We start from the raw sequence: 57,671 nt of genomic DNA, 5'->3' as shown, positions 1-57,671 counted from the left end.
CACGACATGTTCGACCCCGCCATCGCTGACCTGCTGGTCGCCTTCTTCACCACGGCCCTTGCTCGGAGCGCGAAGGCGCGCCACCAGACGGCCGAGGAGATGCGGCAGGCGTGGCGGGCGATCTTCACGACCGACGCGACGACTGCCCCCGACGAGACCGCTGACGCCCAGGCTGCCGCGGCGACCCTCGACACCCCGCTGCCCGAGTCCGGCCTCACCGCCCGCGCCCTCTCGGCGCTCGAGCCTGAGCGCATTGCGACCGTCGGCGAGCTCCTCGCGATCGACCCGGTGCGCATCTCGCGCCTCCGCGGCGTGGCCAACTCCACGCGGCTGCAGATCACGCGCCGGATGAAGGAGTGGCGCAAGCGACTCGGCGACGTCGCCGCGCCAAAGTCGCCAGCCGACCGTGCCGCCGCCGACGACACGATCGAGGCAGCCGCAGAGCGCCTCCTCCAAGCAGCCACCGGGACCGGTGTCACCTCGCACGCGCAGATGACCCGTGTGCTGCTCGGCTACGGCACGACCGTCGACGCGCTCGCGACCCAAGCGGCCCTCGCCGCACACCTGCCCGACCCGGTCAGCCCGGCCCGCGCCGGCCAGATCCTCGCCGAGCTGCAGAGCACCTGGGCCTCCGACCAGACGACCCGCGCGATCCTCGAGCGCCTCGTCACCATCTTCATGGGGGCTCTCGCCGACCATGGCAACGTCCTGACCGCTGCCGAGGCATCGACCGCCATCGAGCGCTCCTTCCGTGGCGACGCCGACGACCCGCGCCCCGACCACCGGCTCGCCTCCGGGCTGCTTCGGATCGCCATGGAGCGGGTGCGGGAGCTGCGCCGCATCGACGAGGACGCCCTGCCCGCGACCTTCATCCGTCGCCGCGACCGCTACATCCTCATCGCCCACGACCAGTCGCTGCTCGACCTGGCCGAGGACGCCGGCCGAGCAGCAGACGACCTCATCGCGCGCGCGGCCGAACCTGTGCAGGCCTTCGTCCCAGCCGCGCGGGTGAACGAGCGGCTCCGTCCCATCCTCGACTCCGCGACGCTCACCGAGATCCCCGACGCACTCAACGGTGCAACGCCTCTGGCCCATCTCGCGGCCGCCGTGAGTGAGAACGCTGCCGCCACCGCCGCCGGCGACCTCCACCACCGCGACCTCAGCCCAACCGTTGCCCTGCGGCTGTCCTTCGGCGAGGTCACCAAGGACCAGGCGCTCTCCCCCGACGAGATCCGCCGCCGCGTGCAGGTGCGCTTCCCCGGGCTCGCTCCGCTCCCGCAGCGGCCGCGCCTCGACGCGCTGATCCGCGAAGCCGGGCTCGACCTGCTGTATGACGATGCCCGCCGCGTCTTCCGCTCGCCGACCCACACGGGTGACACGACGGGCCTCGAGTCGCGTCACTCGACGATCGACGTGCGCTCCCTGCCGATCACGAGCCAGAGCGACCTGGGGCGCCGCGTCGAGGAGTCTCTGCGCACGCGGTCCTTCCTCGCGCTCGGGGTCCCCGCCAGCCGTCTCGACCGCTTCCAGCAGGGGGTCGCCAGCCGGTATGCCGCTCACCTCGTCGACATCACGGGTGTCCTTCTCGACGCCCTTCGTTCGCAGGCGGCGAGGTCAGGGGTGCCATGGGACATGGTCCTGGCCGCCGATGCCGAGGTGCCGACGAGCCGCGCGGCGCAGGGTCTGGGTGCTCTGGTCAAGCAGGCGTGGCCCGGTGTCACTGCCGCCGTGGAGGATGCTCTCGCCGCGGAAGGGGACGGTCCGGTCGTGCTGGCCGACGCCGCCCCGCTGGCTCGTTACGACAACATGGCGCTGCTGGCTCGCTGGACCGACCTCGGCACGGCGCGGGCCCGCGCGGTCTGGCTCGTCGTGCCGCAGCTCGGGGCCAACCGCGGCTCGGTGCTCGATGGGCAGCCGGTTCCCCTGGCCGCGCCGACCCAGTTTGTGACTGTTGACCCAGAATGGGTCGACGGGCTGACCGCCGCTGCCGTGCAGTGACCGTGATGGAGAAGGAGTTGCCGGGGTGCCAATCTCCCCTGATCTGACGAGGGACCTCAAGAAGGTCGTCCTCTCTCTCGAGGACGACCTGCGTCAGCGGGTCGAGTCCCAGCCTGACGTTCTCCACGCATGGCAAGGGCATCACCGCGACGCCACCGCGAAGGAGCGGACGGCCCTGTCGTGGCAGGCCTGGCGCGACGACCGGATCACCCAGGTCGCTGTCGCGTGGGTGCTGACCACCGTCTTCATCCGGTTCTGTGAGGACAACGGCCTGCTGAGCAAGGTGTGGCTGGCCGGTCCGCCTGAGCGTCGCCAGGAGGCGCTCGATGCGGAGCTCGCCTACTTCCGCGCCAACCCCGAGCACACCGCCCGGGAGTGGATCCTGCAGGCGGTCGAGCACCTTCGCATGGTGAAGGCCACTCAGGCACTGGTCGACGAGCACTCGGCCCTTTGGCTGGTCAGCCCGTCGGGTCAGGCCGCCAAGGACCTCGTCGACTTCTGGCGGGCCAAGACCGACGACGGTGACCTGGTCCGAGACTTCACCGACAGTGGCCTTTCGACGGGTAGTGACCTTTCGACGGTTGGTGGCCTCTCGACGCGGTTCCTGGGGGACCTGTACCAGGACCTGTCGGACTACGCGAAGAAGACGTTCGCGCTGCTCCAGACGCCGGAGTTCGTCGAGGAGTTCATCCTCGACCAGACCATGGAGCCAGCCCTCGCCGAGCGACCCCTCGACGGCTTCACCCTGATCGACCCGACATGCGGCTCGGGGCACTTCCTGCTCGGCGCCTTCGCCCGGCTCAATGACCGGTGGGCGACACACGCGCCGGGCCTCGAGGTCCAGGCGCGCGTGCAGAAGGCGCTCGACGCGATCCACGGCGTCGACCTCAACCCGTTCGCAGTGGCCATCGCACGGTTCCGGCTCATCGTCGCGGCACTCCAGGCGTGCGGGTTGCGGTCCCTCGAGGATGCGCCCGGATTCAAGCTGAACCTCGCTGCCGGTGACTCGCTGCTCCACGGCGGACACCAGCTGTCGCTGCAGTTCGATGGCTTCGACGCTGACTCCGAGATCAGCGGATTCGCCTATGCGACAGAGGACCTCGACGCGCTGCGGCAGATCCTGACGCCGAGCAACTATGACGTCGTCGTTGGGAACCCGCCCTACATCACGGTCAAGGACAAGACGCTCAACGCCCGGTATCGCGAGCTGTACTCGACGTGCAAGGGCACGTATGCGCTGACGGTGCCGTTCATGGAGCGATTCTTCGAACTGGCCAAGCGTCGCAAGGGAGACCAGCCCGCCGGGTGGACGGGGCAGATCACGTCGAACTCGTTCATGAAGCGGGAGTTCGGCTCGAAGCTCATCGAGGAGTTCCTCGCCAAGCAGGACCTCCGGCTCGTTGTCGATACGTCGGGCGCCTACATTCCCGGCCACGGTACGCCGACGGTGATCCTCGTGGGACGGCCACAAACACCGGTCGGCGAAACCGTCAGGGCAGTGCTGGGCGTCCGCGGCGAACCTGGTCAGCCGAAGGATCCGGCCAAGGGCCTCGTCTGGACCCAAATCGTTGAGAACATCGAGCGTGCAGATTTCGATGGTGACTACGTCAGCATTGCCGACCTCGCTCGGTCCGCCCTGTCCGCTCACCCGTGGAGCCTCACGGGCGGCGGATCATCGGACCTGCTTGACCGGATCAACGCTGGTCGGCAAAGCCTAGGAGACGTCGTCCTCCTGATCGGACGCACTTGCCACACCGGCTCTGACGATGCCTACTTCGGGGCCCCAGGGTCTTGGAGCCGGGCCACGGTCCCCGCGTCGTTCATCAAGCCCCTTGTAACCGGCGACGTCGTTCGTGACTACGCGCTCAGTCCACACACGGAGACGCTCTTTCCTTACGACGCCACATACAAGGCATCCCTCGAGAACACTGCAGTTGCCCGCCTTCTCTGGCGAAATCGCGCTGGCCTCGCCGAGCGGCGGGAACCGGGTGGGACTCACGCAGAGATTGGACTCACTTGGTTCGAATTCAGCAGGTGGCACCCCGAGCGGTTCAACATCCCGCTTGGCATCGCGATGGCGTTTGTGGCGACGCACAACCACTTCGTGCTCGACCGGGGCGGGAAGGTGTTCAAACAGTCGGCGCCGGTCATCAAGCTGCCGAAGGAAGCGACGGAGGACGACCACCTCGCCCTTCTCGGCGTCCTCAACTCGTCGACGGCCTGCTTCTGGCTCAAGCAAAACAGCCACAACAAAGGCAATGGTGGAATCGGTGGCGGCATCGGCGACGAAGATTGGGAGCCCCGATACGAGTTCACTGGCACGACGCTTCAAGACTTTCCGTTGACCAGCCGCCTACCGCTCGAGAGCGGCCGGCTAATGGACTTGTTGGCCCAGGACTTGGCTGCGTCGACGCCGGCTGCCGTTGCAGAATCAGACGTGCCAACCAGCGACGCACTTGCCGCGGCACAGAAGCAGTACCAGGCCCTGCGTGGACGGATGATCGCGCAGCAGGAAGAGCTCGACTGGGAGGTCTACCGGCTCTACGGCCTCATCGACGAGGATCTGACCTACTCCGGTGACGTTCCCGAGGTGTCCCTCGGCGAGCGCGCCTTCGAGATCGCCTTGGCCCGCAAGGTCGCAGCCGGTGACGAGCAGACGGCGTGGTTCTCACGCCACGGCTCGACGTCGATCACCGAGATCCCCGCCCACTGGCCCGCTGACTACCACGAGCTCGTCCAGCGTCGGCTCGACCTCATCGAGTCCGACAAGTTCATCCGCCTCCTCGAGAAGCCCGAGCACAAGCGCCGCTGGGTGAGCGAGCCGTGGGACAAGCAGGTCGACAAGGCGCTTCGCACGTGGCTGCTCGACCGACTCGAGGACCGGACGTACTGGTTCGACCAGAGTGGCCGGCCGATGCCGAAGTCGATCGGGCAGCTCGCCGACCTCGTGGCCCGCGACGCCGACCTGGTCAGAGTTCTCGAGCTGTGGTCCGGCAAGCGCGACCAGTCCCTCACGACCTCCCTGGGGGCGCTGCTCACCGACGAAGCGGTGCCGTACCTCGCGGCATACCGGCTCAAGGACTCCGGCCTGCGCAAGCGGGAGGCGTGGGAGCACACCTGGCACCTGCAGCGCAAGGAGGACGCCGGCACCCTCACCGACGCCGAGAGGCCAATTCCCGTCCCGCCGAAGTACACCAACGCCGACTTCCGCAAGGCCTCGTGGTGGCAGGCCCGGGGCAAGCTCGACGTGCCCAAGGAACGCTTCATCCTCTATCCGGACGCGGGCCGCGAGACGGACCCGACCCTCGTTCTCGGCTGGGCCGGCTGGGACCACGCCCAGCAGTTCCTGGCTCTGGCCACCCTCATCGGCGAGCGCCAGGCCGAGGGCTGGGACGACGACCGCCTGGTCCCCCTCGTCGCGGGCCTCGCCGAGCTGCAACCCTGGGTGCGGCAGTGGCACGACGAGATCGACCCGACCTACGGCGTCAACATGGCCGACTTCTGCGAGGAGCAGCTCCGTGACCGCGCCAGCCAGGTGGGCAAGACGATCGACCAGCTGAAAGCCTGGCGCCCGGCCGCATCACCTCGAGGCAGGAAGCCGCGATCATGACACTGCTCAAAGACGTCATCCGGATCCCGGAGCACACCGGGGCGGAGGACTACGTCCTGCGGCTGACTGACTCCGTGGGCCACTCCGCGGCGGAGTCGACGATCGCGAACTACGTCGTCACGCCTGCGCTCGCAGCAGCCTTCGACCAGGCCCTGGGCCTGGTTGGGGAGGCGGTCACCTCCGGGGTCAGCCGCGGCGCGTTCCTCGCTGGCTCGTTCGGGTCCGGTAAGTCGCACTTCATGGCAGTGCTCCATGCGCTGCTGACGCACGAGCCGGCGGCCCGGGCTCAGCAGGACCTCCAGGTCGTCATCGCCAAGCACGACCCGGACCTCGAGGGGCGCAAGATCCTCCCCCTCGCCTTCCACCTGCTCGGCGCCAAGAGCCTCGAGCAGGCGCTCTTCGACGGCTACCTGCGGCAGGTCAAAGCCCTGCACCCCGACGCACCGCTGCCGGCCGTGCACAAGTCGGATGCACTCCTCGCGGACGCGGACCGGCTGCGGTCGCGCCTCGGCGACGACGAGTTCTTCGCGGGACTCAACAAGAACGCTGCCTCAGCACCCGATGACGTGTGGGGCGGCGTGCTCAACACCGGCACGTGGAACGCCGAGTCCTACGGCCTCGCCCGCTCGTTGGATCCGTCATCGGAGGAGCGCCAGCAGCTCGCGAGCGCCCTCGTCGACACGTACTTCGGGGCCTACACGCAGCAGGCGGAGTTCGTCGACATCGACACCGGGCTCGCCGCAATCGCCCGCCACGCAAAAGCCCTCGGGTATGACGCCGTCGTGCTCTTCCTCGACGAGCTCGTGCTGTGGCTCGCCTTCCAGGTCTCGAACAAGGAGTTCTTCGCGCGGGAGGCGCAGAAGCTGACCAAGCTCGTCGAGTCGTCGACGGGCGTTCGCGACATCCCCCTCATCTCCTTCGTCGCGCGCCAGATGGACCTGCGGCGTTGGTTCGCCGACTCGGGCGCAAGCGGCGCAGAGCAGGAGGCCCTCGACCGGGCCTTCAAGCACCAGGAGGGCCGCTTCGCCACGATCAAGCTCGGCGACGAGAACCTGCCCTACGTCGCGAGCAAGCGGCTGCTCCGACCCAAGGACGAGCACGCCAAGCAGGTCATCGCCGACGCCTTCGAGCGGATCGACCGCAACCCGCGGGTCTGGGACGTGCTGCTCGACGGCGTCAACACCGACGACAGCCACCGCGGCGCCGACGAGAAGGCGTTCCGTCTCACCTATCCCTTCTCGCCCGCGCTCGTGTCGACGCTCCGTGCCCTCGCCTCGGTGATGCAGCGCGAGCGCACCGCGCTCAAGGTCATGCAGCAGATGCTCGTCGACCAGCGCGAGACCCTCACGGTCGACAGCGTCATCCCGGTCGGCGACTCCTTCGACTACATCGTCCGAGGCAACCAGGTCCTCGACGCCGACGCGGCCGCCCTCTTCAAGTCGGCGAACAAGCTCTACTCGGAGAAGCTGCAGCGGCTCCTGCGCGAGCAGCACAACGTCACCGAAGCGCAACTGCGCGACGCACCCGAGACGGTGTCAGCGGCATACCGCTCCGACGACCGGCTCGCCAAGACGCTGCTGCTCTCTGCCGTCGCGCCGAACGTGCCCGCGCTCAAGTCGCTGACCGGCGCCAGACTCGCGTCGCTCAACCACGGGTCGATCCTGTCCCCGCTGCCCGGCAACGAGGCGAGCGTCGTGCTCTCCAAGGTGCGCACGTGGGCCAGGGACGTGCCCGAGATCCGCATCGACGGCGCCGGCGCCAACCCGACCGTCCGGGTGCAGCTGTCCGACGTCGACTACGAGTCGATCGTCGACCGGGCCAAGGGCGAGGACAACGAGGGTCGCCGGCGCGAGCTCGTCAAGACGCTCGTTGCGGAGAGCCTCGGCATCGACCTCGACAAGCCCGACATCCAAGGCGCCTACGAGCACGAGGTCATCTGGCGCGGGACGCGGCGCAAGGTCGACGTCATCTTCGGCAACGTCCGCGACAGCAGCTGGCTCTCCGAGGACCACTTCCGCGCCAACCCCGGCAGCTGGCGCCTCGTCATCGACCACCCCTTCGACGAGCAGGGACACTCGACGAGCGAGGACCTCGAGCGACTCGAGGGCATGATCGCCCGTGACTTCCAGTCACGCACCATCGTCTGGCTCCCCTACTTCCTCGCGCCGGAGAAGGTCACCGAGCTGAGCCGGCTCGTCATCCTCGGCTGGCTCCTCGAAGGGTCCGGCGAGCGCTGGCAGGCGCACGCCGACCACCTGAGCGAGACCGATCGTGCGCTGGCGCGCAACATCCTCGAGTCGCATCGCAGCACGCTGCGGCGCAGCCTCGAGGACGCGATCCAGCAGGCGTATGGCGCCGCGAGCCGTCGACCCAACACGCTCCTCGACGACCCGGGTCATGACCGGATCCTCGTCTCCCTCGACCGGGAGTTCGTGCCGCAGCGGCCGGTCGGCGCGACGCTCGGTGACGCGTTCCGGCACCTCGTCGAGCAGGCCTATGACGCGACCTATCCGGGGCACCCGCACTTCGAGCCGGGCGACGTCGAGATCCGGCTGCCGCAGCTGCGGGCGGTCGCCGCGCACGTGCACCGGGCCGTTGCCGACAAGGAGAAGCGGGTCGAGTATCAAGGCGACCAGGCGAGCGTTCGGCGTATCGCCGGGCCGCTCGGTGTCGGCACGGCCTCCGAGATGTACTACATCCTCGGCGACGACCGCTTCACCCCGTGGAGCCAGGAGCTCGAGCGGGCGCTCGGGCGACGCCAGCAGGAGAGCGGCGTCTCACCGGATGACCCGGTGACCGTGGCCGAGATGCGCTCGTGGATCGATGCGGTGACGCCGGCCAAGGGTCTCGTGACTCCGATGAGCGACCTCGTCATCATCACGTGGGCCGCGCTGCGGCAACGTGCGTGGTTCAACCATGGCTCTGCTCTGCCTGCTGCTCCCGAGCCGGGGCAGTTGCAGCCCAGCATGGAGCTGCGCTCGCAGCCGATGCCAACGCAGGCGGAGTGGACTGACGCGACAGCGGCGGCGGCTCAGCTCTTCGGGGTGCACGGCGCGTCCTTCCTCACCGCGCCCGGAGTCGCCGACTTCGTCGGTCAGGTCAGGACGCGCGCGACCACGCTCGCGCAGGTGCAGCCAGATCTCGTCACGGCCATCGAGGTGGCGAACGAGCGAGTCGGCATCGATGCGGGCGACGCCACCGATCGGTTGACCACAGCCCGTCGGACCGCAGAGCTGGTCCAGCAGCTGCGGAACCTTGACGGCGTGGCCCTCGTGCAGCGCATCGCCACGGCCGGATTCGGCACGGGCGCAGCCGCTGCCGGCAAGTCACTGTCGTCGGCCGAAGCGGTGACGATGGCACTTCGGAGCTTCGAGTGGGACCGGCTCGCTCCAGTGCGTCAGGCCATGCAGGGTGAGGGCGAGGAGTCCGACACCGCTGCTGGCATTGTCCAAAGACTGCAGAAGGCGATCGGCGGCGACGAGATCGTATCGGCGGCAGCGACCGCTCTTGGGCAAGCCGATCGTGAGATCTTCGAGTGGCTCGCCCGCAGAAGGCCACCCAAGCCTGACCCGACTCCACCTCCCCTCGATTCCAGCATCCGTGGGAACGCCCGACGGGCACCGGGCGCGAGCAACGATGAGCTGCTGCGCCAGGTGCGGCAGTTCCTCGAGAGCCACGGCGACCGAGAGGTGGACGTCAGCTGGCAGGTGCGCGAGTGACCGTCACGACGAGCTCGGTGCTGCCGGTCGACCGGCCGATGCTGTTGGCGATCATCGACATCGTCAAACGGAGCAAATACCCCTCGGGCATCATCGGGGTCCTTGGTCGCCCAGACTCGGCTCAGGACACCGAGCTGACCCACGAGGGCCAACGGGTCGTCATCCGCGCTGCGGGGTCGGCCCTGGCCGCGCGGGAGGTGCTGCGTGAGCACCGTGACGGCGACTGGACGGTCATCGTGACCGACCGCTCCGAGCACGATCTCGGGGCCGGCGTCCTCGCGCACTTGGTCGGCAACAACCTGCGCCGCCCCAATGCATGGGAGGCCATCCGCCAGTCGTTCTCGGCCACCGGGGTCGCGCCCTCGCTGACGAAGGTCCGGAACGGTCGTGAGGTCGCCACCGGACTGCTGGCTGCGAAGCCGGCAACTGGCTGGCCACCGGCCCCGGCCGGAGTCCTCACGCGCGCGCATGCCTTCTCGAGCGTGGCCCGCGAGCACCTGGGTCTGGTCGGCGACGTCATCGACGCCATCACCGTTCTCAACTGGTCGGTGCCTCCGCAGTCGATGGGCGCCCTTGAAAGGCTGCGTGAGGACTTCGGCGACGCGCTCGCCGACGCCATGCTCGACTGGGTCGCCGAGAGCACCGGACCCGCGGAGACACCCGTTCGGCGCATCATTCAGCACTCCTCGGTCCACGACCTCGTGCCAATCGGCTTGGCTCTCAGCGTCATCGGCTCGCCACACCTCGATGCCGGCGAGTCTCAAGTCGCGGCACTGGCCAGGGTGCGGCTCGAGCCACTGCTCGGCAAGCCGTTGCCCTCGGCTGACGCTCTGTCCGCCCTCGGCTCCGCCGCCGTGGCGGTCGTGTCAGAGCTGGCCCGCAACGACCGGAACGACGCCCATGTCGAGCGGATCCTGCAGCGCGCTGACCAGCACCTCGCCGACCTCGACGCGGCCTCGCTCACCATCCACTCGGACCTGCTCGCGAGTGGCTTCCGGAGGCGGCTCGCCCTGCTCGGCGCCACCCTGCGTCGAGGCGTCGCAGCGCTCGGCGGACCGAGTGAACCAGCGGCAACAGAGGCGATCGAGAAGGCCTGGCGTCTCTGCGAACGCCACCGCCTCGCGCAGCGACACCGCCCCTCGGGCGAGGTCGTCGCCTTCCGCTCCGCCGTCCGGCTCTGGCGGTGGCTGGTCTCTCCGGAGCTGCCGGATGACGCCGCGCTGGTCGAGCACGTGCGATCCCACCTCGACCATGGCGCTTGGGCCGATGCCGCGATCAACGATGTCGACACTGGCGTCGACGACGAGGAGCTGTCGACAGCCCTTCACCTCGTCTACGACGCGGCGGTGGCCCGCCGGCAGCGTGAGGAGCACGGCTTCGCCCGTCGGCTGGCCCAGGCGGTGAGCTCTGACCTGAACCCTGCCGCGGCATCAGAGGGACTGCCGGCCCCGGTGTGGAACCTCGAGGCGCTCATGTCCGGGCTCGTCATGCCGATGGCCAAGAAGACGCCAACGCTGCTGCTCGTCATGGACGGCATGAGCGCTGCCGCGGCCACCGAGATCATCGCGGACGCGACCGGGTCGCTCGGCTGGGTCGAAGCCGGGGCATCGCAAGGCGCGAGCCGACGGGCAGGCGCCCTGGCCGTGCTGCCCTCGCTCACCGAGGTGAGCCGGGCCTCACTGCTGTGCGGCACGCTCACGCGGGGTGGCCAGGATGTCGAGCGTGCTGGCTATGCAGAGCTGACACAGAGGGCAGGCAAGATCAGCGCCGCCCTCTTCCACAAGAAGGGCGTCGACACGACCAGACCCGGCGCCCTCGTCGCCGACGGAGTCGGTGCCGCCATCGACGACCGAGAGGGGACGAGGCTCGTCACCGTCGTGCTCAACAGCATCGACGACGCGCTCGACCGCAGCGACCCCGTCGGCAAGGTGTGGGCCACCGACGAGGTCAAGCACCTCTCGGCGCTGCTCAGCCGGGCCCGCGCCGCCGGCCGCACGGTGATCATGACCGCCGACCACGGTCACGTCGTCGAGCGGCGACGTGGCGACCAACGGCCATCGGCCGACCTCACAAGCGGCCGGTCCCGCGGCACTTCCGCCCCCGCCCAGGATGACGAGGTGCTTGTCATCGGCCGGCGCGTCCTTACTGACGACCACAGCGCGATCCTCGCGGTGCGCGAGGGCCTGCGCTACGGGCCACTCAAGGCCGGATACCACGGTGGGGCAAGCGCCCAGGAGGTCGTCGTCCCCGTCGTGGTGCTGCTGCCCGACGACAAGACTAACGACCTAGGGCTGCCGCTCCTTGCACCTCAGGAGCCGCTGTGGTGGTCGACCGCAAACGCCCTCGTGACTGCCGGGGCGCCGGCTGCGCCTGATCTGCGGAGCGAGCTGAGCGGCATACCTTCTCGTGGCGGAAAGGGACCCGTCGACCACGGTCCGACGCTCTTCGACGAGCCCGCGGACGCGCCGGCCGACGGAGCCCGCGTTAGCGAGTCGGTGGGCGCCAAGGTCTGCGCCACCGACGTCTACGCGGCACAGCGAAAGACCCTGCCGCGATTGGCGATCCGGGACGACCAGGTGCGGTCGTTGCTCGATGCGCTCAGCAGCGCCTCCGGGGCTCGCCTGTCGCGCACCGTCGTCGCGACGACCCTCGGCGTGCCGGCCTTCCGCGTCGACGGCGCACTGAGTCAGGTGCGTCAGCTGCTCAACGTCGAGGGCTACAACGTCGTCGGCGTCGACGCCGACGGGCAGACCGTCGTGCTCGACCAACGGTTGCTCCGCGAGCAGTTCGGGGTGAGCGCATGACGATGGAGGTGTCGAACCGTCGACGGACCGAGGTGATCGGCGCCCTGCGCCGCGGGACCGTGCCGGAGGCGGGTCTCGACCTGCTCGCTGTCGGGCTCGACCGCTACACGCCGGCTCTTGATGGTGAGCTCGAGACGGTCGCGGGCGGTGGCTCGGTCTTCAAGGCCATCCGCGGCGACTACGGCGCTGGCAAGACGTTCTTCACGCGGCATCTCTCCGAGCGCGCGCTCAAGCAGGGGTTCGCCGCGGCGGAGGTGCAGATCTCCGAGACAGAAACGCCGCTGCACCGGCTCGAGACGGTGTATCGCCGGATCACCGAATCGCTCCGGACCTCCTCGGTGCAGCCCAGCGCCTTCCGGCAGATCCTCGACTCGTGGCTCTTCACGCTCGAGTCGGACGCCATTGAGGCCGACCCATCATTGGGCTTCGCCGACGAGTCCTCCATGACCGCAGCAGTCGACGCCTTGCTCGAGCGCCGGCTGGCTGCGGTCAGCTCACGCACCCCGGTCTTCGCCCAGGCGCTGCGCGGGTATCGGCGCGCCGTCGTCGGCGGGGACGCCGCCGCAGCCGACGGCCTCGCCGCATGGATGGGTGGCCAACCGCAAGTGGCCGCCTCTGCGAAGCGCTCCGCCGGCATCCGAGGCGAGCTCGACCACTTCGGCGCGATGGGGTTCTTGCAGGGGCTGCTCACCGTGCTGCGCGACGCCGGCCATCCCGGGCTCGTGCTCGTCCTCGACGAGGTCGAGACGCTGCAGCGCGTGCGCGGCGATGTGCGGGACAAGGCGTTCAACGCGCTGCGACAGCTCATCGACGAGGTCGACGCCGGACGCTTCCCGGGGCTCTACCTGCTCATCACGGGGACACCGGCCTTCTTCGAGGGTCCGTCCGGTGTGCCGCGGCTGCCCCCGCTCGCACAGCGGCTCGCGACCGACTTCACCACCGACCCACGCTTCGACAACCCCCGGGCCGTGCAGATCCGCCTGCCGGGCTTCGACCACTCCTCGCTCGTCTCGCTCGGGGTGAAGGTGAGAGACCTGTATGCCGGCGGCTCGCCCCACGAGTCGAGGGTGCGGACTCACGTCGATGACGGGTATGTCGCTGAGCTCGCAGGCGCGGTCGCTGGCCGGCTGGGTGGCCGGGTCGGCGTCGCACCCCGGGTGTTCCTCAAGAAGCTCGTCGCGGACGTGCTCGACCGGGTTGATGTGTATGACGACTTCGACCCGCGGCAGCACTATGCGCTGACGGTGAACACCAGCGAGCTGACGATGGAGGAGCGGACGGCAGGCGCTGGCGGGTCCCTGGACGACATCGTCCTCGACATCGGCGCCGATGACTGACGTGGCGTCCGGCACGTCGTCGGAGCTGGCGGCCTTCGACCGGCTTCATCCGGTCGTGCAGCACCACGTGGTCAACGCCCTGGGCTGGTCCGGCCTGCGACCCTTGCAGGCGGCCGCCGTGGAGCCTGTCCTTCGCGGGGAGGACTGCCTGCTCATCGCGCCGACAGCCGGGGGCAAGACGGAGGCGGCGCTCTTCCCGCTGCTGACCCGGATGGAGCACGAGGCCTGGACCGGTCTGTCCGTGCTCTACGTCTGCCCGCTCAAGGCACTGCTCAACAATCTGGAACCGAGAGTTGCCGCGTATGCCGCGTGGCTGGGCCGGGCGGCCCAAGTCCGGCATGGCGACACCGGTGCAGGTGACCGCAAACGACAGGCGGTCAACCGTCCCTCAATCCTGCTGACAACCCCCGAGTCGCTGGAAGCGATGCTCGTCTCGCGGCTGCTCGACGCGGAGCACATGTTCCGGGACCTGCAGGCCGTCGTCGTCGACGAGGTCCACGCCTTCGCCGGGGACGACCGGGGCTGGCACCTGCTTGCTGTGCTCGAACGGCTGAGTTCCGTTGCGGGACGGCCGTTGCAGCGGATCGGTCTGTCCGCCACGGTCGGCAATCCGGAGGCGCTGCTTTCATGGTTGCAGGGGGGCCGACACTCGGCGGCCCGGCCGCGGTCGGTCGTGGCACCTGCTGTCGAGAGCGCTGGAGCGCCCGAGCTCTCACTCGACTACGTCGGGAACGTCAGGAACGCCGCGAAGGTCTTGAGCGGCATACATCTGGGTGAGAAGCGGCTCGTCTTCGCGGACTCGCGCAAGACGGTGGAGTCGCTCGCCGTGGAGCTGCGCGCGCTCGAGGTCGAGACGTTCGTGTCCCACTCGTCGCTGTCGCTCGACGAGCGGCGCCGGGCGGAGTCCGCCTTCGCGACGGCGCGCGACTGCGTCATCGTGTCGACCTCGACTCTCGAGCTCGGGATCGACGTCGGCGACCTCGATCGAGTGATCCAGCTCGGGGCCCCTGCGACCGTCGCGTCGGTGCTCCAGCGACTCGGACGGACCGGGCGGCGTCCTGGGACGTCACGAAACATGACGTTCCTTGGAGTCGAAGACGAGGACTTCCTCCGGGCCGCCGGACTGTTGTTGCTGTTGGGTGAGGGGTTCGTCGAGCCGGTCGTAGCGCCGCCATCTCCGCTGCACATCGCTGCACAGCAGCTCCTCGGGACGGCGCTGCAAAAGGGCCGGATCTCCCTTGAGGATGAGGCCGCATGGATGGAGCACCTGGGCCTGGCCGGGGGCGATGAGCTCGAGTCGATCGGCCGGTGGCTCGTCGCGACGGAACACCTCGACGTCGACCAAGGGCTGGCGTTCGTCGGGCCGACGGCGGAGGCGCGGTATGGACGGCGCAACTTCATGGAGCTGCTGGCCGTCTTCACCGCCGCGCCGGAGCTGACGGTGCTGCATGGCCGACGGGAGGTCGGCAGCATCGACCCGATGCTGTTGGTGACGAAGGCGGCTGGCCCGCGGGTCATCGCGCTGGCCGGCCGACCATGGGAGGTCAAGCACGTCGACTGGCGTCGGCGGCGGGCCCACGTCGAGCCGAGCGATCGGGCGGGGCGATCCGCGTGGATGGGTGAACCCCGGGCCTACTCGTTCGAGCTGTCGAATGCGATCCGTCGGGTGCTGCTCGGGGCCACCCCGTCCGGGGTGGTGCTGTCGACGCGTGCGGTGGCCCGGCTCGAGGCGCTGCGCGCGCAGTATGCGCATCGGGTGTCCGAGGACGCGAGGGTGGTCGCAGAGGAGGACGGGCGCGTCCGATGGTGGACGTTCGCGGGGATGCGAGCCAACGCGGTGCTGACCGCTGCGCTCGGCCTGGTGGCACCGGAGCTCCTCGACGAGTGGAGCGCGGGGAACCTCAATGTGCCATTGCGGTCCGACGCGACGGCGGGCGCTGTAGCGTCCGCGCTGCGGGCGGCGCGGGCTGTTGCGGGCGACGACCTGGCCGGCGCGGTGCCGCCTGTGAGCGAGCAGGCGCTGAGGAAGCTCAAGTTCGCCGAGCTGCTTCCACAGGAGCTGGCAGTGGCGACCTTGGCGTCTCGGAATGGCGATCATCCGGGCGCAGAGGTCGTCGCCTGCACCCCCCTCGTCAGCCCTTCGAGCGATATCTCGTGAACCCCTTGCGGCCCAGCCTGGCTGGGCGTACCCTGAGTCCTGTTGAGGTGCTTGCCCGTGAATAGCGTTACCCCACAGGTTAATTCGCTCATCGGTTGTCCGGATGTTAATCAGAATCTGAATATGCTTCCTCAATCCGCATCGATCGAGATGCGGAGTTTTTTTTATCCCGCAGAACTACTAATTTTAATTCTTGAGAAGGGGATTATTATGTCTGAGTCGCATGATGTGGCGATGCGAGACAGCGAGCTTTCGGCACTACGCAAGTTCCGCGACCGGGTGTCCGCAGCGCTAACGACTCTGGAACAAGAGTTGGCAGAACTGCGTGCCAGTGAAGAAGTTGTAGAACCGGACGAGGTTCTCGTCCGGACGACTCCCGGCCCTCCAGTGTCGATCGTCCACGCGGTCGACAACCCGTGCAAGCGAGTGCGCTCACGGGATAGCTACAAGAAGGTCAGCTACCGCTTCGCTGTTGAACGCGGTTGGACGAAGTGCACCGCCTGCAACTGGGGGACCGCATCATGATGCCTTGGCCCCGCGTCTATGTGAGCGAACCGGTGGTGCGTCGCCTGAGGCGCATCACCGACCAACGCCTGATCCGTCGTGAGCCTGAGCCGGAGGTCCGTGCCGGGTTGACCCAGCTCGTCACCTACACCGTCGAGGTCTCGCTCGCGCGCTTGTGCGACGTGCGAGTGGGCGACGAAAACGTCCATCCGTCGTCATTGCGAACGCGTTCCGGAGAACGACTGGCAGTCCGCACGCGCTGGCGCGGCGACGGGATCGATGTCGTCGGGATGATCCATGAATCCGAGCAGCCCCAGACGTTCCGAGGGCTGAACCAGCTCCCCTGGGAGCAACGCGAGCGGTTCGACCCTCGCCGCCTGATTGCCGCTACCGGGTCACGGCATCTGCTCGATCACCCTGAGCGGTACGGGGGTCCTGTCTCGCACGCGGTGGTCTGCACGGCGATCTCGAAGATGAAGGACCTCGTCCTGTCCGGGGAGGTCCAGGTCTCCCGGTACTGGTACGAGCCCGCACGATCTTGGTGCTTCGTCGCCCCACTGATGGTTCCAAACTGCAACCCGCTTGCCGCGGTCCTCGTGGCGGGCCGAGACACCTACGACATCGTGACAGTCCTGCCGCTGCACGAGACCTTCTGGAACGTTGCCACCGTCGGTCTCGCGCCGCCAGCCTGACTCAATAGGCCAGCAGCCGACCTGCCACTCGCCGCCTGAACAACCTCAAGGAGACTTCCATGTGTACGAACAAGCAAGACAGGGCCGCCCAGCTCATCGCGACACGGATGGCAGACCTCACAGACCGGCGCCGTCGCGCCTATGAACGGGCCGAAGCGGCATTGACCACGCTTCGCAGGACACTCGACCGGATCGACCGCGACGAAGCGGAGCTGGCAGCGCACCAGCACGACGTCGTCGTCCTGCTGCGCGACAAGCTCGGGCCTGCTCGTACCGTCTACCACAACGCCGACCGCCCGTGTGGTCTGGCGAGAAGCAAGGGTTTCAGGGCGTACTTCGAGGCCGAAGCGCGGAAGGGTCGACCCAATCTCCGTCGCTGCGGGGTCTGTGATTGGGCTCCGTCACCCGACAGTCAGGCTGGCGCTGCCTGATCCGCTGAACGAATGGCATTCCCCTGCCCGTCGGTGGAGAACTTGAGCCTCCACGACGGGTCGGAGGGCGGAAGGTTGCGAAGAACGAGTAGTTGGGAACAGGTCTGATGGCGTGACCGGGAGGACCACCTGAACAGGGCCGCTCAGCACGCGGTCAAGTAGTTCCAGCACAGGTGAATTGAGCGACGCAGCAACGTCAAGTCCCAGCGATGGTCGTCCGGGCGAACGCGTCGAGGATCCGCTGGTGGGTCTGCCTGGGCAGCTCTCTTGGGCCAGGCTCACCTAGCGGGATGCCCGGACGGGCGGGCGCAACGGCGAGCAGGTCCCGCAATCCCGACCGGCTCACCATGAGCAACCCGTGCGTCGCGCGCGTGCACGTGACAGCCAGTCGCCCGAAGGCGGAGTTGAACTCGTCGAGCGCTGACGCTCCCGACAGTGGATGGATGGCAACGGTGACGCCATTCGTCTGGCCCTGCCAGGAGTCGACCGTCGAGGCGACGATCACTCCATCAGCCAGGTCGTGCTTGGCGACCAGCCGCTCAACCATCTCGGTTGCGTCGTCGACCGCCTGGTTCCGGGTCGCGAGAACGGCGATCAGTGGATCACCCTGCGGGTCGGCCGATTTCACCACACGCTCGCCGACCGGGAGTCCAGCGCCGTCGTACTGTGCCGAGCGGAGCTCAAAGCCCACCCTCAGCAGCTGATCCAGCAGCCCCTCGACGACACCGAGCAGCGGCAGGTCGATGTCGGCTGCTTCGGCTTCGTCGAGCCCCTCCACCTCAACAAGGGTGGGCACGCCTGCAGCGACCTCGGACCAGACAGCGGACGCATCTCCCCGCAGCCGACGGCCCAACACAATGGACCGATCACCTGGCGCCGCAACACAGTTCAACCCCTCCCACTCACTGTAGAAGGCTCGCCACAGCGGCAGCTGGGCCGCCGTCGGTCGCCACACCGCTGGAAGGTCCGTCGACCACGTCGCCGCATCAGCCGCGTAGGCGGTCGGCCAAGCACGGTAGGGGTTGTAGCCCGGGTCTCCGCGCCACGGGTTCTGGTTCGGGTCGATCGGCGGCAGCTGGCCGACGTCTCCGACGCCGACGACAACGGGAGCGAAGCGGTCCACCCTGCGATAGCGGTGCAGGGGCAACTGCCAGGCCTCATCGACGAAGAGCACGTCGAAGCTGTGCTCGCCGTCCGCGGCCGGTCCCAGTTGGTCCTTGATCGACCATCCAGCCCGCTCCAGCATGTGCGAGGTCATGAGGAAGACCTCTGCCTCCTCCGGCAGCTGGCTCATCCCGAACACGACCGTCGCATGCTCGAGCAGGGTGTCCGGCACGTCGGCAGCCCGAGCCCTCGACACCAAGATGCAGACCCGTTCCCGCCCCAGCTGGCGACCGAGGTCCTCGGCCAGCGGGAAGACCTGCTTGTTGGCGAAGGCGGTGACCCCGACTCTCGCGCACTTCCTATGCGCCAGCGCATCTTCAACCATTCGCTTGAGCGCGTACGACTTCCCAGCGCCCGCCGCGGCGCGCAGGAGGATCCTCTCGTATGGCGCCGAGCCAGTCAGCGTGTCAGAGAGGGTCTCGATGGCCTGCGTCGTCGCCTCGACGTTGCCGGCGGCAGCCGAGGCGTGATGGAGAGCGTCGCCGACCCTTGCAGTGGGCGGCGTGAAACGCAGAACGGTTCTAGTCGAGGTCATCGATCGTCAGGTACTCGCTGGGGCTCGACGCAACAACTGCTGCGTCCGACTCGGTGGGCGCGCCTATGGCCGGGGTGTCGAACTGGTCGTCGTCGACGATTGGTGGCCAGACCTCGGGGTTCATCCGACCACTCGCCCGGCGCTCGGCGATCCAGTCGGCGGTGTCCGCCTCGGCTCGTTCATGTGGTCGACAGCAGTAGGCGTGGCTCTCCGGGTCGTCGGAATAGGAGGTCTCGTCACAGGTTGCCTGCGGGGCGCTGTCCGTGTCCTGCCCAGGCCTGCTCACCGAGATCTCATGCCCAGACTTGAACGGACCCTTCGGGTTGAACCATGCGTCGTCGGCGATGACGAGCTCATCACCAACCTCGAGGGCGGGGCAAACCTTGGGGGACCAGCAAACGGCTGCGCTGCCACTGCCGTCACTCTCGAGAGGCCCGATCGGGAGCTGGCCGAACTTGAACGAGCCCTTCTGGATCTTTCGCGTCGTGGTGGGCGCCTCCACCGAGGGTTCGCCGTTGATGTGCAGGACGACCACTGTCGACCCGGCGGAGATCCGCCGTGAATTCAATTGCAGCCGGATCGGGGCGAGACCGACCACGGTCGCGAGCGCCACCTCGCGAGTGCCGGCGTCGAGCGCGAGGTCCTTGGCGGCTTGAGGGTTGCCCAGTGCCTGCAACTGGGACAGACAGCGAGCATCCTCGTCCAGCAGGTCGACGAGGTTGTTCCGCCACCACCACGAGGTCCTCCCCAAGCGGACAAGGTCGGAGGCGTGAAGGTGGAGGCGTCTACGCCAGATCGCCTGGGCATCGCCCTCCAGGGCCCGGTAGATCTCCCGTAGTCGGGAGTCCTCAATGGAGGAGAGGTAGGCGAGCGCGCGGTCCACGACGCCCACCCTGTAGTCCAGCTCCTCCTCGACGAGCTCCACGTAACCCGGCCGGCGGCCCCTCTTCGGGGCTCCGTTTCGTCCGCGCGCCTGGTGGATCGCGTCGGACCGCGCGTTCGAGAGCCGGGCTCCCGGCGTGTGCTCGCTGGCCGCAATCTCGTCAGACACAGCACGATGATCGAGTGGCTCGGTTGCCTCCGCCCACCTGACGAGGTAGTCCAGGCGGCCGCTATCGCCTTGGGGTCCTCCGGCCACAACATGTCGCGATATGACCTCGCGAAGGTCCACGATCGGGATTCGCAACTTCATGGCGCGGGCCCGGTCGGCCTCGAGCAGGAAGCTGACGGCAAGGCGCTGCCGCGCCGTCAGTGCCTTGGGCACGACGGCTGGCTCGCCGTCGAAAGTGAGGGCCGGGCGCCCCTGCTCCAAGTCGCGGGCCCAGCGGAGCCGGCTCGTCTCGACGCCAGCGAGCGAGTCTGCAATGGAGACGAGGACGTCGGCCGTGACCTGGTCCGGCACGACGAGGTGCACAGGGCTCGGCTCTCCCGGTGCCAACGCTTTTAAGTCAGCCATGGCCCTGTCGATATGGCTGCCCAAGAGATCCATGATGGCGAGGCGCGTCGCGGGGGCTTGCGGGTCGTCGAAGGTGCGGAGGGCCCAGGCAGTCGGCTTGCCTGACTTCTGGACGCGCTGCAGGGCGATCCCATGGACGCCCAGAGCGGCGGCATCCGACTTGGCGAGCACCACATTGACCGACCCAACCACCGCGGCGGGGTCGATGCGCCGCTGACCGGAACTCAGCGGCATACCTTCAATGGTTGCGCGCACGGACGCGACGACGGAGTCGGGCACCCTCCCCGTCACGCCGGACCGGTCGAGCAGACCGCGCAGGCCGGGCCGGTGCTCCTTGCGCACGCCGATCTCCACGAGAAGCGCCTCTGGGTCGGTCGCGTTGCGAACCTCGTTGCGGCAGAACGTGAACATGGCACACGCGGGACAGGAGCTGGGGTCGTATTCGGCGGCGAGGTGCTCGACGAAGTCGTGGAGCTCAGACGGAGCGAGCTCACTCTGGGCTCGCTCCGCGAGCACCTCGTTGCGCTCCGCCACGCGGGCGAGGACCTCCGCACGGTGGTCCGTCAGGTCCTCGACCACTGCCTCCGGCTGGAGAAAGGCATTCCGTGGGACAGCGAGGACGCCGAAACGATGCACCGCCATACCATTGGGGAGCGCCGACCACGCCTCGGCACTCGCCGCGCCAAGGGCGACCTGCAGGAAGCCCTTGAGCATGCGCGCGTCGCCGATCCTCGAGCGGACGCGCTCGTAGTCCTTGGCATCGCCCATGACGAGCCACGAACCGATGACCGTGTCAGTGCCGGGATCGCGCCGCGGTGCAACGACCGCGAAGTCGGGCTTGACAGGCGTCGCGGACGGCTCGTCCTCGAGACCCACGAAGGGCAGAGCCAGGCTGGTGATGAGGGATGCGACGTCCTCGTGAACGGCTTTGAGGTGTGCCTGTCCAAGCGCCGTTGCAGTTGCAGACGCACTGACCCGCGCGTCCCGGCGCCACACGCCAGCAGGACGTGGGAGTCCGAGGCGGCCGATCGTCGTCGTAATGAGCGGGGAGACGAACCGTTCGTGGCGCACGAGTCGCTCGAAGGTCATTGCCCGCATCCAGCGGGCCTCGGGAATGCCCGCGGTTGTGTCGGGGAAGCCCAGCTGGGCGGCCACCTTGCGCCGGCTCATCCCCACGATCATCGGATCGGTGTGGCGGAACCTCTCGCAGCCAGCATGTGCCGAGGCCGCGACCGCGCTGCTGCCTCCTCCTGTGCTCAGCGAGCCCAAAACGACCCAACCCTTACAATTCGACTTCAAAGCGTCAAAACGATTGAAGCACGCGGTGGCCACATCGTCTCGGAGACGGAGGAAGTTGGCTCAGTGACCGCCGTGAAGGTGAACCCCTTGGATCTCAGGATCTCGGCGAGGTAAGTCTCCGCAGACTGAGCCAGTGCAAAGTTCGTCAGCGGCTCGAGATCGGTGACCAAGTCCGGGCGCAGAGCGCCCACACTGTTTCCCGCCTTCTTGAATACCCGGCCCTTCTTGGGACCATCGATGTGCTGCTGTCGGCGGACCTCTGGACTATGCCAAGTGCAACCCACGTACACATCCCCGCCGGTTCCCTCGACCTCAAGGACGTACACGGACCAGAGATGCGGCGACGTCTTGGCATGCCGACCGCAGCGACAGTTCGCGGGCTCAACCATGCGCTTCACGGTGGTCGCGGACGTCTTCACCGGCCTTCGTCTCGGCGCAACCATGCGGGGAGTCTCACACAATGGCTCAGAAGTGTCTGCGTTTCGAAGGGATTCGCGCTGGACGCGCAGATGATCGCGCCTTGTCGGGGTGGAGGACTATGGTGCCGCTCGACGAGGATCTCGAAACGGGAGGGACGCGAAGCGTGAGCGGGTACACCGTCATTGATGTCGAGACAACCGGCCTCTTTCCCGAGAAGCACGATCGCATCGTGGAGATCGCGGTTGTCTATGTCTCCGACCAAGGGGATATACGCGACCACTGGTCGACACTTGTGAATCCGCAACGCGACGTCGGCCCGACGCGGATTCATGGCATCAGCTCTACTGACGTCCTCGACGCGCCTACGTTTCGCCAAGTGGCGCCCTACATCCTCCGCGCTGTTGAGGGCCGCACGATCGTGGCGCACAACGCAACCTTCGACCTACGGTTTCTCGCGCACGAGTTCATCCGCTCCGGCATACCACTTGAAAACCTCCCGCTTCATGGCGTGTGCACGATGCAGTGGTCAACCAGCTTCATCAACGGGGCAAGCCGTCGGTTGGTGGACTGCTGCAATGCCTGCGGCCTACCGCTCGAAAACGCACACTCCGCCGCGGGCGACGCTCTCGCCACCGCGGGGCTCTTGGCGTACTTCCTCAACATGTCGGACTTCAAGCCGCCATGGTTTGAGAGGCTTCACAGCACGCGGGGCTATACGTGGCCGCCCTTCCCAGGGGTCTACCCGGAATTGCGAATCTTCGGGCGCAGGCAGGCTCGGGATGTCCCCCAGGATCAATGGCTGGACCGCATCGTCTCCCGTATGCCGCGGGCGGCGGATCCGCGCGTCGATGGGTATCTGGCCGTCCTGGAGACCGCCCTCGTCGATCGATTTCTCGCGGAGCACGAGAAGGACCAGCTCATCAATGTCGCTCTGGAGAGCGGACTGACCAGAGGACAAGTCATCGACCTGCACGCCGACTACCTTCGGGCCATGGCCGAAGTGGCACTGGATGACGGCGTCGTGACCGAGGACGAGCGAGCTGACCTCGAGCGGGTCGCAGCCATGCTGGGACTGGCCAATGGCGATGTGAACATGGCCCTGGAACTCGCGGCAGAGCCGGAACACGGCCGCCACCGCGCCGGGAGCGCGGTGGCAACCTCCGGCCTGAAGTTGTCCCCAGGGGACCGGGTCTGCTTCACCGGAGAGATGGGCCGTCCGCGTTCGGCATGGGAACAGGCAGTCGAGCGGAAGGGCCTCTCTTGTGGTGGCCTGACGAAGTCCACCGCGATCCTTGTTGCGGCAGATCCCAACTCACTGAGCGGGAAGGCCGAGAAGGCACGACGCTACGGCATCCCCGTCGTGACAGAGGACGCCTTCGAGAAGCTGCTGTCACAGGTCGCACCGTGAGAGGTCGCGTCCGTCTACACGGCGGTGGCATCTCTCCAGGTCTCGTTCGCCTGGCACCCCGTGGCGGGTCAGAGCGCAGAACCGCCCCCGGTAACGACATCCGCGATATCCGCGGAGACCACGACCCGGACCGGCGTTGCCGGACGTGCAATGCCAAGTATCCGGGGGGCGCGCGATGCCAGCCGTGCATCGACGACGAGAAAGTCATCTCTGCAGCGCGCAAGATCCTTCGAGCCGCTGGCCTACCCGGGCTACATGTCCAAGTGCCACCGGATGCCCCCCATACCAAGACCCGGCGGCGTGCCCGAGCGGCCCAGGAGCGCATCGACGAGCGGGCGAGTCGGAATGGGTTGAAGAAGCCCAAGAAGGGCGTCGCCAAGCAACCACGGAAACGAGGCGACCGGAGCACCTCAGCCATGAAGCCGACAAAGAAGGCCTCATCCGCCGCTCACTCCGGAGGCGAGAAGATGGGTGACCGCGTTTGCATCACGTGCTTCACCATCCTGCCTGCAACTGGGCCCTGCGCCTACTGCCGTGGCTAGGGTGGCGCCCATGCCGACCGATACCATCCTCGTGCCAAAAGAGTGGCCCGTCGTCGACGTTGACGTTGTCGACCAAGCGCGCAGCCAAGCGCTCACCGCACTGTCATCTCACGGAACGAAGAAGCCCGTCGAGGAACGACTCGCTGCCTTCTACGACGTGTCAGGCAACTACGCCGGCGCTTCGTTCGCCTCGCTCCCGGCGAATGACACTCAAGACGTTACGGCAGCGGACCTTCATGCCGTCTCCCTGCTGAGTGTTGACATTGGTCCTGCAGCGACGCGTCGCCTGTTGGACTCGGGTCACCACCGGAACGCGGTACTTGAGAGCCTCGCTCAACTGCCGCAGCCGGCGGCCCTGGCGACGGCAGGCGGGCAGACGCTCAAGGAGATGGAGTCCTTCTACACGGCAGTGAAGTCGGCGCTGTCCTCGACAACGGCGAAGAAGTCGAATCCTTGGGTGACCGCGAGCAAACTTTGCGCGCGAAAGCGGCCCGGGCTCTTCCCCGTCAGGGACAACAATGTCTGCTCGCACCTCGGCATCCTCAAGCTGAACGACTTTCGGCTCGACTGGCAAGTGTTCAGAAGTCTGCTCCAGGAGGAGGAGATCAACGAGCGTCTCGAGACGCTACCCGGTGAGATCCACGGCCGCGCCCAAGGCCGGGAGCTGCGCCTCGACACTTCGCCATTGCGGCTACTTGACGCTGCGCTCTGGACCTACACCGTTTGGTCTTGAGGGACACCTGACCGCGACATGGCCCCGGTTTTGCGGATCGAAGAGCCCCGAAGAGCTACAGGACGGGCTGCACGATGAAGGCAACAAGCTCCGACGCGAGGAGCGCTGCGCTGGGCAATCCAAGGCCCGCTCCCCAGCCCCAAGCCATCCACCGCCAGCGAGGGGACGGAATCAGAAGGCCAGCGGGCAGGGTCAGCGCGCAGGCCAAGGAGAGGGTGAGCGGCATCGACTGCGTCCAGTTCAGGATTTGACCCAAGGCCGCAATCCCAAAGGCGGCAAACCCGACCGCCAGCGCCAGTCTGGCTACCGCCTCCGCCACAGAGGTAGGGACCCGGTGGAGCGCACTGTCCGCACGGTCGCGACCTTCGAGGTGTGCCTCTAGTGCCGACCATGCGCCCGAGATCTGTTGTTCAGACAAGACGCCGTTGTCCAGACTCCTCAACCAAGGGCGGAGTGCCGACCCGACGACAACGGTCACTTCGTTGACCACTCGAACCCGGTCTTGGGAGTTTAGCTTCGACAAGCCGGGTCCCCACATCACCAGCACTGGCTGGGGCGTGATGGCGAGCTGCTTGAGGGGATGCCACAACTTCAGCAGTCTGGCGTTGGCCCGCACTTGCTCGATTCCTTCAAGAACCCGGTCTCGCCCGTAGGAAGTAGACCAAGAACTGCTCCACTTCGTCTCGACCGCGTAAGCGCCACCGGGACCGACCAGGACATGGTCGATGTCGTCTTCGCGCAGAGCTACGTGGTTGATGACGCGCCATCCGCGACGTGAGAGGCGGCGAAGCTCCGTAGCTGTCCATTGCTCGGCCTCGTCGCCCATCATGACTGGCGCAGTGCCGGTGAACTGCATGGTGAGCACCCAGACCGCCGACGGGAGGGCTACGAGGAACGCCCCGATGACCACACCACGCAGCAAGTCGTTCGGCATCGTCCAGGAGACTCCAAGGCACACCAAGAAACCCGCGAGCAGGAAGAGCGCGAACCGAATCCAGTTCTCTCGGACGAATGCTCTCTGCTCGAGACGGGCTCGACCTCGCGCCCAGGAACCGGCCCTGGCGTCACCCGCGAGTTCCCGTCGGCGCCGGCGCTCCTGAGAACTGCCACGGTGCCACACGGTCTGAGTGTCTAACACCGCAACCTTTTGTTGCGCTATTCCAGCCGTTCTGTTGCCGCGTGTCCCGTCGGCTTGGAGAAGTTTCGACGAGCCGTCCCCGGGAGACGCCTTCGTTGAGGCCATGTGAAGCCCCAGTGGCGGGTTCATCCAATGCGTGAGGGCCGCCTCGCGCTCTCAGAGGACATAGCCAGCGATCATCTTGCCGATGCCGCGGATGTCCACCCGACCCTTGAACTCGAGCCTCACCTTGCCCATCCCGCTGAACCACAGGTCCAGCTCCGCATCGAGGTCGAAGGTGCCTGCAGTCTCGACGGAGAACGCCTGAATCCTGCTGTAGGGCAAGGAAGTGAAGTCGCGCTTCTTGCCGGTGATGCCCTGCACGTTGACCGCCATCAGCCGCTTGTCCGTGAAGACAACGAAGTCACGGACCGATTTGAAGCAGGCCACGATCTGTTCACCGGGGATGAGGAGCTCAGCCACTTGCGGCCCGATCTCCTGTGGGCTGGTCGGGCTGAGCTTGAAGACGGAACCGTTCGCGAAGTCGATCATGGCCACTCAACTATCACAACTGAGCCAGAGTGGCATGTTGGGCCATCCGATCAGTTCACCCGGGAGGCACGGCGCAAGCGCTCAGCCCCCTGGCACCACCCGCTGCGATGAGGCCAGCATGGAACCCCGATTGAGTCTCGGCAGGTCTTAATGAGGCCTTAACCGATATTTCTCACGGCGCTAACCGGCTGCCATCCTGTCGAGCGACGGCAACGGCGCATCCCGAGGAGACACTCATGAGCTCTACACCCCCCAACACGACCCGTGCCCGCTTCGAGGGCAAGGCGGTCGTGGTCACGGGAGCCGCTCAGGGCATCGGCGCCGAGGTCGCGCGGCGCATCTCGGCTGAGGGCGGCCGCGTCATCATCGGGGACCGCTCGCCGCTGGCCAAGGATGTGGTCGCCGAGATCGAGGAACGCGGAGGGCAGGCCCACTTCTTTGAGTGCGACCTCGAGCAGTTCGACGGCGCTGCCACCCTCGCCGAATACGCGGTCTCGACTCTGGGGCACGTCGACATCCTCATCAACAACGTCGGCGGCACGATCTGGACGAAGCCCTACGAGCAGTACGGCGTCGACGAGATCGAGCAGGAGGTCCGCCGCTCCCTCTTCCCGACTCTCTGGGGCTGCCGGGCGTTCCTCCCCCACATGGTCGAGCGCGGCCAGGGCGTCATCGTCAACGTCTCGTCCATCGCCACCCGCAGCATCAACCGGGTTCCCTACGCGGCATCGAAGGGCGGAGTGAACGCCCTGACCGCGTCCCTCGCCTTCGAGGCCGCCGCCAAGGGAGTCCGGGTCGTCGCCACCGCACCAGGTGGCACCGAAGCACCGCCGAGGAAGATCCCTCGCAACGACGGCGTGCTCACCGATCAGGACCACGCCTGGTACCAGCAGATCGTCGACCAGACCGTCGACAGCACCTACGTCAAGCGCTACGGCACCCTCGCAGAGCAGGCAGCACCGATCCTGTTCCTCGCCTCTAACGATGCCTCCTACATCACCGGAACCGTGCTGCCCGTCGGCGGCGGTGACCAAGGCTGAGGGACCCTTTCCCTCCTCACCCCCCTCTCTGGTCAAAGACGATTGAAAGGTAAGGGAATGGACTCATTCCTGCGCGCCGTCGGACGTATCCCCGGCGCTCTCATGGTGGTACCGCTCTTCCTCGGCGCGGTCGTGAACACGCTGGCTCCCGGTTCCCTCGAGATCGGCAGCTTCACGACGGCCCTGTTCAAGGGCGGCGCACCGGTCCTCATCGGCCTCTTCTTCATGTGCATCGGTGCCCAGATCGACGTGCGGGCGGCCCTGCCCTCGGTCGAGAAGGGCATCGTCCTCATGCTCGCGAAGTATGGCGCCGCCGTCGCCGTGGGCCTGTCCGTCGCCTTCCTCACCCCGGACGGCAACCTCTGGGGCCTGCTGCCGCTCGCCATCATCGCGGCGATGTCGAACTCCGACGGCTCGCTCTACGTCGCCCTGACAAGCCAGTTCGGCAACAAGAGTGACAAGGGCGCGATCTCCGTCCTGTCCGTCAATGACGGGCCGTTCCTCACCCTCATCGCGCTCGGCGCAGCCGGGCTGGCACAGATGCCGCTCATGGCGCTCTTCGCGGCGATCTTCCCGATGATCCTCGGCTTCGTCCTCGGCAACACCAGCCAGATCATCCGCGGCTTCCTCGCTCCCGGCGAGAAGCTCATCATCCCGTTCGCCGCCTTCGCCCTCGGCGCCGGCATCGACTTCCGGGTGCTGTTCACCTCCGGCGCGGTCGGCATCCTGCTCGGCCTCTCGACCGTCGTCATCTCCGGCGGTCTCGCCATGGGCGCGCTGATCCTTTGGCACAAGGTCCGGAAGCACCCCCGCCCGACCCGCAACGTCGTGGCCGCCGCCTGCGAGGCCACCACCGCCGGGAACGCCATCGCGACCCCCGCCGCGGTGGCGGCCGTCGACCCGACGTTCCTCGCGGTCCAGGGGACGGCCACGGCCCAGGTCGCGGCGGCGGTCGTGACGACGGCGTTCGCAGCGCCCTTCCTGGTCGCCTACATCGCCCGCCGACAGGCGGCATTGGGCATCACCCCGGACAACGAAGAGGCGATGTACGAGGGCACGGAAGCAACCGCGGCCTTCGAGCCACAGCTGAGCCCCGCAACCTCCTGACGACCCAACCCGGTGGGCTGGTCGACATACACGTCGACCAGCCCACTGACGTATCCGGGAGCGCGTGAGCCTCACGCGATCAGTCAGGGGCGGCGCGCGAGCTCGCTCTGCGGCTCCGTGCTCGGCTCGGGGTCCGCAGTCACCTGGGGCTTGTCACCGCGGAACGCATCCGCAATGCCCAAGACAGACCACCCGATCACGAACAGCGTCGCGAGGATGGCGAGGATCAGGACTTTGGTCTCGGGCACGGTTGGTCTCCTTGTCGGGCGGCGGCACAGCCGTTTTTTTCGCTACACTTCATGTAGCGAATAACGTGCACCGTTTGTTCCCGAGGGGACGCGCCATGACACCATCACGCGGCAGACCGCGCGACCCGCACACCGACGAGCTGATCACCGACGCAACTCTCGCGCTGCTCCGCGAGCGAGGCCCGAGCGCCATCCACATCGACACCGTGGCGGCCCGCTCAGGGGTCGCGCGCACGACGATCTACCGGCGCTACCGGGATCGGGAGGCGCTCATCGACGCGGCACTCGCCCTCCTCAGCACCGCGCCGTTCCCCACCGCGGAGCTGCCGTTGGAGGACAAACTTCGCTGGGAGCTGGAGCAGGTCCGCAACCTGGTCGAGCGGCAGCTTGGCCGGGGAGCGATCGCCGCGGTGCTCGCCGACTCCGACCCGGCCTTCAGCAAGTCGCTCCGGAGGCTCCTGGTCGGCCGGCTCAAGGCCCTCCAGCACGAGATCGAGGCCGATGCCGCCGCCGGCCGGCTACGCGAGGGCATCGACCCCGAGTCGCTGGCCAACCTGCTCTTCGGGGCCTACCTCGGCGAGCTCCTCCGGCACGGTCGCGCCCGCCCCAGCTGGGCCAGGGACACCCTCGACCTACTGCTCCGCGGCCTCCGCGGACCGCAGCGGTCCTGACCACATGGAACGCCACCTATCGCTCTCATCGGTTTCCCAGAATGGGCGCGTTTCCTGCGAACTTCCTCCACGTTTCCCGTTCTGAGTCTCACCGGACCCCAGCGCACGCACCTTCTCGGTGGGTGGGGCAGGCCCCACCTTGCCGGGGTCGACGAGCGGCCCGGGCACCACGGGAGAGGGAGATACACATGAGCTCAATGCGTAGTCGCACTGCCTTGGCGGCGGTCGCGGCGGTCGGGGCCCTCGGACTCACGGCCGTAGCAGCTGGGTCCGCGCGCGCGGCCGCTCAGACCGATTCATTCCGCATCACGCAGGACGTCACCGGCGACGTCTTCACCTGCGCCGCCCCGCTCGGGAACCTCACGGTCACTCAGGGCTCCATCACGATGTCGCAGAACATGACCATCGATGGGCAGGGCATCTTCCACGTCACCGGGACGATCGTCCCGCACAACGTCACCCTCGTCGACGCGAGCGGTGGCACCTACACCGTCTCCGGCGCCTCGTGGTTCGGCGGCAAGGCCGTCGACGAGAACAACCCGCTGGTCTTCACCGAGACCGACCACTTCGTCCTGCACAGCTCGACGGGTGGCGTCGCCGGCAAGGTCCAGATGGTCTCGCACTCGTCGCCGGGCTCGACCTTCACCTTCGACCTCGGCAGCTGCGAGCAGCCCCAGGGCTGACTTCACTGCCACCAATGGCGGTATGCCGCTGAGCTCGCCCCGCGCCCACGTCACGTGAGCGCGGGGCGTGCCTCGTCCGCGTCCAGTGCTGCCGCAGCCCGTGGCGCCGGGCCGTGTCAGTTCGCGACGGTGAAGCGGGCGAGGCCGTGCGCCGGCCGCTCGATCTCGTCGACGAGCGCGACGGCGAAGTCCTCCGCGCTGATCTCGTCACCGGCGGGCGAGTCCTGGCCCACCCGGTACGTGCCGGTCCGCTCCCCCGGCATGATGACCGGCGCCGGGCAGAGGAACGTCCAGTCGACGCTCTCCGGCGCCGACCGGAAGATGTCGAGCGCCGCCGCCATCGTCTGCCCCTCGGGCTTGTACTCCTCGGGGAAGCCCGGCGCGTCGACGAGCCGGGTGCCGTCGGGCAGCTCAAGCGAGCCCGCGCCGCCGACCATGACGACGCGCGTCGAGCCGACGTTCGCGAGCGCGGTGCGCACCGCGTCCAGCCACCCCTCGTGGTCGCCGCCCATCCGGCTCGGCACAGTCGCCAGCACGACCACGTCACTCGCAGCCGCGACCTCGCGCACCGTGTCGGCGTCGCCGAGGTCACCCGTGCGCGACTGGGCCCCGGGCACCTCGCCGCCCCGCCGGCTGATGCCGGTCACCTCATGCCCGCGCGCCACGGCCTCCGCCGCCACCCGCGAGCCGACCATCCCCGTCGCTCCGAACACCGCGATCTTCATGCTCACTCCTTCTGGTTGTCACCGTTCAGTCTGCGCTGCCCCGCCCCGAGCGCACGCAAGCGGTATGCCGCTGAGCTGGCTCAGCGACATACCGCTTGGTGGGGAGGGCGCGACCGCCAAGGCGCGCCCTCCGGGCGAACGAGCCCAACGATCAGCTGGGGACGTTCGTGTTGAAGATCAGGCCGATGTGGGTGAAGAAGTTCAGCGCGCCGAAGAGGAAGAACCCGAGGCCACCGACGACCCAGGCCCAGCCGGCGACCCGGTGCACGGTGCCGGGGCGACCGACGACCGCCTCACGCTTGACCGCCCACGGGAAGAGGAGCGCGCCGAGCGCGACCAGGAAGAACAGGCCGGACATGAAGATCGCCTCGACGATCGGGTAGTCGGCGAACAGGCCCGAGATCGGCTCCTCGGCCGGGGCCACGAAGAACTGGTACCAGAGGCCGGCGACGCCGATCCCGACGAGCGCGAGGCCGAGGCCGAAGACGAAGAGCGAGATCGGGCGGACCAGGTCGGCAAGGACCTTGATGGGACGCTCGGCGGTGCGGAGCGCCTCGCGGTTGCGCCACAGGTACCACGACGTCGCGGCGAGCAGGACGCCGAAGCCGAGCGAGGTCTCACCGAAGATGATGTTGTCCCAAGGGAGTCCCTTGATCGGCCAGGTCAGGGTCATGTGCAGGCCCGTCGTGGTGAGGATGAAGCCGAGGATGCCGAACGCGAAGGCGTAGCCCTCGATGTTCCGCTCCTGCTTCACCCAGAGGTCCCGGATGAACCACACGAGCGTGATGAGCCCGGCACCTGCCGCCACCGCCATGATCGTGTTGTAGGTGGGCGACAGACTCCAGTCCGTCTTCAAGCCCTCTGCCGCCAGAGCCGCTGTTGCGCTCAGCATGTCAAGCCTCCATCGAAGGTCTTCTGTTGGTTGTCTCAGTTCCGGACAACGGTTTAGATTTTAACTATATTCCCGGGCTCGGTCTGGTACTGCCGGCGGCCCACTCCGCTGTGCACGACGCCCTCTTCTCCCGCGAATTTGTGCAGAGCGCCCATTGCTGTGGGGCGGGGGGTGCGACCTACGGTGACGGCGTTCACCTCCTCCTGAAGGGACGCCATCCATGGCACACGCAGACGACTTCGCCCTTTCACGGGTGGCCCCGGCGGCCCGACGGCACTGGTTCGGCATCTCGATCCAGCGCTTCGGCCAGGTCAGCGCCCTCTCCCAGTTCCTGCTCGGCGCGACCCTGGGCTACGGGATGACGTTCGGCAACGCCGTCCTCGCCTTCCTCTTCGGCTCGATCATCCTCGAGGTGATCATGTGCGTCGTCGGCATCATCGGCCAGCGCGAGGGCCTCAACACGGCGCTCCTCGCCCGGTGGACCGGCTTCGGCGAGGTCGGGGCGTCCCTCGTCGGGCTCGCCATCGGCATCAGCCTCATCGGCTGGTTCGGCATCCAGTCGGCCATCTCCGCCGAGTCCCTCGAGGCGCTCATCCCCGGCGCGCTGCCCGTCTGGGCCTGGTGCCTGATCTTCGGGCTCATCGTCACGGCGATCGTCGCCGTCGGCTTCGGCGGCATGCAGTGGCTGGCCAACATCACGGTGCCGCTCTTCCTCGCCCTCGTCGGCTGGTCGATCGTCTCCGAGCTGAGCCGGCACTCGCTCGGTGACCTCGTGCGGTCGGCACCGCCCGGCCCCGCGATGTCGGTCGGCCAGGGCACCGCGATCGTCGCCGGCGGCCTCATCGTCGGCGCCATCATCACCGCCGACATGACCCGCTACAACCGCTCCGGCAAGGACGTCGTCAAGCAGACCGTCGTCGGCGTCACCCTCGGCGAGTTCGTCATCGGCCTCGCGGGCGTGCTGCTCGCCCACGCCGCCGGCACCGGCAACATCGTCGCGATCGTCACGTCGTCGGTCGGCCTCGTCGGCCTGCTCATCGTCCTGACCGGCACCCTGAAGATCAACGACTGGAACCTCTACTCGTCGTCCCTCGGCCTGGTGAACTTCATCTCGACCGCCTTCCGCCGCGACCTGCACCGCGTCTCGACGACCGTCGTGCTCGGCGTCGTCGGCTCGGTCCTCGCCGCCGTCGGCATCCTCGGCCACTTCACCGACTTCCTCATCGTCCTCGGTGTCGCCTTCCCGCCGATCGCCGGGATCATGATCGCCGAGTACTTCGTCGTGAAGCAGTGGCGCGGCGAGCTCGACGCCACCCGCCCGAGCGAGACGCTGCCGACCACCGCGCCGCGCGTCGTGCCGGCCACCCTTGTCGTCTGGCTCATCGCATCGGTCGTCGGCTACGTCGTCACGTGGGGCATCCCGAGCATCACCTCGCTCGTCCTGTCGATCGTGCTGTATGTCGCAGCCGGCAAGCTCGGCCTCGTCCGCGGGGTGGGCGCCGCCCCGACCCGCACCCGGGGCGCCGTCACCGAGCCGCAGCCCATCGCCTGAGCGCGCGATCCGTTCTCAGCCGAACGCAACACCTAGGAGAGACATGCACATCGGAATCGATGTCGGTGGCACGAACACCGATGCCGTGCTCATGGACGGCACCCGCGTCCTCGCCGGCGTCAAGGAGTCGACGAGCGAGGACGTGACGAGCGGCATCGTCAGGGCGATCGAGCAGCTGCGCGCCCAGCACGCCTTCGAGGGCGCCGCCGTCAGCGCCGTGATGATCGGCACGACGCATTTCATCAATGCCCTCGTCGAGGCCCGCCGCCTCGCCCCCACCGCCGCGCTGCGCCTCGGCCTGCCGGCGACCCGCGCCCTGCCGCCCCTCGTCGACTGGCCGGCCCGGCTGCGCGACGCGATCAGCGGCCGCGCCTACCTCGCCCACGGCGGCTACGAGTTCGACGGCCGGCCGATCTCGCCGATCGACCACGACGAGCTGAAGCGGCACGCCGCCGACATGGCCGCGCACGGCGTCCGCTCGGTCGCCATCTCGTCCGTGTTCAGCCCGGTCAACCACGACCTCGAGGTCGAGGCCGCCGACGTCATCGCCGCCGAGCTCGGCCCGGACGTCGCCATCTCGCTCTCCCACGAGATCGGCCGGATCGGCCTGCTCGAGCGGGAGAACGCGACGATCATCAACGCCGCCCTGCGCGAGATGGCCGTCTCCATCGTCGACGGCCTGACCGCGGCGGTCCGTGCGCACGGCATCGACGCACCGATCTTCCTCAGCCAGAACGACGGCACCCTCATGGACGAGGACTACGTCCGGCGGTACCCCGTCGCGACCTTCGCCTCCGGCCCGACGAACTCGATGCGCGGCGCCGCCGCGACGAGCGGCCTCGAGACCTGCGCCGTCGTCGACATCGGCGGCACCACCTCCGACATCGGCCTGCTCGTCAACGGCTTCCCCCGCGAGACGACGACCGAGGTCAAGGTCGCCGGCATCCGGACGAACTTCCGGATGCCCGACGTGCTCTCCCTCGGCATCGGCGGTGGCAGCCACGTCGACACCGGCAGCGCCATGGTCGGCCCGCACTCCGTCGGCTACAAGCTGACCTCCGAGGCGCTCGTCTTCGGCGGCAACCAGCTGACCGCGTCCGACCTCGCCGTGGCCGCCGGCCGCGCCGACATGGGCGACCGCAGCCTCGTCGCCCATCTCGACCCCGACCTGGTGCGCCGCGCCCTCGAGAGCATCGCGGTGCGGGTCTCCGAGGCGGTCGACCGGATGCGCACCTCCGCCGAGCCGATCCCCGTCGTCGCCGTCGGCGGCGGCTCGATCCTGCTGCCCGACGAGATCCCCCTCTTCGGCAAGGTCCACCGGCCGGAGAACTACGCCGTCGCCAACGCCATCGGCGCCTCCATCGCCCAGGTCGGCGGCGAGATCGACAAGGTCTTCGCCGTCGAGCCCGGCCGCCGCGAGGCGACCCTCGACGCGGTCCGGCAGGAGGCCGTCGACAAGGCCATCGCCGCCGGGGCCAAGCCGGCCACCGTCTCGATCGTCGACTTCGACGAGGTGCCGATCCCCTACCTGCCCGGCAACGCGACCCGGATCCGGGCCAAGGCCGTCGGCGACCTCGACATGGGGGTCTGACGTGGCGTGGACCCTCGACACGCAGCACGTCCCCGACCTGGCCCGGGGCGCGGCGGTCCTCGGCACCGGCGGAGGCGGTGACCCGCACATCGGTGCGCTCCTCGCCACCCAGGCCATCGAGACCCACGGCCCCGTCACCGTCGTGCCCGCCGACGAGCTGCCCGACGACGCGGTCGTCGTCATGGTCGCGATGATGGGCGCCCCGACCGTCATGGTCGAGAAGCTGCCCTCCCTCGACGAGGTCGTCGCCCCGCTCCGGGCGATGGAGCCGCTCCTCGACGCGCCGGTGACCCACATCGCGTGCGCCGAGATCGGCGGCGTCAACTCGACGATCCCGGTCGCCGCGGCCGCCGCCCTCGGCCTGCCGCTCGTCGACGGCGACGCGATGGGCCGGGCCTTCCCCGAGCTGCAGATGGTGCTGCCCACCCTCTTCGGCCTGTCGGCCTCGCCGATGGCGTTCGCCGACGAGAAGGGCAACACCGGCGTGCTCCATACGATCGACAACCTCTGGGCCGAGCGGATCGCGCGCGTCGCGTGCGTCGAGATGGGCTGCTCGGTCATCATCACGCTCTTCCCGCAGTCGGGCGCCCAGTTCCGCCAGACGATGGTGCTCGGCTCGCTCAGCCAGGCGACCGCCGTCGGCGCCGCCATCGCGCAGGCCCGCACCGCGAACGAGGACCCGGTCGCCCGGGCCGTCGAGGAGCTGCGCGGGCGGGAGCTGTTCGCCGGCAAGGTCGTCGACGTCGAGCGGGCCACGACGGCCGGCTTCGCCCGGGGCCACGCCCGCATCGACGGCGAGGCCGGCACCCTCGAGCTCTCCTTCCAGAACGAGCACCTGATGGCCCAGCTCGGCGACGAGGTCCTCGTCACGACGCCCGACCTGATCATGGTGCTCGAGCACGACTCCGGCGAGCCGATCACGACCGAGGCGCTGCGCTACGGCCAGCGGGTCCGCGTCATCGCCGCGCCCGCCGACGAGCGGTGGCACTCCCCCGCCGCGCTCGAGATGGTCGGGCCCGGCTACTTCGGCTATCCCGTCACGACGCACCGCTTCGACGGCACGCCCGACCCCGGCGACCGCCGCGGCACCGCAGACACCACCCTCGCTCCGACAGACACCCTGGAGGCGGTCCGATGAGCTGGCAGATCACCAAGGACGACCTGTCCGACCTGGCGCGGGGCGCGACGCTCCTCGGCACCGGCGGCGGCGGCGACCCCTACATCGGGCAGATGCTCGTCGAGCGGGTTCTCGGCGACGGCGCCATCACGGTGCTCGACCCCGACGAGATCGACGACGACCTCTTCGTCATCCCGACCGCCCAGATGGGCGCGCCGACCGTCATGGTCGAGAAGATCCCGGCCGGCACCGAGCCGTCGCTCTCGCTGCGCATCCTCGAGGAGCACCTCGGGCGCAAGGCCGACGCGACCATGCCGATCGAGTGCGGCGGGATCAACTCGATGATCCCGCTCATCGTCGCCGCCGAGACCGGCCTGCCGGTCGTCGACGCGGACGGTATGGGGCGTGCCTTCCCCGAGCTGTCGATGGAGACCTTCGCCGTGTATGGCGTCCACGGCTCGCCGCTCGCTCTCGCCGGCGAGCGCGGCGAGCGGGTCATCATCGACACCGGTGACGACGACCGGCAGATGGAGTGGCTCGCCCGCGCGATCACGATCCGGCTCGGTGGGGTCGGCCACATCGCGGAGTACGCGATGTCCGGCGCCGACGTGAAGCGCACGGCCGTGCCGCGGACGCTGTCGATGGCGCTCACGCTGGGCCGCGCGATTCGCGAGGCCCGGGAGGCGAACCGGTCGCCGTTCGAGGCCATCGCCGAGACCCTGTCGACGACGCTCTATGCCCATGTCCGGACCCTCTTCGAGGGCAAGGTCGTCGACGTCGACCGGCGCACGACCGAGGGCTTCGCCAAGGGCGTCGCCCGGATCGCCCCGACCGACGGGCACGACGAGGAGCTCGAGATCCGCTTCCAGAACGAGAACCTCATCGCGCTGCGCAACGGCGAGCTCGTCGCGATCGTGCCCGACCTCATCTGCGTCGTCGAGAGCGAGTCGGCCGAGCCGATCACGACCGAGGGACTCCGTTACGGCCAGCGGGTCCGGGTGCTCGGCATCTCGACGCCCGACATGATGCGCACCCCCGAGGCCCTCGCCGCGTTCGGGCCGTCGGCGTTCGGGCTCGACGAGACGTTCGCCCCGGTCGAGGGCCTCGCCCTCTCGGAGGCGACGACGGCCTGACGGCTCCCCCCTCCGTCAGGCCCACGGCGGTATGGCGCTGCCCTCCTCCCCCGGGCAGCGCCATCCGCCCCCTCCCGGCACCCGGCCGGCGTGCACCTACGCTGGTCGGGTGCCACTTGCACTCCAGCGCGACGACCTCGAGTCGCTCGCCCGCGGCTTCGCGATGCTCGGCGCAGGCGGCGCCGGCTCGCCCCACCTGAGCGCCCTCGTCCTCGAGAACTCTGCGACGTGGCCGATCACCGTCCACTCCCCCGCCGAGCTCGACCCGGACCGGCCGTGCATCGCCGTCGGCTATGGCGGCTCGACCTTCCTGCTCGAGGAGCAGCTCCCCGGGCTCGACCCGTTCGGCCCGGCGATCCGCGCCATCGAACGGTGGCTCGGCGTCGAGGACGCGGTCATCTGCTCGATCGAGGCGGCCGGCATCAACGGACTGGCCAACCTCCAGCTCGCCGGCTCGCGCGACCTCGTCGACGCCGACTGCATGGGACGGGCGCTGCCCGACTTCGACCAGCTCTCCGTCCTCGTCGACGGGCTGCCCGGCATCGTCGCGGCCGCGTCGGCCGGTCCGGGTGGGGTCGCCGTCGTCGAGGGGGCGCGCCCCCGGGACGTCGAGCGGGTGATCCGCACGGCCATCGAGTGCAACGGCGGCTGGGCCGGCACGGCGTTCGGCGGCTTCACGGTCGGCGACCTGCACGCGCACGCCATGACCGGCACCGTGGCGCGTGCCCTCGCGATCGGTCGGGCGTCGGCTGATGCGATCCGGGCCGACCTACCGGCGCTGGCCGACTCGCTCGGCGGTCGCCTGCTCGGCACCGGACGGGTCATCGACGCCCGGCACGAGCGGACCGCACCGGGGGTCGTCTCCTTCGAGGTGCAGGCCGACGACGGGGCCGTGCTGCGGCTCGTCGCGCGGTCCGAGCTCGTCGCGCTCGTGCGCAACGGCGTCGTCGTCGCCGCGACCCCAACGATCATCGTCGCCCTCGACGCGACGACGATGGCGGTCCTCGAGGTCGACCAGGTGGCGGTCGGCAAGGACCTCGTGCTCCTGTCCCTGCCGGCCCCCGCGTGGTGGCTCGCGAGCCCGAGCCGTCGTCGCCAGGCCGAGGCGATCCACTGGGGCATCGAGGGGCTCGAGGAGACCGGGTGAGCGCGGAACTGTCGCTCGAGGCCCTGCTCGAGCACCCGGACACGGGCGGGCTGACCGTCCTGCACGGGACGAGCGCTGTCTGGACGCAGGCCGTCGTCGAGATCGGTGAGGATGCCCTGCCCGCCGAGGTGGACGACGGCCTCGCCGTGCTCATCGACCCGGCGCCCGGAGCCTCCTGGCAGGTCGACGCCCTGCTGCGGCGCGTGCACGACCGCGGCTTCACCGGCATCGCCCTGACCGGAGAGGCGCCCGGGCCCGGCAGCCGCGCGCTGGCCGAGCGGCTGGGCCTCACCCTGCTCCATACGGACCATCCCACCCGGCTTGCGCGGGCGTGCTGGCAGCTGCTCGAGGCGCGTGACGCCCTGGCCCTCTGGATGGTGCAACGGATCGCGCGCTCCATCGAATACCGCGCCGACGACCTCGGCGACCTGCTCCGGCACATCAACGCCAACGTCGGGCACGGGATCGCCCTCATCGACCAGGAGGGCATCCTGCAGGGCGCCGGCGAGCCGATCCCGGAGTCGCTCCTGAAGCAGATCACCTTCGACCGCTGGCTCGACATCGCCGAGTCGCCGGACGGGCTCGTCGCTTCAGTCCCGGTCGAGAGCCGGACCCGTCAGGCGCTGCGGGTCGCGCTGCACGGCAAGGACGCCTCCACCGCGTACCGCAACGCCCTGTCGACCGCGGTCGAGGTCGTCATGCCGATGGTCGCCGCGCGGCTGCTGATCGACGAGGTCGAGGCCGTCAGCGACGCCTCGCGCTCGTCCGGCCTGCTCGGCGACCTTCTGGAGTCCGGAGGCAACGTCGATGCCGAGCTCGAGCAGCGGATGAAGGCCCGCGGGTGGCGCACGAACGGGTACCACGTCGGCTTCCGCATCGTCGGTCGTGGCCGCCTCGACCCGCTGGAGCTGCTCCGGCTCGTCTCCTCGCTGCTCATCCGGATCCCGGTCGACTCGCACGCGACGACCCGCGGTGGCGGGGTCACCGGGTGGCTCACCTTCCCTGAGCCGCCGTCCCCCGCCGTCGTCGCCGCGCGGGTGCGGGACCTGCACGAGCTGCACCGGTCCGCCCAGGCCTCGTTCACCGTCGCAACCGGCGTCGGGTCGCTCGCGTCCGGCCCCACCGGTCTCTCCGCGACACTCGGTGAGGCCCGCGACGCGGCCCGTCTGGCCGCCGACAGCGCCCGGTCCGGGTGGTTCGTGCACGTGGACAGTCTCGGACTCGAGCAGCTGCTCCTCGCGTGGACCGGAGGCGACACCTTCGCCTCGGCGGCTGCCTCCCTGCTCGCTCCCCTGAGCGAGGTCGAACGGCAGACCCTGGCCGCCTACCTCGACGAGGAGTCCTCGATCGTCGCGACGGCGGAGCGGCTCGGGCTGCATCGCAACACGGTGTCGACGCGGGTCCAGCGCATCCAGGGGCTGGTCGGGATCGACCTGCACGACCCTGAGGCCCGGCTCGCCCTCCAGCTCGCCTGCCGCGTCGTGCTCTGAAGCACGAAGCCTGTCCGGCGCTCGGGCCGTCGTGCTCTCGATCGCCGGCATCGTGCTGTCGATTGGGGAGGACGTTGGACCCTGCCCGTTCCCGTGGTGCGGCACCACGGTGGAGGGCGGGAGGAGCATCGAGAGGGAGGACGTGAGCCGCCATGTGGCAGCCTGAAGTCAGCGGGAGCATCGAGATCGACCGGCCCGTGGATGAGGTCTTCGACTTCGTCGTCGATGAGCGCAACGAGCCGCTGTACAACCCGACCATGACCGCCAGCGCGAAGATCACGCCAGGCCCGATCGGGGTCGGCACCCGGTTCGCCGCCACGGTCACCAGCTTTCGTCACGGGACGAGCATGGTCGTCGAGTTCACCGGCGTCGACCGGCCGCACCGGATCGAGTCCACGACCAACCTCGAGGGCATGCTCATCGTCGGCGGGATGACCTTCGAGGCGGTGCCCGCCGGGACCCGGATGAGCTGGCGGTGGCAGCTGCGCCCCACCGGGGCCCTGCGTCTGCTCAAGCCGCTCATGGCCCTCCTCGGGCAGCGCAACGAGCGGCGCATCTGGACCGGTCTCAAGGAGCACCTCGAGAGCCGCACCCCCACCCAGGCCGCGAGCTGACGGCTCCGGGCAGGGAATTCGCGGCGATCTTCTTGATCCGCCAACGGTGCTCAGCGAATCGGCCTACGTTGCGAGCATGCCATGACCCAGAAGGGGGGCCACATGTTCGCCGTGTTCGTGGTCGTCGAGGGCGCCGGAGAAGGCAGTGGGAACGCCCTGCTCAATGACGTGATTATTCCCAGGGCCAGACAAGCAGGGGCCCGCTCGGGTGTCTGGATCTTCCGAGGCGAGGGCGTTGGCACCTCGGTCGTCACCTTCGACGACGAGGCGTCCGCCAAGGGGCTCGCTGGGAGGCTCACGGTCGGCCAGCCCGTCGTGCCCGACCAGGCCGGCTCGCCGGTCGTCCGCAGCGTCGAGGTCTGCCCGGTCGTCGGCTCCTTCTGACGCGGGTGGCGATTGGACCGGCCTGAAGCGCCACCTCGAGAGCGCCCCCGCGGACGCTCCGGCGCGCTGAGTGCGCTCGACTCTCACGCACCCCGAGATCGAGGAGACGTATGCCGCTGAGCTGGCTGAGCGGCATACGAACCGTGCGGAGCGTCTCAGCGTGCGGTTCTCCGGTTTCGCCATGCGGACAGGACTGGCACACTGACGCGACGTGACCGCGCCGAACCCACAGACCACCCCGTCCACCTCCGCCGAGGACCGCAGCGCTCGCATCGCTGTCAGCGTCTTCCCGGCCCTGATCATCGTCGCGGCGCTCGTCGCGTTCTTCCTGCCCGGGACCTTCAAGCCACTCGGCGGGATCATCAACCCACTGCTCGGCATCATCATGTTCGGGATGGGGCTGACCCTCACCGTGCCGGACTTCCGGCTCGTCGCGACCCGCCCGCTTCCGGTCCTGCTCGGCGTCGTCGCGCAGTACCTCATCATGCCGCTGCTCGGCTGGCTTGTCGCCTGGGCACTCCACCTGCCCGCCGAGCTCGCCGCCGGCGTGATCCTCGTCGGTTGCGCGCCGGGTGGCACCTCCTCGAACGTCGTCACCTACCTCGCGAAGGGCGACACGGCGCTGTCCGTGGCGATGACCTCGGTCTCCACGCTGCTCGCGCCGCTCATGACGCCGCTGCTCACGCTGTGGCTGGCCGGCCAGTACATGCCCGTCGACGGCGGCGGCATGGCGAAGTCGATCGCCACGATCGTGCTGCTGCCCGTCGCGCTCGGGCTCGTCGTGCGCCTCCTGCTGCCTCGCCTCGTGGCGCGCGCCCTGCCGGTGCTGCCGTGGATCTCCGTCGTCGCGATCTCGCTCGTCGTCATGGCCGTCGTCGCGGGCAGCGCGGCCAAGATCGTTGAGGCCGGTGTGCTCGTCCTCGCCGCCGTCGTCTTGCACAACTGCCTCGGGTATGCCGTGGGCTACGGATTCGCTGTGGCCACAAAGCAGCCCGAGCGGGTGCGGCGCACGGTGGCCGTCGAGGTCGGCATGCAGAACTCCGGTCTGGCCGCGGGCCTCGCCGCGCAGTACTTCAGCCCGATGGCGGCCCTGCCCGGCGCGGTCTTCTCCGTGTGGCACAACATCTCCGGGGCGCTGCTCGCGGCCTTCCTGCGCCGCCGGCCGCTCCCTGCCGACGCCGGCGCCGACGCCCGGCAGACGGAGCCCATCGCCTCCTGACCCGTCGCTCCCTCCCCTGCCCCTTCGGCTGGTTCGAGGTATTTACCGGTCAGTGGTGTCCGCCGAATACCTCGAACGGGGGCCCCTTCGGCTGGTTCGAGGTATTTACCGGTCAGTGGTGACCGGCGAATACCTCGAACCGGGGGGCGGGTTCAACGGGTTGGCGACCCGGGTCGGCGGTCAGCTGCGCGGGGCCGTCAGCTCCTGCTGGATGTCCTCGAGGCTGCGGTTGCTCGTCTCGGGCACTCGGGACAGGAAGAAGAGGAAGGCGACGACACCGATCCCGGTGTAGAGGAAGAAGGTGCCCTGCCGGGTGATCGCCTGCCCGAGGCTGAGGAAGGTCACGGCCACGACGAAGTTCGCCGCCCAGTTCGCCACCGTGGCGACCGACATCGCCTTGCTGCGCACGCCGGTGGGATAGATCTCCGAGATCATCAGCCAGAACACCGGGCCGAGCCCGATGGCGAACGAGGCGATGTAGACGAGCAGCGCGACGAGGGCGAGCCAACCCGCCTGCTGCTGCAGGGTCCTCGACGTGAAGTAGACGCCGAGCACGGCGAGGGCGATGGTGAGGCCGACCGTGCCGGTCAGCAGCAGCTTGCGCCGACCGACTCGGTCGAGCAGCAGCACGGCCACGACGGTGAAGACGACGTTCGTGACGCCGACGAACACAGTCTGGGTGATCGAGGCGCTCTTGGTCAGGCCGGTGTCCGCCAGGATCGTCGGGGCGTAGTAGATGACGGTGTTGATCCCGACGAACTGCTGGAAGATCGCGAGGCCGAGCCCGATCCACAGCAGCGGCCGCAGCCGGCCGTGGAAGAGGTCGCCGAGCTTTGAGGAGCGCTCGCTCTTGGCCGCGTCCTTGATCTCGTCGATCTCGCCGTCGACGTCGCTGTCCTTGCCGTCCCCTTCGCGCAGCTTCTGGAGGACGCCGCGGGCGTCGTCCTCACGGTGCTGCTCCATCAGCCACCGGGGCGTGTGCGGCACGGTGAGCATCCCGATCGCGAGGGCGGCGCCAGGGATGACGGCGACGCCGAGCATCCAGCGCCAGTTGTTGGCGGCGTCCTTGAAGGCGAAGTTGACGAGATACGACAGCAGGATCCCGCTCGTGATGGCCAGCTGGTTGAAGGAGACGAGACCGCCGCGGATCCGAGGCGGCGACACCTCGGAGATGTAGAGCGGCGCCACGAAGGATGCGGTCCCTACGGACAGGCCCAGCACGAACCGGAAGCCGATGAGCATCGGCACGTTGACCGCGAAGGCACAGCCGAGCGCCCCAATCACGTAGACGATGCCGGAGATGACCTTCGTGTACTTGCGGCTGATCCGATCGGCGAGATACCCGGACAGGACCGCGCCGAGGATCGCGCCGAGGAGCAGCGTCGAGACGATCCACTGTTGCGCCTGGGTCCCGGCGTGCAGGTCGTCCTTGATGTAGAGCAGCGCCCCGGAGATGACGCCGGTGTCATAGCCGAAGAGCAGGCCACCGATGGCGGCGATGGCCGAGATGCGCAGGAGCACGCCGCTGTTCGTCTGCCGCAGCTCGTGGAAGAAGCTGGTGATGCTCGCGCCGCCCTGGTCAGGCTCTTGCGGGCGGCCCTGCCGCTGTTCCGGCCGATGTTCCGACGGGTTGTCGTTCATGGGATGTCCTCCCAGAGATGGAACCCCCTCCCCCGTCGGGTGCCCCACTCAGGCAGCACCGAAACACGTCACCCGGCCAGCTGACCCCAGCGCGGTGAGAGCTCTGGTCGCGACGGAAGGCTCACCTCACGTTTGACCGCCGGCGCGGACGAGCCCGCACTCATAGGCGAGGACGGCCAACTGCACCCGGTCACGCAGGGAGAGCTTGGTGAGCAGCCGCGAGACGTACGTCTTGACGGTCGCCTCCGAGAGGAAGAGCTCAGCCGCGATCTCGGTGTTGGACAGGCCCTTCGCGACCAGCCGGAGGACGGCGCACTCCCGCTCCGTGACGTCCGGCCGTGGCGTCTCGGCGTTCGGCGGTGCCGCTGCGAAGCGTGCGAGCAGCCGCCGCGTCGGTCCCGGGGCGAGCATCGCCTCGCCACGGGCCACGACCTGCACCGCGTGGACCAGGTCCTGCGGCGACACGTCCTTCAGCAGGAACCCGCTGGCGCCCGCGTGCACGGCGGCATACACGTAGTCATCGAGGTCGAAGGTGGTCAGCATCATCACTCGGACCTCAGGCTGAGCTGCCACGATGCGGCGAGTCGCCTCGATCCCATCGAGACGGGGCATGCGCACGTCCATGAGGACGACGTCCGGTCGCTCGGCGCGGCACACGTCGACCGCCTCGACGCCGTCGGCGGCCTCCCCGGCGACCACCATGCCGGCTCGCTCGAGGATGAGCCGGAAGCCCTCTCGCAGGAGCTGCTGGTCGTCGACGATGACCACGCGCGTCATGCCGGAGCACCACCCGTCGGAGTGGGTGAGTCGGACAGCCTCGACGGCGCGGGCCCCGGTAGCGCCGACGGGGCGAGCGGCAACATCGCGAGCGGCAACGTCGCCCGGACGAGGAACCCGCGTTCCGGCAGGGGTCCCGTCTGCAGCGTCCCGCCGTAGAGGGCGACGCGCTCCCGCATCCCGACCAGGCCGTGGCCGGAACCGGCCGTGACCGCGCTGGCCGTGCCGTCGTCGCGGATCTCGAGGTCGAGCCGGTCGGCGGCGAACCGGAGGTCCACGGTGACCGAGGTCGCTTCGCAGGCGTGCCGACGCGCGTTGGTCAGCGCCTCCTGCACGATCCGGTAGGCCGCGAGGTCGACTCCCGCGGGCAGGCCTCGCTCCTCGCCGGACACCGTCAGCTCGACCGGAAGCCCGCTCCGTCGCGCGTCGTCGACGAGCCTGGCGAGCCCGGAGAGCCCCGGCTGCGGCGCGAGGAGGCCGAGGTCGTTGTCGTCACGGAGCACCGCGACGAGTCGGCGCATCTCGCCGAGCGCCTCCGCTCCCGTCTCGCGAATCGCCCTGAGGGCACTGCGAACCCGTTCATAGTCCTCGTCGACGACCTGTTCGGCGGCGCCGGCCTGCACGACCATGGCGCTCATCGCGTGGGCGACGATGTCGTGCAGCTCCCGCGCGATCCGGGTGCGCTCCTCGAGCACCGCCTGGGCAGCGCGCTCCGCTGCCTCGACCTCGGCCCGGATCGCCTGTCGCTGCGACTCCTCGGCCCGCCTGGCCAGGACCGCCTGGCGACGGCCGACGGCGAAGCACACGATGAGCACGCCGCAGTGGTAGAGCATCTCCGTCAGGCCGCCGAGGAGCTCGATGAAGAGGTCGCCATAGACGAAGGCGGCGGCCGTCAACCCCCCGGCGAGCCACGGTTGCCGTCCGACGCCATGCCGGGCCGCTGAGTAGACCGCGATGCAGATCGGCACGAAGCTGCCGAAGAACAAAAGGAATCCCGTGGTGACCAGCTCCGGCAGGACGAAGCAGGCGAGCACCACAGCCAACGTGCGCAACGGCTGCACCCGCCGCCACCACAGCGCGATGGCGACGACGACGACCTGGACCGTGGTCCAGGTCAGGTTGCCGTCACCCTGTCTGGAGTCGAAAGGCACCCAGACCTCACCGAGGCCGCTGACGAGCACGGCAACAACGACGAGAGCGTCGATGACGCGGCTCCGGGTGAGCGTCATGGCGCCAACCATAGGAGACCAGCCGGGCCTGCGGGATCATCCTGGAGTTGACATCGCAGTCCCCTGTGGACCGATGCCGGAGGGCGCCGTGGGCGGCTTGCATGGCGACATGACCAGAACCCTTCGCATCCTCACGGCCACCGCTGTCGCCGCCTTCGCACTGCTCTCCTTCGGCTTCGTCGTCCTCCAACCGAACCTGCCTGACAGTCGCGCCGACTGGCCTGCTGCATTCGCCGCAGCTCCGCTGCGGGCGGGCGCGGCCACTCATCTGTTCCTGTGGTCCCAGCTGGCCTTCGCGGTGGCCGCGGTGGGCCTCGCGGTTTGGTTGCGCCCGCGGGCCCCTCGGCTCGCCGTCATCGGCGGCATCCTTGCGGTGCTGAGCGCGTTCGGGCACACCGTTCCGGGCTCGTGGGCCATCACCCAGCTCGTCATGGCGGGCGACCCCGAGCACCGGGACACCTACGGGCAGCTGCTCACCGCCCAGGAGGAGTCGCCACACATGGTGCCCTACTTCCTCCTCGGGCTGGCAGGCATGGTGCTCGGCCTCCTGCTGCTGTCGATCGCGCACTTCCGCTCCCGACTGCCGTTCCGCTGGGCCGGCCCGGTGCTGTGGGCGTGGCTCGTGGTCGAGTTCGTCGGCAGCAACTTCGGCGCCTGGGCCGTCCCGACGTCCGCGGCGCTCCTCCTGCTCGGGTTCGGTGGGCTCGTCGCCGGAGTCCTCGCCGAGCCGCGTCCCGTCGCCGAGCCGAGCTACGCCACCACCTGACCCGCTCGGTTGGAGTTGTCTGAACCTCATGCCGTATGCCGCTGAGCCGAGCCCCGCACGAGAGGTCACCGTCCCTGCGGGGCGCGGTGAGCGGCATACGGGCGGGGACCGCAACGGGAGCACGCTGCGACCCTGCACACTCTGAGTGTGCAGTGTCTCAGCGCGACGGGCGCCCAGCCGGTCAGCCAGCCAGGTGGCCCCAGCGCTGCGCGAGCTCTCGCCACGGGGCGGTCTCGACGACGCGGCCGCCGTCGAGGACGACGACGCGGTCGGCCTGAGCGAGCGCGGCGGCCTTGCTTGTCGCGCCGATGACGGTCGCCCCGCCGGAGCGCAGAGCGGCCCAGAGCTCGATCTCGGTGGCGGCGTCGAGTGCCGAGGAGACGTCGTCGGCCAGCAGCAGCTCGGCCTCGCAGGCGAGCGCCCGGGCCAGCGCGAGGCGCTGCACCTGCCCGCCGGAGAGCCGGGCGCCGCGATGCCCGACGAGTGCGTCAGGGCCGCCGGCCTCGGCGACATCGCGCTCCATCCGCGCCGTGGCGAGGGCCGGCTCGACCTGACGGTCGGCGTGGTCGAGGCTGATGTTGCCGGTGAAGGTGCCCGAGAGCACCCGCGGCACCTGGGCGATGTGGGCGACCCGCCCCGGCCGCAGCTCGACCTCCGGCTCGGCCAGGGGCCGCCCGTTCCAGAGCACGTCGCCGGTGTGGGCCGTCAGCCCGGCCAGCGACGAGAGCAGGCTCGACTTGCCGGAGCCGACCTGCCCGAGGAGCAGGACGAGCTCGCCCGCCTCGACGTGCAGGTCGACGTCCTCGACGCCGATGGTGCCGTCGTCGTGGACCGCCGTGAGCCCACGGAGGGTGAGGCTGCGCAGCGGCTCGCGCGGACCCGGCTCCGGCTCGTTCGCGAGGCCGTGGACGAGGTCCATGCCGGGCGGCAGGTCCATCAGGTCGCCGCCACCGGCGAGCTCGCTCGTGGCGTTCATCCAGGCCCGGACACCGGGCGCCTCGGTGACGACCGAGCCGGCGACCCGGCCGAACCAGTCGAAGCCGCTGACGGCGTTCGCGACGAGCAGAGTGATCGCGAGCGGCCACGTGCCGTGGAGATAGCCGGCCCACGCGGCGACGACGCCGCCCTGGACCATGACGATCGGCACGCCGTCGAGCAGGGCCTGGACCCGGTGCTCCCGGACGGCAGCGTCGACCCGGCCGCCGTCGACCCGGCGCAGGTGCGAGTGGACCTGCGGCGTGGCCGCGGCGAGCTTGACCGTGCGGATCGACTCGAGCGCCGAGACGAGCGACCGGCCGAAGTTCGCCCGCGCCGTCGAGGCCGCCGCGGCCGAGCGGCCGGCCACCGGCCGGCCGAGCGTCGAGGCGAGCGCGGAGATGACCATGACGGTGAGCAGCACCGCACCCGCGAGCCACGTCCCGGCGATGAGGGCGGTCATCGACGCGACGATGAGGCCGTTGACGAAGTCGACCCAGCGGTCGGTGTAGCGGGCGAGCCGGTCGGCGTCCATCGTGCGTGCGACGACCTCACCCGGCGGGGTGCGCACGAGCCGACGCTGGGCCGTCTGACCGGCCAGCACCGCGGCCCGCACCCGGAGCCGCACCTCGACCCACCAGTGCGGATAGGAGCGGAACGCCTGCGACAGGACGAGCGGGCCGACGATGAGCGAGACGACGAGCGCTGCGGTGAGCCAGCCGGGGTTGCGCCCGCCCTGCAGGTCGGTGACGACGAGGCCCCAGATCCACCCGGTGACGGCACCGAACGCTCCGGTCAGGGAGGCGACGAGGAAGAGCGAGGCGCCGAGCAGGCCCCACTGCGGCTGGACGCGCACCGCGTGGAGGACCTGCCGCCCGAGGCTCGGCGTCGGCTTCAACACCGGGGGCGGCGGCGGGGTGGTGCTGCGACGCACCGAGCCGATAGCGGCGTCCTCGTGGTGGTGCTCCTCGACGACGACCTCGTGCGCGGCGGCCTCGAGGAGCCGGCGGAACGGCCCGTCGGCCGAGGCGAGCCGACCTCGCGGGCCCTGCTGGACGACCCGACCCGACTCGAGGACGGCGACCTGCTCCGCCCGCTCGGTCGTGGAGAGCCGGTGGGCGACGAGGATGCCCGTGCGTCCCGAGATGAGCCGGTCGGCGGCGCGGACGACGCGGGCCTCGGTGACCGGGTCCATCCGGGCCGTCGCCTCGTCGAGGACGACGACGCGCACGTCACGGACCAGCAGCCGGGCGAAGGCGACGAGCTGCTCCTCGCCCGCCGACAGGGTCGTGCCACCCGGGCCGAGCATGGTGTCGAGCCCGTCGGGCAGGCCGGCCACCCAGTCGGTGAGCCCGAGCTCGGCGACGGCCGCCTCGATGCGGGCACGCGGCACGTCACCGAAGAGCGTCATGTTCTCCGCGAGCGTGCCGGCCAGGACCTCGGTGCGCTGGGTGACGACGCCGACCGCGGCGCGCAGCTGCTGCAGGTCGAGGTCGCGCACGTCGGTGCCGCCGAGGAAGACACTGCCGCGCGGCGGCTCGACCGCGCGGGAGAGCAGCGAGGCCAGGGTGGACTTGCCCGAGCCGGTGCGCCCGACGAGCGCGCACGTGTGCCCGGCCGGGACAACGAGGTCGATGCCTCGCAGCGCGAACGTGCCGGTGCCATAGCTGAACTCGAGGTCGCGGAACTCCACGTCGAGCGACCCGTCGCGCAGCGGCAGCCCGCCGGTGGGCTCCGCCGGGGCGCCGAGCATGGCCCGCAGCCGGAGCACCGCACCGAAGCCCTCCTGCAGGTCAGGCAGGTGCCGGGCCAGCATGTCGACGCCACCGACGAACATCGTCGTGACGAGGAAGAGCGTGACGAGCCGGGCGGTCGAAAGGTCACCGGCGAGCACGAGGGCGGTGCCGACGACCGCGACCGCGGCCAGTGCGCCGTGGAGCAGCCCGCCACTGCGCCGGGTGATCCGGGCCTCGACCCTCAGCACCTTGTCGAGCGCTGCGTGGACTCTGGCGGCCATCCGGGCGTTGCGGCGCAGCACGTGCGCCTGACCCAGGGCGGTGCGCAGGTCGTCACGGGCCGCGACGCCCTCTTCCGTCGAGGCGGCGTGGTCGGTCCAGGCCGCCTCCTCGACGACCTTGCGCTCGGCCACCTGGGGCAGCAGCTTGCGCACGACCCAGTAGGTCAGGAAGCCGGTCAGAGGGAAGAGGAAGGCGGCGGGCCACCAGGCGACGCTGGCGACGACCCAGAGGGGGCCGGAGGCGAGCAGGGTGCGCACGGCCTGCCACACGCCCCAGCGCATCAGCTGGCCGACCTCCCAGGTGTCGTCGTCGATGCGGTCGAGCACCTCGCCGACGGCCTGTTCGGACAGCTCGGAGAGCGGCTGGTCCATCGCCGCGTCGAGCAGGTCGGCGCGCAGCTTGCCCTCGGCCCGGTCGCAGACCATGGCCCACATCATCTTGGCGACGGTGTCGATGACGGCGCCGCCGATGACGCACATGGCGAGCAGCCACACCAGCGTCGAGGTGGCGTGCTCGGCGAGCCGGCCGGCGACCATCGAGCCGAGGGACGCCGCGATGGCGCCCGTGAGGGACATGCTGAAGCAGACGATGGTGAGCGGGCGACGAACGCGGCGCCAGTCGACGGGGGTGCGGCCCGCCGGGAGCACGGCCCCTGCGCCTGCGTCCTGCTGCGTTCTCGGGGTCTCGTCCTGTTCCAGCCGCGTCATCGTCACAGTGACAGAACGCTACCGACCACCACCGACAGCCCGCCTCCCGTTTTTCTCCGGTGGGACCTCTCGCGCGGGACCGCTCGGGTGGCACCGGGCCAGCGGGACTGCTCGGGCGGGAGAATGAGGGCGACACCCCAGGAGGACACCCGCCATGGCCGATGCTGACGACGTACGCCGCCTCGCCCTCGGCCTGCCCCACGTCGAGGAGATCGAGAGCGAAGGCTTCGACTTCCGCGTCGGCAAGAAGGGCTTCGTCTGGTCCTACCCGGAGCGGAAGCCGGGCCACCGACGAGTCATCCGGACCGACATCGCCGTGCTCTTCGTCGGGGACGAGGCGGAGAAGCAGGCGTTGTTGCTCGGCGAGCCCGAGCTCTTCTTCACGACACCTGCCTATGACGAGATGCCGCTCGTGATGCTGCGCCTGGCCGAGGTGGACCTCGACCGGCTCACCGAGCTCGTCACGGACGCCTGGCGGATGCGGGCTCCGGAGGAGCTGGCCGCCGACCTCGACGCGCGCTGAGTAGGCGACTGTCGCACGCGCGAACGCACCGAGAACGCCGGCAGCTCCCTGCGTCACTGCTCACTCAGAGTGAGCAGTGACGTAGCGCCCGGTCAGGCGGACCCGATCTCGTCGCCGGCGCCGAGGTGCGCCCGGTCGGCAGCTGCGCGGCCCGAGTGCCACCCCTCCGCGTCACGTCCGGTGCGGACGGTCTGGTTCCGCACGGTCGGGAACCAGTCCTCCACGACCCGCTTCACCTCCTCCGTCCGTGCCGTGAGGAGCGGGACGAGCTCGCGTCCACCGCCTCCGTCGGCCGCCGCGGCGGCGTCGACCTCCTCCGCCATGACCTGCTCGAGCCGCTCACCGATCCGGTGGGCGTAGGCAGACAGGAACGACTGCCGGAAGGGCCGCGTCCGGCTCCGGCCGTAGACGTCCGTCCGCGAGCCGGCGGAGGTCACCGCCCGGGTGGCCTGCACGAGCAGCGACGTGAAGAGCAGCTCGACGCTCTCGAGGTCGGCCTCGAAGCCGACGACAGTCCCGAAACCGAGCTCGCGGCTCCACACCATGGAGCAGCGGTTGGCCGCAGCGACAGCGTTGAGGAGCATCGCCTTGGGTCCGTCGTAGGGGTTGTCGATGCCGATCCGGCGGCCCTGAGGTGCGTCCCCAGCGCCCGGGCTGCCGTCGCTGGCGGCGAGCAGGGCCGCATCGATGCTGTGCCGCGCCATCAGCGCCTGAGCACCCGCGGTGAACGTCTCCGCCTCCGCCTCGAACGTCGTCGACTCCGCCTTGGCCAGCAGCTGTCGCACGCGGGAGAGGATCCGCTCGTCGACGGCGGGATGGTCCGCGCCGCCCGAGCCATCCTTGGGTGAACGAGGCGCGACCACGGTCCCGGGCAGGGGCGTCAGAAGCTCGAGCCGCGGCAGCCGCACGAGCAGGTGCAGCACGGACAGGGTCCGGGTCAGCAGGGTCAGCCAGTCGAGCCCACGCTCGCGGTGCGCGTCGAGCAGGGTCTGGGATGGCGCCCACCAGACACGCGCGTCCAGCTCGTCGAGCTGGCCGAGCCACCGCGGATCTACGGTGGCGGTGGCGTAGCGCTGCAGCTCGAGGCTCATGACGTCAACGGCGAGCGCCTGCTCGGCCGTGCCGAGGACGCGGCCGGTGTAGCGGTGCACGTCGGCCGGCTGCCAGCCGCGCTGCCACGCCTCGGTCGTCGCGTCGGTCAGCGCCGTGCCGAGGTGGGTGACGACGATGCGCCGGGCCACGGGGACGGCACACACCTGCGCGAAGGCGACCGCCACGTCGTCCGCCGCCGCGCCGTTGCCACGGTCCAGGGCCATCAGCCCGTCGTTGACCAGCTGCGGCACGAGCGCCGCAAGGCCCTCGGGGTCAGGCGCACTTGGCATGTCGCCCATCGCGGAGCGGGCGCGTCCCGGCCCGAACGCGTCGCCCTGACTCCGGGAACCTGCACCCCGCCTGACGCCCTGCCCGTCACGGCGCTTCCGGCTGCTCTTGCCCATCGGCCCACCTTCCGTCTGCCTCGAGCCGCCAGCCTGTCACCTCAGGCGCGGCACGCGCCGACCAAGCCCAGCCACCTGTGGACAACCGCGTCACTTCGTCTGGTTCGGGTGATGGGTGTGAACGTCGACGAGGAAGACTGTTTGACCGGAGACGTAGAACCAGATGCGCGCGCCCCCAGGGAGTTCGTACTGCCACCTCTCGTGAGATTCCCCGTGATGCGTGACGCGAGCGAGTTCTCCCTTGAGTTGATGACATCGGAACGAGGATTCCTGAGGAGTACGGGTCAAGAAGTCCCACGCGTCCACCAGCGCGTTGCGCGTCGTACCGAGCAGGGCCTCCCATCCTTTGGCTGCCTGGGAAGTCGCGAACTGGATACGGAACTCGCCCCTCTTGAGTGGGCGCGGCACCGTCCCCGACTTGGCGGCGCTCACTCGGTGCGCGGGTCGGGAGCGTGCACCGGCTCATCGAGCCAGTCGAGGTCCTCGTCCGCGGTGTAGCCGGATGCGAGTGCCTCGGCGGTCGACTGCCATGCCTTGATCGTCACGAGAAGGTGGTCGAACTGCGACACGGCCGCGCAGGCACGGGCAACATCGACGACTTCCTTGGCGAACGTTGCTCGATCCTCAGCGGTCAGGAACTCCGTCCAGGGGAACGGCAGTCGTAGCCGTTCCTCGAACGGCTGATCCTCGGGCGAGAGCGATGCAGCCACCAGGTGCGCGGCGAGCTCGAGTCCGGCCCGCTGCCTCTTGGCATCGCTGCTCTTGGTCAGAACGAGGCTCTCACCATCCCGACGGGTGATGGTGACCGGACCGTCCTCGGCCGCTTTGAACACGGCAGCAGGATTGCGAGAGAGCTCCGAGGAACGCACAGAGCGGGAGACCGTGGCGGCTGACATTCCTCCATCTTCAGAACACGTTCCGAAGATGTCAAGCGGTAGGAGGGTGCCGGTTGACTGATGTCGACAGACCTCCTCGCGCTGTCAGGACGGGTAGCGCTCCTGCCGGATCCGCATGAAGTCGTCGAGCAGCGACGGGTCGTCGATCGTGTCCCGGTTCGCGGCCCGCGTGATCGGCAGGCCCTGCAGGATCCGCTTGACCGGCACCTCGAGCTTCTTGCCGGTGCGGGTGTGCGGGACGGCGCGGACCTGGCGGACCTCGTCGGGGACGTGCCGGGGTGACGCCTTGTCGCGGATCGCCGCCTTGATCCGCGCCACGAGGTCGTCGTCGAGCGCGCGGCCGTCCTCGAGGACGACGAAGAGCGGCATCCAGTAGGAGCCGTCCGCCTGCTCTGCACCGATGACGAGCGCCTCGAGCACCTCCGGGATCGTCTCGACGGCCGAGTAGATGTCGGCGCTGCCCATCCGGACGCCGTTGCGGTTGAGGGTCGAGTCGGACCGGCCGTGGATGATGACGGAGCCGCGCTCGGTGATGGTGATCCAGTCGCCGTGGCGCCACACTCCCGGGTAGACCGTGAAGTACGCGTCGCGGTAGCGCTCGAAGTCGGGGTCGTTCCAGAAGTGCAGCGGCATGCTCGGCATCGGCTGGGTGATGACCATCTCGCCGACGATGCCGCGCACCGGCTTGCCGTCGTCGTCCCACGCGTCGAGGGCGACCCCGAGCGACGGCACGGAGATCTCGCCCGGCCAGATCGGCACGGTCGGCGCCCCCACGGCGAAGCCGCTGCCGACGTCGGTTCCGCCGCTGACCGACCACAGCGGGACCGGGCCGACAGCGTCATACGCCCACTCGTGCAGGTGCGGGGCGAGCGGCGAGCCGGTCGAGCCCATCGCACGCAGGTGCGACAGGTCGAACTGCTCGCCCGGGCGCAGGCCGGCGTTCTCGCAGGCCTGCAGGAAACCCGGCGAGATGCCGAGGAAGGTCACCTGCTCGTCGGCGACGACCTCCCAGAGGCGCGCCGGCGTCGGGTGCACCGGCGAGCCGTCGTGGCACACGATGCTCGCGCCGACCGCGAGAGCGGACGTCTGGATGTTCCACATGACCCAGCTCGGCGAGGTGTACCAGCAGAAGCGGTCGCCCGGACCGATGTCCATGTGCAGCGAGAGCATCTTGAGCAGCTCGAGCAGGATGCCGCCGTGGCTGTGGACCATGCCCTTCGGCAGGCCGGTCGTGCCGGACGAGTAGAGGACCCAGAGCGGGTGCTCGAACGGCACCGGGGCCGGCTCGAGCGGCTCCTCCGTGTCGCTCGCACTGACGGCATCGGACCAGGCGATCGTCCCCTCCGGCGCCGCAGCACCGAGATGCGAGACGACGACGGTGTGCTCGATGGTGGGCAGCCCCGTGGTGAGCTCGTCGACGCTGGGGAGGCGGTCGACCTGCCGCCCGGCCCAGTGGTAGCCGTCCGCCGTGACGAGCACGCGCGGCTCGAGCTGGCCGAACCGGTGCACGACCGCGCTGGGTGCGTAGTCCTGCCCGACGGCGCTCCACGTCGCGCCGATCAGGGCCGTGCCGAGGAACGCGACGACGGCCTCGGGGACGTTGGGCAGGTAGCCGACGACCCGGTCGCCCTCCCCGATGCCGAGCCGGCGCAGGGTCGCCGCGAAGGCCGTCGCCTGCTCGCGCAGCTCACGCCGGGTCAGGGCGCGGCGGCCGCCGGCCTCGGTCGTGCCGATGACGGCCACGTCATCCGGATCTCCCTGTGCCAGAAGGAACTCCGCATAGTTGAGCCGCATGCCGGGGAACCAGCGGTAGCCGCCGGGCATGTGGTCGCCCTCGAGGACGGGCGCGTCTGCCGGGCGGGGCGGGAGTCCGAACCAGTCCCACACCTCGGACCAGAAATCGGCCACCTCCGTCGTGGACCAGCGCCAGAGTGGGTCGAACCCCTCCGACGGGACGGTATGCCGCTGCGCCGCCTGCCGCTGGAAGCGCGCGAGGGCGCTGTCCCTCAGTTGGTATTCGGTTGGCGTCCACAGGGGTTCGACCATCTCTGTCCTCGGCTCCTTCGCGCTCGGCGGTCCCGGCCACATGCTACGGACGCCGCTGCCGGGCCGGGGCAGACGGTGGAGTGCGCAGCCGTAGGCTGAACGCCGACCGCCACGCACGACCAGCAGGACGCCCATGACCGCTGCACCCTGGCTCACGTTCCTCGACGAGGCGCACCTCCGCGCCGAGCTGGGCGACACGACGGTCGACCGCGGGCGCCGCTACTCGCGCCAGAACCGGGTCGTGAAGTGCACGATCGGCAGAGGCGGCACCCTCGTCGTGGCGAAGGTCAAGGGTCACCGCGCCAGCGCCTACACGACGACGGTGAGCCTCGACGAGGATGGCGACGACGCGCAGGGCGAGGGTCTCTCCTGGTCGAGCACGTGCACGTGCCCCATGGAGCTCGACTGCAAGCACGTCGTCGCGGCGGTCCTCGCCGCGCGGGGCATCGCAGGGGTCGATGGGCTCGACACTGCAGGCAGCCCGCGTGACCCGGCACTGGCCGGCTCCGCGGAACCGCCCGCCTGGCAAACGGTCTTCGACGCCATCGTTCGCCCTGCTGCTCCCGCCGCGGACACGAGCCGGGGCAAGCCGCTGGCACTCCTCGCCGAGGTCAGCACTCCAGCGACGCGCTTCGCCAAGAGCCAGGCGCAGCCGCGCCTCACGCTGCGGCCGCTCACCGCGGGAGCCAACGGCGGCTGGGTGCGCACCGGCGTGAGCTGGCAGGACCTGGAGTACGGCTATCGCAGCGGCGCGATCAACCCGGAGCACCGTTCCGCGGTCCGCGCCTTCCAGCTGTGGGAGCGCACCCGCACCAACGGCTACTTCTACTCGTCGAACCAGACCGTCGCGGTCGACGACCTGGGCCTGGCCTTCTGGCGCCTCCTCGAGGAGGCGCTCGCGGCGGGGGTCACGCTCGTGACGGGCAACCGTGGCCAGCACGCGGTCCGTCTCCTGCCGGAACCGATCGCCCCGGTCCTCGACCTGTCGACGACGAGCGCCGGCGCGCTCACGGTGCGCGGCAACCTCCCGCCTTCGCTCCCCACTGACGGCCCACGGCACGTCATCGGCTCGCCGCCGCACGGGCTGTTCGTCCAGCTGCAGGACGAACTGGTGCTCGCCCGGTTCGCCGAGGCGGTCGACCCGGGGCTCGCGGCGCTGATGGGGCGAACCGTCCACGTCCCCGCCGCCGACGTGGACCGCTTCCTTCAGCACTACTACCCGACCTTGCGCCAGCAGGCCCGGGTCATCTCCAGCGACGACACCGTCGAGCTGCCGGAGGTCCTGCCGCCCCGGCTCGCCCTGCGGCTCACCGTCGAGCCAGAGCACCGGCTGCGCCTGCACTGGGCCTTCCGCTACGACGTCGGACGCGACCGGATCGACGTGCCACTCCGCGGAGACGGCGCGCGCGGCGGCCCTCCCGTTGCCCGCGACAGCGCGGCCGAGCAGGCCCTGCTCACCAGCCTCGACGTCCTCGACGCCGTGCCGGGGCTGCGCACTGCCAAGGATGACCTCACCGGTGTCGCCGTCGTGGCGGACCCCGAACTGACCGGCATGGACACGGTTCGCTTCGTCCGGGACGTGCTGCCCGAGCTCGAGCGCCGCGACGACATCGACGTGTCCGTCGCCGGCGACCTGCCCGCCTACACGGAGACGACCGCCGCACCGCTCGTCTCCGTCTCAACGAGCGACCCCGAGCCCGGCGACCTCTTCTCCTCCCCTGCCGAGGACGGGCCACAGCTCGACTGGTTCGGGCTCGGCATCGACATCACCGTCGACGGCCACCCCGTGCCCCTCGCGCGGCTCCTCACCGCGCTGTCCCTCGGCGAGGAGCACCTCATCCTCGACAACGGCACGTGGTTCTCCCTCGACGTGCCCGCCCTGCGCGCACTGCGGCGGATCGTCGCCGAGGCCCGAGGGCTGCAGGACCGTGAGCCGGACCGGCTGCGCATCAACCGCTTCCAGGCCGGCATGTGGGCCGAGCTCGTCGAGCTCGGCGTGGTCACGCACCAGAGCGAGCGGTGGGCTCGGTCCGTCGGTGCACTGCTCATGCTCGAGGACCTCCCTCGGCCGGACGTGCCGGCCGGCGTCGACGCCGAGCTGCGGCACTACCAGCTCGATGGCTACCACTGGCTCTCCCTGCTCTGGGATCACGACCTCGGCGGCATCCTCGCCGACGACATGGGCCTCGGCAAGACGCTCCAGACCCTGGCGATGGCCGAGCGCGCCCGGGCGGCAGGGTCGCTCACTCCGGACGAGCCCCTGCTCGTCGTCGCGCCCACCAGCGTCGTCAGCGCGTGGCTGCGGGAGGCGGCCCGCTTCACGCCCAACCTTCACGTTGTGGGGCTCACCGAGACCGAGCGGCGGCGTGGGGTCCCGGTCGCGGAGGCCACCGTCGGCGCCCACGTCGTCGTGACGTCATACGCCATCTTCCGCCTCGACGAGGACGGCTTCCGCGCGCGGCAGTGGCGCGGGCTCGTGCTCGACGAGGCGCAGTTCGTCAAGAA

General features: G+C 69.4%; 43 protein-coding genes (1 of these 43 running past the window's edge). 28 read left to right on the top strand and 15 right to left on the bottom strand.

The genetic code is table 11. The features are described from left to right. The 9 genes in view from pglW to N864_RS00170 are tightly spaced (at most 59 nt apart) and all read left to right on the top strand, a layout consistent with a single transcriptional unit that may run on beyond the window. On the top strand, positions 1-1,998 hold the end of the coding sequence (pglW, locus tag N864_RS00205; protein ID WP_051517991.1) for a BREX system serine/threonine kinase PglW. Its footprint begins 2,256 nt before the window's first position; 1,998 of the gene's 4,254 nt are visible here — the last part of the coding sequence; its start codon lies off the left edge, out of view; its stop codon occupies positions 1,996-1,998. 25 nt (positions 1,999-2,023) lie between these two features. Then, a complete protein-coding gene (pglX, locus tag N864_RS00200) occupies positions 2,024-5,608 on the top strand; it encodes a BREX-2 system adenine-specific DNA-methyltransferase PglX (protein WP_034711954.1) in 3,585 nt (1,194 codons plus the stop codon). Further along, positions 5,605-9,327 (top strand): BREX-2 system ATPase PglY family protein, encoded by a 3,723-nt coding sequence (locus N864_RS00195; protein ID WP_034711951.1) that lies wholly within the window; start codon positions 5,605-5,607, stop codon positions 9,325-9,327. Before pglX ends, N864_RS00195 begins: the two co-directional genes overlap by 4 nt. Next, the gene (gene pglZ, locus N864_RS00190; RefSeq protein ID WP_034711948.1) at positions 9,324-12,131 is read left to right on the top strand and encodes a BREX-2 system phosphatase PglZ; all 2,808 of its coding nucleotides are present in this window, start codon (positions 9,324-9,326) and stop codon (positions 12,129-12,131) included. Before N864_RS00195 ends, pglZ begins: the two co-directional genes overlap by 4 nt. Then, positions 12,128-13,468, top strand: coding sequence for a BREX system ATP-binding protein BrxD (gene brxD / locus N864_RS00185; RefSeq protein ID WP_034711946.1), 1,341 nt, complete (start codon positions 12,128-12,130; stop codon positions 13,466-13,468). The genes pglZ and brxD overlap by 4 nt, the downstream gene beginning before the upstream one ends. Then, the gene (locus tag N864_RS00180) at positions 13,461-15,626 is read left to right on the top strand and encodes a DEAD/DEAH box helicase (protein WP_051517989.1); all 2,166 of its coding nucleotides are present in this window, start codon (positions 13,461-13,463) and stop codon (positions 15,624-15,626) included. The genes brxD and N864_RS00180 overlap by 8 nt, the downstream gene beginning before the upstream one ends. A 57-nt stretch (positions 15,627-15,683) precedes the next feature. Further along, a complete protein-coding gene (locus tag N864_RS24430; protein ID WP_155892740.1) occupies positions 15,684-16,151 on the top strand; it encodes a hypothetical protein in 468 nt (155 codons plus the stop codon). Next, positions 16,148-16,822, top strand: a complete 675-nt coding sequence (locus N864_RS00175; protein ID WP_155892739.1) for a hypothetical protein — start codon at positions 16,148-16,150, stop codon at positions 16,820-16,822. The genes N864_RS24430 and N864_RS00175 overlap by 4 nt, the downstream gene beginning before the upstream one ends. 59 nt (positions 16,823-16,881) lie before the next feature. After that, entirely contained in the window at positions 16,882-17,253 is a 372-nt protein-coding gene (locus N864_RS00170) for a hypothetical protein (protein WP_034711941.1), read from the top strand. A 196-nt stretch (positions 17,254-17,449) separates the two neighbouring features. Here N864_RS00170 and N864_RS00165 read toward each other — a convergent pair whose 3' ends face one another. From N864_RS00165 to N864_RS00155, 3 genes are all read right to left on the bottom strand, one after another. Continuing rightward, entirely contained in the window at positions 17,450-18,952 is a 1,503-nt protein-coding gene (locus tag N864_RS00165) for an AAA family ATPase (protein ID WP_034711938.1), read from the bottom strand. Beyond that, the gene (locus N864_RS00160; RefSeq protein ID WP_240474141.1) at positions 18,939-21,578 is read right to left on the bottom strand and encodes a hypothetical protein; all 2,640 of its coding nucleotides are present in this window, start codon (positions 21,576-21,578) and stop codon (positions 18,939-18,941) included. Before N864_RS00160 ends, N864_RS00165 begins: the two co-directional genes overlap by 14 nt. A gap of 125 nt (positions 21,579-21,703) precedes the next feature. Continuing rightward, positions 21,704-22,096, bottom strand: coding sequence for a hypothetical protein (locus N864_RS00155; RefSeq protein ID WP_155892738.1), 393 nt, complete (start codon positions 22,094-22,096; stop codon positions 21,704-21,706). Between the two features lie 152 nt (positions 22,097-22,248). Here N864_RS00155 and N864_RS00150 point away from each other — a divergent pair, with 152 nt between their 5' ends. Both N864_RS00150 and N864_RS00145 read left to right on the top strand, forming a co-directional pair. Next, entirely contained in the window at positions 22,249-23,535 is a 1,287-nt protein-coding gene (locus tag N864_RS00150; protein WP_205620827.1) for an exonuclease domain-containing protein, read from the top strand. A gap of 552 nt (positions 23,536-24,087) precedes the next feature. Then, entirely contained in the window at positions 24,088-24,810 is a 723-nt protein-coding gene (locus tag N864_RS00145; protein ID WP_034711930.1) for a DUF6308 family protein, read from the top strand. A 55-nt stretch (positions 24,811-24,865) separates the two neighbouring features. On the opposite strand, the gene N864_RS00140 is transcribed toward N864_RS00145, so the two are convergent. Both N864_RS00140 and N864_RS00135 read right to left on the bottom strand, forming a co-directional pair. Next, positions 24,866-25,744: a nuclease-related domain-containing protein gene (locus N864_RS00140; protein ID WP_162164476.1), complete on the bottom strand. Its 879-nt coding sequence runs from the start codon at positions 25,742-25,744 to the stop codon at positions 24,866-24,868. A 360-nt stretch (positions 25,745-26,104) separates the two neighbouring features. Beyond that, positions 26,105-26,479 carry a PH domain-containing protein gene (locus N864_RS00135; protein WP_034711926.1) on the bottom strand — a complete coding sequence of 125 codons (375 nt, stop codon included), beginning with the start codon at positions 26,477-26,479 and terminating at the stop codon, positions 26,105-26,107. A gap of 236 nt (positions 26,480-26,715) precedes the next feature. Between N864_RS00135 and N864_RS00130 the strand changes: the two genes are divergently transcribed. Together N864_RS00130 and N864_RS00125 are read left to right on the top strand one after the other, a co-directional pair. Continuing rightward, positions 26,716-27,519: a 1,6-dihydroxycyclohexa-2,4-diene-1-carboxylate dehydrogenase gene (locus N864_RS00130; RefSeq protein ID WP_034711924.1), complete on the top strand. Its 804-nt coding sequence runs from the start codon at positions 26,716-26,718 to the stop codon at positions 27,517-27,519. Positions 27,520-27,576: 57 nt separating this feature from the next. Continuing rightward, on the top strand, positions 27,577-28,626 hold the full coding sequence (locus N864_RS00125) for a 2-keto-3-deoxygluconate permease (protein ID WP_034711922.1): 1,050 nt from the start codon (positions 27,577-27,579) through the stop codon (positions 28,624-28,626). A gap of 83 nt (positions 28,627-28,709) precedes the next feature. On the opposite strand, the gene N864_RS24425 is transcribed toward N864_RS00125, so the two are convergent. Continuing rightward, the gene (locus tag N864_RS24425; RefSeq protein WP_155892736.1) at positions 28,710-28,874 is read right to left on the bottom strand and encodes a hypothetical protein; all 165 of its coding nucleotides are present in this window, start codon (positions 28,872-28,874) and stop codon (positions 28,710-28,712) included. A 95-nt stretch (positions 28,875-28,969) separates the two neighbouring features. Between N864_RS24425 and N864_RS00120 the strand changes: the two genes are divergently transcribed. Both N864_RS00120 and N864_RS00115 read left to right on the top strand, forming a co-directional pair. Continuing rightward, positions 28,970-29,545 (top strand): TetR/AcrR family transcriptional regulator, encoded by a 576-nt coding sequence (locus N864_RS00120; protein WP_051517987.1) that lies wholly within the window; start codon positions 28,970-28,972, stop codon positions 29,543-29,545. 188 nt (positions 29,546-29,733) lie between these two features. Then, positions 29,734-30,228 (top strand): hypothetical protein, encoded by a 495-nt coding sequence (locus tag N864_RS00115; RefSeq protein ID WP_155892735.1) that lies wholly within the window; start codon positions 29,734-29,736, stop codon positions 30,226-30,228. 116 nt (positions 30,229-30,344) lie between these two features. Here N864_RS00115 and N864_RS00110 read toward each other — a convergent pair whose 3' ends face one another. Beyond that, positions 30,345-30,953: an NAD(P)-dependent oxidoreductase gene (locus N864_RS00110; RefSeq protein WP_034711918.1), complete on the bottom strand. Its 609-nt coding sequence runs from the start codon at positions 30,951-30,953 to the stop codon at positions 30,345-30,347. Between the two features lie 151 nt (positions 30,954-31,104). Beyond that, positions 31,105-31,845 (bottom strand): DUF981 domain-containing protein, encoded by a 741-nt coding sequence (locus N864_RS00105; RefSeq protein ID WP_034711916.1) that lies wholly within the window; start codon positions 31,843-31,845, stop codon positions 31,105-31,107. A 220-nt stretch (positions 31,846-32,065) separates the two neighbouring features. Between N864_RS00105 and N864_RS00100 the strand changes: the two genes are divergently transcribed. The 10 genes from N864_RS00100 to N864_RS00060 all read left to right on the top strand — a co-directional run bounded on the left by N864_RS00100 (position 32,066) and on the right by N864_RS00060 (position 42,092). Beyond that, the gene (locus N864_RS00100; protein WP_034711914.1) at positions 32,066-33,397 is read left to right on the top strand and encodes a purine-cytosine permease family protein; all 1,332 of its coding nucleotides are present in this window, start codon (positions 32,066-32,068) and stop codon (positions 33,395-33,397) included. Between the two features lie 43 nt (positions 33,398-33,440). After that, positions 33,441-34,988 carry a hydantoinase/oxoprolinase N-terminal domain-containing protein gene (locus N864_RS00095; protein ID WP_034711912.1) on the top strand — a complete coding sequence of 516 codons (1,548 nt, stop codon included), beginning with the start codon at positions 33,441-33,443 and terminating at the stop codon, positions 34,986-34,988. Between the two features lies 1 nt (position 34,989). Then, positions 34,990-36,126, top strand: a complete 1,137-nt coding sequence (locus N864_RS00090) for a DUF917 domain-containing protein (protein ID WP_081793218.1) — start codon at positions 34,990-34,992, stop codon at positions 36,124-36,126. After that, complete coding sequence (locus N864_RS00085) at positions 36,123-37,238, top strand: DUF917 domain-containing protein (RefSeq protein WP_034711911.1); 1,116 nt, start codon at positions 36,123-36,125, stop codon at positions 37,236-37,238. Before N864_RS00090 ends, N864_RS00085 begins: the two co-directional genes overlap by 4 nt. 109 nt (positions 37,239-37,347) lie before the next feature. Next, entirely contained in the window at positions 37,348-38,385 is a 1,038-nt protein-coding gene (locus tag N864_RS00080) for a DUF917 domain-containing protein (protein ID WP_034711909.1), read from the top strand. Then, positions 38,382-39,875: a PucR family transcriptional regulator gene (locus N864_RS00075; RefSeq protein WP_034711907.1), complete on the top strand. Its 1,494-nt coding sequence runs from the start codon at positions 38,382-38,384 to the stop codon at positions 39,873-39,875. The genes N864_RS00080 and N864_RS00075 overlap by 4 nt, the downstream gene beginning before the upstream one ends. A gap of 152 nt (positions 39,876-40,027) precedes the next feature. Further along, positions 40,028-40,489 carry an SRPBCC family protein gene (locus N864_RS00070; RefSeq protein WP_034711905.1) on the top strand — a complete coding sequence of 154 codons (462 nt, stop codon included), beginning with the start codon at positions 40,028-40,030 and terminating at the stop codon, positions 40,487-40,489. Positions 40,490-40,570: 81 nt separating this feature from the next. Continuing rightward, on the top strand, positions 40,571-40,873 hold the full coding sequence (locus tag N864_RS00065) for a hypothetical protein (RefSeq protein ID WP_034711903.1): 303 nt from the start codon (positions 40,571-40,573) through the stop codon (positions 40,871-40,873). A gap of 70 nt (positions 40,874-40,943) precedes the next feature. Then, positions 40,944-41,078 carry a hypothetical protein gene (locus N864_RS26205; RefSeq protein ID WP_276203087.1) on the top strand — a complete coding sequence of 45 codons (135 nt, stop codon included), beginning with the start codon at positions 40,944-40,946 and terminating at the stop codon, positions 41,076-41,078. 6 nt (positions 41,079-41,084) lie between these two features. Then, the gene (locus N864_RS00060; protein WP_034711901.1) at positions 41,085-42,092 is read left to right on the top strand and encodes a bile acid:sodium symporter family protein; all 1,008 of its coding nucleotides are present in this window, start codon (positions 41,085-41,087) and stop codon (positions 42,090-42,092) included. Between the two features lie 180 nt (positions 42,093-42,272). Here N864_RS00060 and N864_RS00055 read toward each other — a convergent pair whose 3' ends face one another. The 3 genes from N864_RS00055 to N864_RS00045 all read right to left on the bottom strand — a co-directional run bounded on the left by N864_RS00055 (position 42,273) and on the right by N864_RS00045 (position 45,739). After that, on the bottom strand, positions 42,273-43,733 hold the full coding sequence (locus N864_RS00055; protein WP_081793216.1) for a sugar porter family MFS transporter: 1,461 nt from the start codon (positions 43,731-43,733) through the stop codon (positions 42,273-42,275). Positions 43,734-43,859: 126 nt separating this feature from the next. After that, the gene (locus N864_RS00050) at positions 43,860-44,510 is read right to left on the bottom strand and encodes a response regulator (protein WP_034711899.1); all 651 of its coding nucleotides are present in this window, start codon (positions 44,508-44,510) and stop codon (positions 43,860-43,862) included. After that, on the bottom strand, positions 44,507-45,739 hold the full coding sequence (locus tag N864_RS00045) for a sensor histidine kinase (RefSeq protein ID WP_051517986.1): 1,233 nt from the start codon (positions 45,737-45,739) through the stop codon (positions 44,507-44,509). The genes N864_RS00050 and N864_RS00045 overlap by 4 nt, the downstream gene beginning before the upstream one ends. 109 nt (positions 45,740-45,848) lie before the next feature. On the opposite strand from N864_RS00045, the gene N864_RS00040 reads away from it, so the two are divergent. After that, the gene (locus N864_RS00040; protein WP_155892734.1) at positions 45,849-46,505 is read left to right on the top strand and encodes a DUF4386 family protein; all 657 of its coding nucleotides are present in this window, start codon (positions 45,849-45,851) and stop codon (positions 46,503-46,505) included. A 181-nt stretch (positions 46,506-46,686) separates the two neighbouring features. Here the strand turns inward: N864_RS00040 and N864_RS00035 are convergent, their stop codons facing one another. Continuing rightward, entirely contained in the window at positions 46,687-50,205 is a 3,519-nt protein-coding gene (locus N864_RS00035; protein WP_034711893.1) for an ATP-binding cassette domain-containing protein, read from the bottom strand. 154 nt (positions 50,206-50,359) lie between these two features. Between N864_RS00035 and N864_RS00030 the strand changes: the two genes are divergently transcribed. Next, positions 50,360-50,728, top strand: coding sequence for an MmcQ/YjbR family DNA-binding protein (locus tag N864_RS00030; RefSeq protein ID WP_034711890.1), 369 nt, complete (start codon positions 50,360-50,362; stop codon positions 50,726-50,728). A 92-nt stretch (positions 50,729-50,820) separates the two neighbouring features. Here the strand turns inward: N864_RS00030 and N864_RS00025 are convergent, their stop codons facing one another. From N864_RS00025 to N864_RS00010, 3 genes are all read right to left on the bottom strand, one after another. Continuing rightward, the gene (locus N864_RS00025; RefSeq protein ID WP_051517985.1) at positions 50,821-52,224 is read right to left on the bottom strand and encodes a DUF2786 domain-containing protein; all 1,404 of its coding nucleotides are present in this window, start codon (positions 52,222-52,224) and stop codon (positions 50,821-50,823) included. A gap of 428 nt (positions 52,225-52,652) precedes the next feature. Next, complete coding sequence (locus N864_RS00015; protein WP_240474140.1) at positions 52,653-53,057, bottom strand: type II toxin-antitoxin system Phd/YefM family antitoxin; 405 nt, start codon at positions 53,055-53,057, stop codon at positions 52,653-52,655. Between the two features lie 147 nt (positions 53,058-53,204). Next, a complete protein-coding gene (locus N864_RS00010) occupies positions 53,205-55,166 on the bottom strand; it encodes an acetoacetate--CoA ligase (protein ID WP_034711886.1) in 1,962 nt (653 codons plus the stop codon). Between the two features lie 133 nt (positions 55,167-55,299). On the opposite strand from N864_RS00010, the gene N864_RS00005 reads away from it, so the two are divergent. Next, positions 55,300-57,671, top strand: a 2,372-nt coding sequence (locus tag N864_RS00005; protein WP_034711882.1) for an SNF2-related protein, incomplete at its 3' end; no start/stop codon positions are given.

Origin of the sequence: Intrasporangium chromatireducens Q5-1, assembly GCF_000576575.1 — a bacterium.
GTDB classification, from domain to species: domain Bacteria; phylum Actinomycetota; class Actinomycetes; order Actinomycetales; family Dermatophilaceae; genus Intrasporangium_A; species Intrasporangium_A chromatireducens.
Note: the sequence above shows the minus strand (reverse complement) of the source record. Positions and strands in the feature narration are given on the sequence as shown.

Bases quoted from the DNA above. Each gene is read 5' to 3' on its own strand.
- N864_RS00085 (WP_034711911.1), top strand. From the start codon at position 36,123: ATGAGCTGGCAGATCACCAAGGACGACCTGTCCGACCTGGCGCGGGGC.
- N864_RS00055 (WP_081793216.1), bottom strand. From the start codon at position 43,733: ATGAACGACAACCCGTCGGAACATCGGCCGGAACAGCGGCAGGGCCGC.
- N864_RS00105 (WP_034711916.1), bottom strand. From the start codon at position 31,845: ATGCTGAGCGCAACAGCGGCTCTGGCGGCAGAGGGCTTGAAGACGGAC.
- N864_RS00140 (WP_162164476.1), bottom strand. From the start codon at position 25,744: ATGCCGAACGACTTGCTGCGTGGTGTGGTCATCGGGGCGTTCCTCGTA.
- N864_RS00035 (WP_034711893.1), bottom strand. From the start codon at position 50,205: ATGACGCGGCTGGAACAGGACGAGACCCCGAGAACGCAGCAGGACGCA.
- N864_RS00110 (WP_034711918.1), bottom strand. From the start codon at position 30,953: ATGAAGATCGCGGTGTTCGGAGCGACGGGGATGGTCGGCTCGCGGGTG.
- N864_RS00025 (WP_051517985.1), bottom strand. From the start codon at position 52,224: ATGGGCAAGAGCAGCCGGAAGCGCCGTGACGGGCAGGGCGTCAGGCGG.
- N864_RS00050 (WP_034711899.1), bottom strand. From the start codon at position 44,510: ATGACGCGCGTGGTCATCGTCGACGACCAGCAGCTCCTGCGAGAGGGC.
- N864_RS00100 (WP_034711914.1), top strand. From the start codon at position 32,066: ATGGCACACGCAGACGACTTCGCCCTTTCACGGGTGGCCCCGGCGGCC.
- N864_RS00135 (WP_034711926.1), bottom strand. From the start codon at position 26,479: ATGATCGACTTCGCGAACGGTTCCGTCTTCAAGCTCAGCCCGACCAGC.
- N864_RS00155 (WP_155892738.1), bottom strand. From the start codon at position 22,096: ATGGTTGAGCCCGCGAACTGTCGCTGCGGTCGGCATGCCAAGACGTCG.
- N864_RS00010 (WP_034711886.1), bottom strand. From the start codon at position 55,166: ATGGTCGAACCCCTGTGGACGCCAACCGAATACCAACTGAGGGACAGC.
- N864_RS00195 (WP_034711951.1), top strand. From the start codon at position 5,605: ATGACACTGCTCAAAGACGTCATCCGGATCCCGGAGCACACCGGGGCG.
- N864_RS00120 (WP_051517987.1), top strand. From the start codon at position 28,970: ATGACACCATCACGCGGCAGACCGCGCGACCCGCACACCGACGAGCTG.
- N864_RS00165 (WP_034711938.1), bottom strand. From the start codon at position 18,952: ATGACCTCGACTAGAACCGTTCTGCGTTTCACGCCGCCCACTGCAAGG.
- N864_RS00040 (WP_155892734.1), top strand. From the start codon at position 45,849: ATGACCAGAACCCTTCGCATCCTCACGGCCACCGCTGTCGCCGCCTTC.
- N864_RS00115 (WP_155892735.1), top strand. From the start codon at position 29,734: ATGAGCTCAATGCGTAGTCGCACTGCCTTGGCGGCGGTCGCGGCGGTC.
- N864_RS00030 (WP_034711890.1), top strand. From the start codon at position 50,360: ATGGCCGATGCTGACGACGTACGCCGCCTCGCCCTCGGCCTGCCCCAC.
- N864_RS00180 (WP_051517989.1), top strand. From the start codon at position 13,461: ATGACTGACGTGGCGTCCGGCACGTCGTCGGAGCTGGCGGCCTTCGAC.
- N864_RS00145 (WP_034711930.1), top strand. From the start codon at position 24,088: ATGCCGACCGATACCATCCTCGTGCCAAAAGAGTGGCCCGTCGTCGAC.
- N864_RS00045 (WP_051517986.1), bottom strand. From the start codon at position 45,739: ATGACGCTCACCCGGAGCCGCGTCATCGACGCTCTCGTCGTTGTTGCC.
- N864_RS00130 (WP_034711924.1), top strand. From the start codon at position 26,716: ATGAGCTCTACACCCCCCAACACGACCCGTGCCCGCTTCGAGGGCAAG.
- N864_RS00170 (WP_034711941.1), top strand. From the start codon at position 16,882: ATGTGTACGAACAAGCAAGACAGGGCCGCCCAGCTCATCGCGACACGG.
- N864_RS00095 (WP_034711912.1), top strand. From the start codon at position 33,441: ATGCACATCGGAATCGATGTCGGTGGCACGAACACCGATGCCGTGCTC.
- N864_RS00125 (WP_034711922.1), top strand. From the start codon at position 27,577: ATGGACTCATTCCTGCGCGCCGTCGGACGTATCCCCGGCGCTCTCATG.
- N864_RS00160 (WP_240474141.1), bottom strand. From the start codon at position 21,578: ATGAGCCGGCGCAAGGTGGCCGCCCAGCTGGGCTTCCCCGACACAACC.
- N864_RS00175 (WP_155892739.1), top strand. From the start codon at position 16,148: ATGATGCCTTGGCCCCGCGTCTATGTGAGCGAACCGGTGGTGCGTCGC.
- N864_RS00070 (WP_034711905.1), top strand. From the start codon at position 40,028: ATGTGGCAGCCTGAAGTCAGCGGGAGCATCGAGATCGACCGGCCCGTG.
- N864_RS00065 (WP_034711903.1), top strand. From the start codon at position 40,571: ATGACCCAGAAGGGGGGCCACATGTTCGCCGTGTTCGTGGTCGTCGAG.
- brxD (WP_034711946.1), top strand. From the start codon at position 12,128: ATGACGATGGAGGTGTCGAACCGTCGACGGACCGAGGTGATCGGCGCC.